We start from the raw sequence: 57085 nt of genomic DNA, 5'->3' as shown, positions 1-57085 counted from the left end.
GGTCGAACATCATTCGCGAGGGTGATGTCCGGCCGCCTTCCGCGTTGCTACCGTGGAATCCCTTATAGCCGCTCGTCACTCCGACTGCGGTGGATTCCGGAGGTCGGCGTGGGCATTGTCCGCACCTGGGTGTTCCCCATTCTGAAACTGCTCGTCTTCGCCGCGATCGCGGTGGCGCTCGTCAAGGTCGCGTTCTTCCCGGACGCGCCGCAGGAGGAGGGGCCGACGCAGCCGACCGGGAGCCTCGTGGAGCCGCAGGTCCAGGCGGCGCTCGGCACCGTGGTCAACACCGTCTCGGTGGAGGGCCAGGTCGTGGCCGACCCGGCCAGCACGGCGAAGTCGACCGTCGCCGGCACCGTCGACGAGGTGTTCGCCGCCAAGGGGGCCGTCCTCGCGGAGGGCGATCCGATCCTCGACGTCAAGACGATCGACGAGGAGGGCAAGGAGCGGTACGTGCAGGTGACCGCACCGGTCGCGGGCACCCTCGGCAACGTCAAGCTCATCCACGGACAGTCCGTCCAGATCGGCGACGCGGTGGCGCAGGTGTCGCCGGCCACGTTTTCCATCACCGGGGCGTTGAGCGCCGACAAGCAGTACCGTCTGCTCACCATCCCCGGCGAGGCGACGGTCACCATCAACGGCGGCCCGGCCCCGTTCGTCTGTCCGGCGGTCCGCGTCACGACGCCGTCGAGCGGTGGCGACGAGGAGGAGCCGACGACGGGCGGTGGATCCGGGCAGACACCCGGTGCCGGCGGAACCTCCGTCACCTGCGCGGTGCCCGGCGACGTCCGGGTCTTCGCCGGACTCGCCGCGACGATCGAACTCGCGGGAGGCGTCGCCGAGAACGTCCTCGTGCTCCCGACGACCGCGGTCAAGGGCTCGGCCGGAACCGGGACCGTCTGGGTGGTGGGGGCCGACGGTGCGCAGGAGGAACGGCCGGTCACGCTCGGACTGAACGACGGACAGCAGGTGCAGATCGTCGACGGTGTCGCCGAGGGCGACTCGGTGCTCCAGTTCGTCCCTGGCGCCGTCGCACCGGCGCCCGAGGGGTGCACCACGCTCCCGGACGGCAGCATGGCTTGCGACGGGTCGGTCGGGTGACGCTCCTCGAACTCCGCGGGGTCACCAGGGTCGTCCAGATCCCCGATGCGCCGCCGCTGACGATCCTCGACGGTGTCGACCTGGAGGTGCACGAGGGCGATCGCGTCTCCATCGTCGGCCGATCGGGTTCGGGCAAGTCGACGCTCCTGAACCTCCTCGGCCTGCTCGACAAGCCGACCTCCGGGTCGCTCGTCTTCGACGGACGACCGGCGGAACGCCTCGGCTCCGGTGCGCGCGACCGACTGCGCGGCGCCCAGATCGGCTTCGTCTTCCAACAGTTCAACCTCCTGCCGGGACGGACCGCGCTCGAGAACGTCACGACGCCGCTCCTGTACGCCAGCGGACGCTCGTTCTGGCGCCGCCGGGAGATCGCCGCCGCGATGCTCGAACGTGTCGGACTCGGCGACCGCCTCGACGCGATGCCCGCGAAACTGTCCGGCGGTGAGCAGCAGCGCGTCGCCATCGCCCGGTCGCTCGTCCGCGGGCCACGGCTCATCCTCGCGGACGAGCCGACCGGCGCTCTCGACGTCGAGACCGGCACCTCCGTCATGTCCCTGCTCGACGAGGTGGCGACCTCCACGGGTGCCGCCCTCGTGACGATCACCCACGACCGGGCGATCGCCCGACTCGCGACGACCCACCACCGTCTCGACCACGGCGTACTCACCCCCGATCACGAGCTGGAGGCCGCGGATGTCTAGGATCCTGACCTCGATCGTCGGAGCGGTCGTCGAGGCCGCCCAGGAGCTGCGGATCCATCGTGGCCGGGTCATCCTGTCGCTCATCGGCGTCGGCGTCGCGGTGTGCGCCCTCACGAGCATGGTCGGCATGTCGTCGCTCGCGGCGCAGGCCCAGACCGAGTCGCAGGAACGCTATGGCGGCCGACCCGCCACGCTCATGGCGTCGGCCTACGGCACCGGAACGGAGCAACCCGACCCGGAGACCTACATCACGGCGGTGCACGACCTCGCCGAGCGGTACGGCATCGGGTACGTCTCGCAATCCGGCAGCACCCAGTTGAACGTGCAGTTCGCCGACGGGACGGTGCCGGTGCAGTCCACCGTCGTCGACGTCCCGTACGGCGAGATGCACCGCATCAGACTCGACGAGGGTGCCTGGTTCCAGGACGACGACGGCGACCGCCTCGCACCCGCGATCGTCGTGAACCCGGTGTTCTGGCAGCGCCTGGGGTCACCACCCATCGACACGCACCCCACGGTCACGGTCCACGGTGAGCACCCGGTCACGGCCGTGATCGTCGGGGTGTACGCGAGCAACGAGTGGGACACCGAACCGCAGCTGTCGATCCTGCCCGCGGGGACGGCGCTCATCGGTCCGGTGTCCGGCGCCGAGGAGGGCATGGGGCAACCCGGTCAGCTGCCGCAGTTCGAGTTCTGGGTCCCGAACGTGGACGCCGAGGCATTCACCCAGCGGATCCAGTCCGACCTGCGTGCCGAACTCGGTGACGCGTACAGCGTCGACGTCTTCCGTAACGACTTCGGCCAGACGGGGGAGGACCCGCTCCTGTCCTTGAAGCTCGTGGTCGGCGCGGTCGCGGGGCTCATCCTCCTGCTCGGAGCCCTTGGGCTGATCAACCTCTCGCTCGTCACCGTCCGCCAGCGGATCCGCGAGATCGGGATCCGACGCAGTTTCGGGGCGACCGCGCCGCGGGTGTTCTTCGCCGTGATGATGGAGAGTGTCGTCGCCACGTTCGTCGCCGGGGTCATCGGCGTCATGCTCGCCGTGGCCGTCGTGAAGAGTCCGATCGTCGAGCAGTTCATCGGTCAAGGGCTCGTGACGGACTTCCCGCCGTTCCCCATCGAGGCGGCGGTCCTCGGGCTGGTCAGCGCCACGGCCGTCGGGGCGATCGCCGGGCTCCTCCCAGCCCTCGTCGCCGTCCGCGTGAAGGTGATCGACGCCATCCGGTACTGAGCGCCGGTGTCCCCCCACGCGTCATCTGCTCGAAACACCGGTGGCGTACCATCCGTCCATGGCGGTCTACTCGATCCGCGAAGCCGCGGTGGCTGATGTGCGCGTCCTCACCGACATGATGGTCGAGGCGGCGAACTGGAACGCCGTCGCGCCCCGTCCCAGGTCCGCCGTCCTCGCCGATGCGCAGCACACCCGCTATGTGCACGGCTGGCGTCGACCCGGCGACGCCGGGGTCGTCGCCGTCGGGCAGGACGGTGCCCCCGTCGGCGCGTGCTGGTATCGACTCTTCCCGTCCGATGCACCCGGGTTCGGGTATGTGGCGGGCGGGGTCCCCGAACTCATCCTCGGGGTCAGTCCGATCCACCGCGCCCAGGGCGTCGGACGGCAGTTGCTCCGTGCGACCGTGCAGCTCGCCAGAGCAGCCGGGTACCAGCGCATCAGCCTGAGCGTGGAGCGGGCGAACCACGCCGTCTCGCTGTACCGCACGGAGGGGTTCGCGACCGTCGACCGGCGGGGGACCCGCGACACGATGGTCCTGAATCTGCGCTGACCGCCCGGCGGATCGCGGATCGTGGACACCCCGCCAGCTTGCCGGGCTGCGTCGGTGGCGACGAGTACCGTGAACGCATGGCCGCACGTTCCAACTCGACCAGCCGTTCGCGCAGCGCTTCCTCGCCGAGTGGCGCTTCGTCGCGCACCACGAGCACCAAGACGAACACCAAGCCCGGCCCCAAGGCGGGTGCGTCGACGACGAAGCAGCAGAAGACCGTCGCCTATCCGGCCGCCGAGGAGCAGCGCAGTGTGCTGACCTCGATGTGGCTCGGTCTCGCGCACGGCGTCGGTGGAGCGGTCCGCGCCCTCGGTCCCGAGCGCATCGCCAAAGAGGACCGTCGCGACGGCTTCCCCTTCCTGCTCTTCCTGCTGGCCGTCGTCGGCGCCGTCGTCGAGTGGTTCGGCGCGGCGGACCCGGTCGCCCAGACCTTCGACGCCTGGTCGTTCGGCGGCCTCTTCGGCCGACTCGCCTTCGTACTCCCGGTCATCATGATCGTGTTCGCGGTCTGGCTGTTCCGGCACCCGGCCTCGGTCGACGACAACGGCCGCATCAGCATCGGCCTCGGTCTGCTCCTGATCAGCATCTCGGCGCTCTGCCACATCCACGGCGGTCAGCCGAACCCGAGTCAGGGCCTGCCCGCGTTGGCTCAGGCCGGTGGTCTCCTCGGGTGGATCCTCGGCGCTCCGCTCGCCGCGATCATCACCCCGATCGGCGCGACCGTCCTCATCTCGCTCCTGATCCTCCTCAGCCTCTTCATCGTGACCAAGACGCCGCCGAACCGCGTCGGTGCCCGCGTGCGGCAGTTCTCCACCTGGATGTTCGGCGAGCAGCCGGAGGCACCAGAAGGAGAGCCCGCAGAGCCGAAGAGCGCGCGGACGAAGCGACTCGACGACCTCGACGAGGAACCCGACGAGCCGGCGGCCCTGCCGTGGTGGCGTCGCAACACGAGCCGTCGCGAGGACGACCCGACGTTCGAGGACCCGCTCATGGGCGACAACATGACCGAGCTCCTCGGCCTCGAGAAGCCGTCCGGCGGGTTCGACTCGCCGCTCGAACCGGTGGCCGTGCCTGCCGTGTCGCCGAAAGCCGCGCCGGTGCACGACGCCTTCGGCTCCGAGCTCCTCGGCGACCTCGAAGCGGCGGAGAGCGCCGTCAAGCGATTCAACACGGGCGAGATCAAGCCGCAGACGGGTCTGCACGACGACAGCATCCCCGGCGCGACCGAGGTCATCGAAGACCTCGACCCGGCGCTCCTCGGCGCACCCGACCAGATCGACTTCTCGGCGCGCCCCATGGCACAGCAGGGACAGGACGACACACCGTACCGTCTCCCGTCCGCAGGGACCCTGGCGGCGGGGGAGCCCGCGAAGACGCACAGCGCGGCCAACGACGAAGCGGTCGCCGCGATCACGAGCGTCCTCGACCAGTTCGGCGTCGACGCGAAGGTCACGGGCTTCTCCCGCGGGCCGACCGTGACGCAGTACGAGATCGAGCTCGGCCCGGGCGTCAAGGTCGAGCGGGTGACGGCGCTCAGCAAGAACCTCTCCTACGCTGTGGCGTCCAACGAGGTCCGCATCCTCTCGCCCATCCCGGGGAAGAGCGCCATCGGTATCGAGATCCCGAACACCGACCGCGAGATCGTCACCCTCGGCGACATCCTGCGCTCGACGGCGGCCACGAACAGCAACCACCCGATGACGATCGGCGTCGGCAAGGACGTCGGCGGCGGCTACGTGGTCGCGAACCTCGCGAAGATGCCGCACCTCCTGGTCGCCGGGTCGACCGGCTCCGGTAAGTCGGTCTTCGTGAACTCCATGATCACCTCGCTGCTCATGCGTGCCAAGCCGAGCGAGGTGCGCATGGTCCTCATCGACCCCAAGCGTGTCGAGCTCGCGCCGTATGCGGGCGTCCCGCACCTCATCACGCCCATCATCACGAACCCGAAGAAGGCGGCGGAAGCGCTGCAGTGGGTCGTGAAGGAGATGGACATGCGCTACGACGACCTCGCGAGCTTCGGCTACCGACACATCGACGACTTCAACAAGGCCGTCGTGGCAGGCGAGATCGTCCTCCCCGCGGGCAGCGAGCGCGTCCTGAAGCCCTACCCGTACCTGTTGGTCGTCGTCGACGAGCTCGCCGACCTGATGATGGTCGCCCCCCGCGACGTCGAGGACTCCATCGTCCGCATCACGCAGCTGGCCCGTGCGTCCGGTATCCACCTCGTCCTCGCGACGCAGCGTCCGTCGGTCGATGTCGTCACCGGCCTCATCAAGGCGAACGTGCCGTCCCGCCTCGCCTTCGCCGTCACGAGCGTCACCGACTCGCGGGTCATCCTCGACCAGCCGGGTGCCGACAAGCTCATCGGTCAGGGCGACGCACTGTTCCTGCCGATGGGTGCGAACAAGTCCATCCGCGTGCAGGGTGCGTGGGTCGGCGAGAACGAGATCCAGCGGGTCGTCGAACACGTCACGAACCAGGCGCGGCCGGAGTACCGGAAGGACGTCCAGGCCGTCGCGGAGCGCAAGGAGATCGACGCGGACATCGGCGACGATCTCGAACTCCTGCTCGCCGCAGCGGAGCTCGTGGTGTCGACGCAGTTCGGATCGACCTCGATGCTGCAGCGGAAGCTCCGGGTCGGTTTCGCGAAGGCCGGCCGGCTCATGGACCTCATGGAGTCGCGTGAGATCGTCGGCCCGTCCGAGGGCTCGAAGGCCCGCGACGTCCTCGTCACCGCGGAGCAGCTGCCGGGTGTCCTGGCCCGTCTGCGCGGCGAAGACGACGGTCCGGCCGCTCCGGCCCCCGCAGCGGCGCCCTCGACAGCCGCCGCGGCAGCCCCGGTCGTCGGCGCTGCCGGCGGCGTCGAGCCCGACCGCTACGGTGCGGACCCGGTCGAGGCCCAGTTCCAGGACTATCCTGAGGTCGAGGGCGGTTCTGACGAAGACGCCTGGAGTCTCACCGGTCGGGAGTAGACATGACGGCATCGAACGCGTCGGCTGCTGAGCCGCGCATCTCGAACTGGAACCTCCCGAACGCGATCACCGTCGCGAGGATCGTGCTCGCGCCGGTGTTCATGTGGATGCTGCTGGCGGACGACGGTTCCGACGGTGCACTGCGGTGGTGGGCTGCCCTGCTCTTCGTCGTCGCGATCGCGAGCGACGGCATCGACGGACACATCGCCCGCAGTCGCAACCTCGTGACGGACCTCGGCAAGATCCTCGACCCGATCGCCGACAAGGTGCTGACGGGCGGAGCGCTCGTCGCGTTGTCGATCCTCGGCGAACTGCCGTGGTGGGTCACGATCGTCGTGCTCGTGCGCGAGATCGGCATCACCGTCCACCGCTTCATCGTGATCTCCGACCATGTCGTCGCCGCCGCGTGGATGGGGAAGCTCAAGACCCTCGCACAGGCCGTCGCGATCTCACTCGCCCTCGCGCCGTTCTGGGTGCTCCTCGGTGACTGGGTGCTCTGGGTGAATGGGGTCTTCATGACCATCGCCGTGCTCCTGACCATCGCGAGCGGCATCGACTACGTCGTCACCGCCGTCCGAGGGTCGCGCGCCGACCGGCAGGTCAAGCGATGACGTCCGATGCCGTCGAGTCGGCCGACGCCGGTGCCGCCTCGGCGGTCCATGCCCTCATCGACGCCCGGTTGACGATCGGTGTCGCGGAGTCCCTGACCGGCGGGCTGCTGGCCGCGGCGCTCATCAGCGTCCCCGGCGCGTCCGCCACGGTCCGAGGCGGTGTGGTCGCGTACGACACCCGTCTGAAGCACTCGTTGCTCGGAGTCGACGCCGGCCTCCTCGCGCTCCATGGCGCCGTGCACCCGGAGGTGGCCCTCCAGATGGCCGACGGCGTGCGCCGTGCCCTGGCGATCGATGGGCTTCCTGCCGACGTCGGCATCGCCACGACCGGCGTCGCAGGACCGGACCCGCAGGACGGCCAGGCCGTCGGGACGGTCTTCGTCGGCATCGTGACGCGAGCGGGTGGACGGGTGGTGCCGCTCACCCTGGACGGCGGCCGTCAGGAGATCCGACACCGGACCGTGGAGCTGGCGTTGGAAGCCCTCGTGCGCGAACTCGGCGCACTCGAGTGAACGCCGACTCCGATCGGCGGAATACCGTCCGTTTCCATCGCGTTACAGATGACGTATTCACAAGAAAAGCCCAGTGATCCTGGTTACTGTTCGGCATACGGTGGTTGTAATGTTGGCCATCCACGAACGAGACGGCGATCAGCTGGGACGACGTGAATCCGCGTTGCAGAAGCAGAGCGCTGTACGACACGAGGTCGTAGAGCACAGAGGGAGGGTCACGTGGTTTTAGTCCGTCAAGAGATCGGCGACGTGCTGAGGGACTTCCGGTTGCAGAAGGGTCGCACGCTGCGCCAGGTGGCGAGCAAGGCGAGCGTCGCACTCGGATACCTGAGCGAGGTCGAACGAGGCCAGAAGGAGGCGTCGAGCGAGATCCTCGCCTCGGTGGCCGACGCCCTCGACACCCCCATCTCCGTCATCATGCGAGAGGTCGGAGACCGCCTCGCGGTCATCGAGGGTCTCTCCCCGAACATCCCGGACACCGTTCCGGACGAACTGGTCAACGAGCTGGACGAACTCGTCTCCCGCTGATCGAGCGAGCACGGTAGCAGAACGCCCCGGGATCCCTCTCCCGGGGCGTTTCCGCGTCCGGACGGGCGACGGAGGAAGGGACAGGAGCAGGAATGAAGCTGAGTGAGTTCAGGACGGCCGTCGCCGACGAGTTCGGCGCGGCGTACGGAGCGGTGCTCACCGGTGACCTCGGACTCACCGAGTTCGGCTCGAAGACCGCCGAGGAGGCGTTGCGCGCCGGTGTCCCGCCCCGCGACGTCTGGATGGCGCTCTGTACCGCGACCGACGTGCCGGATGAGCGACGCCACGGCGTCGGACGGTTGCAGCCGGGCGCGTAGCGCGTCCCACGCCACGGGCGAAGCGGTCTTCGACACGCCGCCCGATCGGTATCGAACATCCGTTCTAGTGGTGCTAGTGTCCTCCACAGGATCATTCGTGAGTGCGTTCTGCACGGATCGAGCCGTCCACCGGTGCATGTCGGTGGTGGCGCGTACCGTCGGAGACATCAGGAACGACCGACGCCTTGTCGCCCTCGGGCCCCGACCTTCAGCAGAAGCGGGTCCCGGAACACGCGGCGACAGCCTATAGGCACCCGACACCGAGCAGAGAGAAGCACACCATGCCAAGCCCAGCTGAACGCGAGAAGTCCCTCGAAACCGCACTCGCCCAGATCGACCGTCAGTTCGGCAAGGGCTCGGTGATGCGCCTCGGCAGCGACGAGCGCGCACCGGTCGAGGTCGTCTCCACCGGCTCGATCGCCCTCGACGTCGCGCTCGGCATCGGAGGGCTCCCGCGAGGCCGCATCGTCGAGATCTACGGGCCTGAGTCCTCGGGTAAGACGACGCTCACGCTGCACGCCATCGCGAACGCCCAGCGTGCCGGCGGCATCGCCGCCTTCATCGACGCGGAGCACGCACTCGACCCCGAGTACGCCAAGAAGCTCGGCGTCGACATCGACTCGCTGCTCGTCTCCCAGCCCGACACGGGTGAGCAGGCGCTCGAGATCGCCGACATGCTCGTGCGCTCGGGTTCCATCGACCTCATCGTGATCGACTCCGTCGCCGCGCTCGTGCCCCGCGCCGAGATCGAGGGCGACATGGGCGACTCGCACGTCGGTCTGCAGGCCCGGCTCATGTCGCAGGCCCTGCGCAAGCTGACCGGTGGCCTGAACCAGACGAACACGACGATGATCTTCATCAACCAGCTCCGCGAGAAGATCGGCGTGATGTTCGGCAGCCCCGAGACGACCGCCGGTGGTAAGGCCCTGAAGTTCTACGCCTCGGTCCGCCTCGACATCCGTCGCATCGAGACGCTGAAGGACGGCACGGAGGCCGTGGGTAACCGTACGCGCGTGAAGGTCGTCAAGAACAAGATGGCTCCGCCCTTCCGGCAGGCCGAGTTCGACATCCTGTACGGCGTGGGCATCTCGCGCGAGGGGTCGTTGATCGACTTCGGTGTCGAGCACGCCATCGTCAAGAAGGCCGGCGCTTGGTACACCTACGAGGGCGATCAGCTCGGTCAGGGCAAGGAGAACGCCCGGAACTTCCTGCTGAAGAACCCGGACATCGCTGCTGAGATCGAGCGCCGGATCCTCGGCAAGCTCGGTGTCGGTGCCGAGGGTGCCGCCACCAAGAAGGCCGCGGATGCCGCCGCAGCCGAGGTCGCTGCTGCCGAGGCCGCCGCGCTCGAGGCGGCGACCGGTGGAGCCCCGCAGCTCGCAGCCGCCGGCGCACCGAAGTCCGCCGCGAAGCGCAGCGCGTAACGCGCGCCCCGAACAGCGAGGTCACCATGGTCGTCTCCTTCCCTTCCGCCGGTCCGGCCGACGAGTCGTCGGAGCACGTGGCCCCCGTGACCTCGCTGTTCGGGCGCCGTCCGGCGCCCGATGCAGCTGCCGAGCCCGACGGCTGGTTCGTCGGGCAGACCGAGGACGCACCGGTCGTGGCCGCGCCCGTCGTGCGTCCCGTCGCTCCGTTGCGGCGGATGTCCACCGGGCGCGCCGACACGGAGACCACCCCGCCGGGCGATGCATCGAGCGATGCCCCCGCGGCGACGAGCCCGACGACACCACCCGCGCCCGCCCCGCGGACGCTCGCCTGGACCTCGGTCGTCGAGGCGCCGGAAGACGACGACGCAGACGACCGCGCCGAAGCCGACGAGGTCGAGGCTCCGGTCGATCCGGAGGTCCGGCTGGCCGAACTCGACCTGCTTGCGGTGCGACGGCTCGCCCGCCGCGGCTGTTCCGAGTGGGAGATCGCGGAACTCCTCCGCGGCCACGACGCAGCACCCGACGAAGTCGAGCACGTCCTCGCCGAACTCCGCCGACGCGGCTACCTCGACGACGCCGAGCTCGCGTGTCAGCTCGTCGAGAGCCTGCACACCCGCAAAGGGCAGTCCCGTGCGGTGATCGGTCGCGAGCTCTCCTCGCGACGCATCGACGCCTCGATCGTCTCCGAGGCCCTCGAGGCCATCGACGACGACGATGAGCTCCGACGAGCGCTGGTCGTCGCCGAAAAACGTGCCGGTCAACTGCGCTCCCTCGATCAGGCGACGGCCGAGCGACGTCTGTCGGCCTATCTCGCGAGACGCGGATACGGCTCGGCGATCATCCGTGAGGCGTGCTCGCGCGCCCTGTCGGGGTCGAAGCGTTCCGGCGTGAGTTTCCGCTGACCGGAGGCATCTCGGGCCGCGCGTAGACTGCCGGTATGAGCAGCATCGTCGAGACGCCCACGGTCATCAGCGCCTCACCTGCCGCGATCGACGAGTCAGGTCGACAGCGGAGTTATGAGGTCCGCACCTACGGGTGCCAGATGAACGTGCACGATTCCGAGCGGCTCAGCGGGTCACTCGAGGCCGCCGGTTACGTCAAGGCGGAAGGCGAGCAGGCGGACATCGTGGTCATCAACACCTGCGCGGTCCGAGAGAACGCCGACAACAAGCTGTACGGCAACCTCGGCCACCTGGCATCGATCAAGAAGCAGCGCAGCGGCATGCAGATCGCCGTCGGCGGTTGTCTGGCGCAGAAGGACAAAGAGGTCATCCTCCGGAAGGCCCCGTGGGTGGACGTCGTCTTCGGAACGCACAACATGGGCTCACTGCCGTCGCTGCTGGAGCGGGCCCGACACAACGACGAGGCCCAGCTGGAGATCCTGGAGTCGCTCGACACTTTCCCCTCCACCCTCCCGACCAAACGCGATTCCAGCTACAGCGGTTGGGTCTCGATCTCCGTCGGGTGCAACAACACGTGCACCTTCTGCATCGTGCCGTCGCTCCGTGGCAAGGAGAAGGACCGTCGCCCGGGCGAGATCCTCGGTGAGCTGCGCGCGCTCGTCGAGGACGGCGCCATCGAGGTGACGCTGCTCGGGCAGAACGTGAACTCCTACGGTGTCGAGTTCGGGGATCGTCAGGCGTTCGGCAAGCTCCTGCGGGCGGCCGGGACGATCGAGGGCTTGGAGCGCGTCCGGTTCACGAGCCCGCACCCGGCCGCCTTCACCGACGACGTGATCGACGCGATGGCCGAGACGCCGAACGTGATGCCGCAACTCCACATGCCGCTGCAATCGGGGTCCGACCGCATCCTCAAGGCGATGCGTCGCTCCTACCGGTCCGAGCGCTTCCTCGGGATCCTCGAGCGGGTCCGTGCCAGGATCCCGCATGCGGCCATCTCCACCGACATCATCGTGGGGTTCCCCGGCGAGACGGAGGAGGACTTCCAGGAGACCCTCCGCGTGGTCGAGGCCGCACGGTTCGCCAGCGCTTTCACCTTCCAGTACTCGATCCGTGCCGGTACACCGGCGGCCACCATGGCCGATCAGGTCCCGAAGGCCGTCGTGCAGGAGCGGTACGAGCGCCTCATCGCATTGCAGGACCGCATCAGTCTCGAGGAGAACCAGCGCCAGGTGGGCCGGCAGGTCGAGTTGCTCGTCGCGGTTGGCGAGGGTCGCAAGAACGACGCCACGCATCGACTGAGCGGGCGGGCCGAGGACTCCCGGCTCGTCCACTTCGAGGTGCCGGCGGGCTCCGAGGTGCCGCGACCGGGCGACGTCGTGACCGTGACCATCACCGAGGCAGCGTCGTTCCACCTCATCGCCGACGCACGCGGCGGAGAACCCCTGCGGGTCCGTCGGACGCGTGCCGGAGACGCCTGGGATCGAGCTCAGGCCGACTCCTGCGGCGTGCCGACGCCGGCCGGTGCGGCCGAGCCCGGCCGGATCTCGCTCGGCCTGCCGGGCCTGCGCATCGGGGCGCCGACCGTCGGCGTGACCACGTCTCCCATCTACGACCCGAGCGACGGCGAACGTCGGTGACCGGCTTCCTCGCGGTCGTCGGAGCGACCGGGACGGGGAAGTCCGCACTGTCGCTCGAGCTGGCGACCGCTCTCCGCGAGGCGGGGCGTCCAGCCGAGATCGTCAACGCCGATGCCATGCAGTTCTATCGCGGCATGGACATCGGGACCGCGAAGCTGCCCATGGAGGAGCGGCGCGGGATCCCGCACCACCTCTTCGACGTCCTGGACGTCACGGAGGAGGCGTCCGTCGCCTGGTACCAGCCGACGGCTCGTGCGGTGATCGACGAGCTCACCGCGCGTGGGGTGACACCGATCCTCGTCGGCGGTTCCGGGCTCTATGTCTCGAGCGTCATCCACGACTTCCGATTCCCTCCGAGAGACCGCGCCCTGCGCGAGCGCCTGGAACGGGAACTCGAGGAGGAGGGGCTCCCGGCGCTCATCGAGCGGCTCCGCCTGGCCGACCCGGCGACCGCCGACCGCATCGATGCGGCGAACGCCCGCCGGGTGGTGCGCGCACTCGAAGTCCACGAGTTGGCCGAGCGCGGCCACGGTGCAGCGCTTCCGGAACGCCCCGTCCCCTGGCGGCCGGTCGAGGTCATCGGGGTCTCGACGCCGCGAGAGGTCCTCGTCGAGCGCCTCGACCGGCGCGTCGAGATGATGTGGGACGCAGGACTCGTCGCGGAGACGGCCGAGCTGCTCGAGCACGGCCTCGAGCAGGGTGTGACCGCCGCCCGTGCGATCGGGTACGCGCAAGCGGTGGCGCAATTGCGGTCGGAGCTGACCGAAGCGGAGGCGATCGCCGAGACCCAGCGTCTGACGAGGCGGTACGCGCGCCGTCAGGTCAGCTGGTTCAAGCGCTATCCGGCGATCACCTGGGTGGAGGGCGGCAGCACCGAGGCCAGTGAGCTGGCCCGCCGGGTGCGCCCGTAGACTGGTCTGATGGCGTCGACACTCTCCTTCACGAAGGGCCACGGCACGGGCAACGACTTCGTGCTCTTCTCCGACCCCGACGGCCAGGAGGCCCTCGATCCTGGCCAGATCGCGGCGCTCTGCGACCGGCACTTCGGGATCGGGGCCGACGGCGTCATCCGCGCCGTCCGGTCCGCGCACCTCGATGCCGGGGCGGCCGTGCTCGCTGAAGACCCTGCCGCGGAGTGGTTCATGGACTACCACAACGCCGACGGTTCGGTCGCGGAGATGTGCGGCAACGGCATCCGGGTGTTCCTCCACTACCTGCTCGAGAGCGGGCTCGTGGAGCTGGCCCCCGGCGAACAGCTCGCCATCGGAACCCGCGCCGGCGTCCGGATGGTCGGCTACGACCCGCTCGGCTACGTCGTCGACCTCGGCCGCTGGAGCCTCGTCGAGCGGGAGACGCTCGTCCGGGTGAAGGGGCTGCCCGTGGCCCGCCCGGGGATCGGGATCGACGTCGGCAACCCGCATATCGTCGTCGCGGTCGCCGACGCCGCCGAACTCGACGGAGCGGAACTGGAGTACGTCCCACAGCTCGACCCCGTACCGCCGCACGGCGCCAACGTCGAGCTGGTCGTCCCGGGTGAGCCGCTGATCGCCGACGGCGTGGCACGGATCCGCATGCGCGTCCACGAGCGCGGGAGCGGCGAGACCCTGAGCTGTGGCACCGGGACGGCTGCCGCGGCGCTCGCGTTCCGCCACTGGGCGGGCGCGGCGGCTCCGAACGACTGGCGCGTCGAGGTGCCGGGCGGAGTGCTCGGGGTGCGCATGGTTCCCGGCGCAGACGGCGAGCATGTGGTGCTGGCCGGCCCGGCGACCCTCGTCTACTCCGGGACGATCACCCTGGCCTGAGCCGGTCAGGCCGAACGGAGCTCCCGGCGCCGGGCGTGCAGGACGCGGAATCCCTTGGCCATGGCCGCACGTCCGACGTGGAACGACGTCGGCAGCTGCTCCTGCAACCACTTCTGCAGTGAGTCCGAGCCGAGGTTCTTCTGCACGACGAGCCAGGCGTCACCCTCGTCCTCGAGCCGCGGCAACCAGTGCATCAGCATGCGGTGCAGCTCGTCCTTGCCGACGCGGATCGGCGGGTTCGACCAGATGGTCGCGAAGCGGACCGTGTCGGGGACGTCGTCGGGGAGGACGGCACGGATGTTGGCGAGCCCGAGGCGTTCCGCGTTGATCCGCGTCAGGTCGAGCGCCCGTTCGTTGACGTCGACCGCCCAGACGGTCGCGTCCGGCGACGCGAGCCCGAGCGACAGGGCGATCGGGCCCCAGCCGCAGCCGATGTCGAGGAGGTCGCCGGTCGGCGGGGGAGGAGGGGTGTTCGCGAGCAGCACCTGGGTGCCCTGGTCGAGGTGGCCCGGACTGAACACGCCACCCGCCGAGACGAGCGAACGGTCGACGCCGCCGAGGCGTGCGGTGATGGGTTTGAGCTGCAACTCGCTCGCGGGTTCGGCGGTGAAGTAGTGCTCGTTCGACATACAGGAACGGTACCGGACCAGGAGGAAGTAGGGTTAACGCGATGCCTAGACCACCGATGGACGCACCCCAGGACAACGCAGACGACACCGATGTCGATGTCGAGGCGGTGGTGGACGACGCCTCGGTCACCGATCCCGACGACGTCGTCGCACGCGTGCTCACGAGCGCCGCGTCCCGATCGAGCGGGTACACCCTGTTCGGCAGCGGTGCCGCGGCGTTGCAGACCGGCGATACCTCGGGCGGCAGTTCCGACGATGGCGAACAGTACGACCGCGAGGACCGACAAGCCCTCCGTCGCGTCGCCGGGCTCTCGACCGAGCTCGAGGACGTCACCGAGGTCGAGTACCGGCAGCTCCGGTTGGAGAACGTCGTCATCATCGGCGTCTACCCGCAGGGTGCGCTCCACGACGCGGAGAACTCCCTGCGCGAACTCGCAGCGCTCGCGGAGACCGCCGGCGCCGTCGTCCTCGACGGGCTCCTGCAGCGCAAACCGCACCCCGACCCGAGCACCTATCTCGGTCGCGGCAAGGCCCAGGAACTGAAGTCCATCGTCCAGGCGCTCGGCGCCGACACGGTCATCGCCGACACGGAACTCGCACCCAGCCAGCGTCGCGCCCTCGAGGACGCGGTCGGCGTGAAGGTGATCGACCGCACGGCGGTCATCCTCGACATCTTCAGCCAGCACGCGAAGAGTCGAGAGGGCAAGGCACAGGTCGAGCTCGCCCAACTCGAGTACCTCCTGCCCCGCCTCCGCGGCTGGGGTGAGTCCATGAGCCGTCAGGCCGGTGGTCAGGTCGGTGGTGCCGGTGCCGGCATGGGGTCGAGGGGACCCGGTGAGACGAAGATCGAACTCGACCGACGCCGCATCCACACCCGGATGGCGAAACTGCGCAAGTCGATCACGGCGATGAAGCCGGCGCGCGAGGCCAAGCGGGCGAACCGTCGCCGCAACACGGTGCCGTCGGTCGCGATCGCGGGGTACACGAACGCCGGCAAGTCCAGCCTGCTGAACCGCATCACGAAGGCCGGCGTCCTGGTCGAGAACTCGCTCTTCGCGACGCTCGACGCGACGGTCCGCCGCAACGTGACCTCCGACGGACGCGAATACACGCTGGCCGACACGGTCGGGTTCGTGCGCAACCTGCCGCACCAGCTGGTCGAGGCCTTCCGCTCGACGCTCGAGGAGGTCGCCGACAGCGACGTCATCGTGCACGTCGTCGACGCCGCGCACCCCGACCCTGCCGGCCAGATCGCCACCGTGCGCGATGTGATCGGCGAGGTCGGAGCTCGGCACATCCCCGAGCTGGTCGTGTTCAACAAGGCCGACCTCGTAGACGACGGCCAGCTGCTCGTGCTCCGCGGTCTCGTCCCGGACGCCGTCTTCGTGTCGGCCCGGACCGGTCTCGGGATCGACGAGCTCATGGAGCGCATCGAGACGCTGATCCCGTCGCCGAGCAACGAGGTCCACGTCATCGTGCCCTTCGACCGCGGAGACCTGGTCACGCTGCTGCACGAACGCGGCAAGGTGCTGTCGACGGACTACGACGAGCGTGGCACGATCGTGCACGCCCTGGTCGGTGCGGAGCTCGCCGCCGCCCTCGCGCCGTTCGCGGAGGTCGTCCCGGCACCCGCCGTGGCCGGCTGACCCGACCCCTCACGCGCACCGCGCGCGGACGGCATCCTTGAGCGCCTCCGCCGTGTCGGCGTCGAGCGGCAGGGTCATGACGGCCTCCGGGCCGTCGTCGATCCGTACGACGAGTGGGAAGAGGGTCCCCACCTTGTCCTCCGCCAGAGCGTGCGGGTCGCACCGCGTCGGCATGATCCGCAGTTCGATGGACTGCGGGCCGTCGGCGGCGTCGACGGTCAGGCTGAGCGGCCAGTCCTGGGGCGGGCCACCGCCGCCGTCCGTCGGCGCCGGTCGCAGCAGGACCGTCGACCGCAGCGCGACGAGCTCCAGCCGGCCCGGAGCGCCGGTCGGTACGGCCGTGATCGTCAGGACGGCGACCGTCGTGGACCCGGCTCCCTCGAGGCGGATCCCGGGTGCGGCCGCCACCTTGGCGATGCGCTGCACCGCCGCCACCGTGCACGTTGCGGAGCGGATCCGCTGCAGCGCGTCCGTCGGATCGGGGAGGTCGGCGGCGGACAGGACCGAGTCGTCGTCGAGTCGGAGCAGGAGATCGACCTGCGACTCCCCGTCGCGTGCGTCGCAGTCGATCGGGGGCAGCTCGACGGCGAGGTCCGTGGTCTGTCCGGCGCGGATCGTCGAGGATCGGTCCCGGACGGTCGGCGCGCTGAACGCCGACCCCGACAGCTCGAGTCCGACGATCGTGATGTCGTGGTCGCCGCCGTTGCCGACCCGGACGATCGCGGCGTCGCTCGCGTACTGGTCCCGGTTCTGACGGAACTCGATCACGAGGCCCTCCGCTGAGGCTGTGCGTGTCGCCGTCGGTACGGGCGATCCGGCCGTCGTGCACCCGGACAGGGCGATCATCACCGCCACGCAGGACGCGATGACGCGCGAGCCGAGTACTCGGCGCTCGGCGCTCCGGTGCCTGGTACCCACGGTCATGGCATCAGCGTAGGACCGGAGCGCCGCCGGGGGAATGTGTCGCAGGATGACGCTGTCGGACAGATGTCCGTCGCGCCGATCGTCGGGCGTTGCTATCGTCGTGCGCATCGTACCCGCCCTCACCGGCGGAATCGGAGCGACAGCCGAGCCCGGCACCCGCCCACGACACACCAGCGGATCCGCTGCGTGCTGCGTGGTCGCCGGCTCTCGATCCGCTGCCACCGAGACGAGACCTCATGACCACGACGGAGCCGGCCTGTCCCAGGCGTACCCCCTTCTCGTTCGAGCTGTACCCGCCCAAGACGCTCGACGGCGGCCTCGCGCTCGCACGGACGGTCGAGCACCTGGCCGCCGCCGGCCCGGAGTTCATCTCGGTCACCTTCGGCGCCGGTGGTTCCTCGCGAACGGCGAGCCTGGACGTGCTGCGGAGCATCCGGACGTCGACCTCGGTGGATCCGATGGCCCATCTCACCTGCGTCGGTTCGACGCACGCGCAGGCCAGCCGACTCATCAAGGACTTCCTCGATGCCGGGGTGCACAGTTTCCTCGCGCTCCGCGGCGACCCGCCCGCCGGAGCCGTCGAGGGGGACGCCTTCCTCGGTGATCTGGGGAGTGCTGCGGAACTCGTGCAGCTCATCGGCCGGGTCAGTGCCGAGCACGAGCCGTACGCCGAGGGGTCGCTGGTCGGCCTCCCGGGCGCGGTGCAGCTCGGGCGACGCCATCGGCCGCGGATCGCCGTCGCCGCCTTCCCCAACGGACACCCCCGCTCACGGTCGACGACGCAGGACCTCGACACCCTGTTGGCGAAGCAGGCGGCGGGGGCGACGCTCGCCATCACCCAGCTCTTCTTCCATGCCGACGACTACCTCGCCTTCGCGGAACGTGCGAGACGTCACGGCGTCACCATGCCCATCCTGCCGGGCGTGATGCCCATCACGAGTCCGGCACGGCTGCGTCGGGTGCTCGAGCTCAGCGGCGAGGCGCTCCCGAGTGACCTGGCCATCGCGCTCGAGGTCGAGCCGGACGAAGCGGGACGGATCGACATCGGCACCGACTACTCCGCTCGACTCATCCGCGACGTCGTCGCGGGCGGCGCGCCCGGCGTCCACCTCTACGCCTTCAACCAGCATCGGACGGTGCTCGACGTGTTGCACCGTGCCGGCATCCCCGTGCAAGGCGACCGAACGGTCCGTCATCCCATCCCCGATCCACTCACCAGCAAGGACGCACGATGAACCCCACCTCCGCATTCCCCGTCGGCACCATCCTCGGCTACCCGCGCATCGGGCCGAACCGGGAGTTGAAGCGCGCCGTCGAGTCCTTCTGGGCCGGCCGCATCGACGCCGAGGCGCTCGAGCGGACGGCCTCCGAGCTGCGCGCCGCCGCGCGTGCCCGCCTCGCGGAGCTCGGCCTCGACCCGACGAACGCCGCGATCCCCGAGAGCTTCTCGTTCTACGACCAGGTCCTGGACGCCGCGCTCACCGTCGGCGCCGTCCCGGAGCGCTTCTCGTCGCTCGTCGGGGCCGACGGTCGGGTCGATCTCTCCGGGGCGTTCACGATCGCTCGTGGCGCCGGCGACCTCGCCCCGCTCGAGATGACGAAGTGGTTCGACTCGAATTACCACTACCTCGTCCCGGAGATCGGCGAGTCGACGCCGTTCGCGCTCTCCGACGACCGAGTGGTCGAGCAGTTCCGCGAGGGCCTCGCCGAGGGGTACGTGACGCGGCCGGTCATCGTGGGCCCCGTGACGTTCCTGCTGCTGTCGAAGGCGGCCGACGGGGCCTCCGAGGGATTCGCCCCGATCGACCGACTGGAGGCGGTGCTGCCCGTCTACGCGGAACTCCTCCAGCGTTTGGCCGCTGCCGGCGCGCCCTGGGTGCAGCTCGACGAACCCGCACTCGTGTCGGAGACGTTCGACGTGCCGAGGGCGACGGTCCTCGCGGCGATCGAGCGATCGACGGCGGTCCTGTCCGCTTTGTCCGACCGCCCGGCGATCTTCGTCGCGGCTCCCTACGGCGCCTTGGGTGACGCCGTCCCGGTGCTCGCCGCCTCGGGCGTCGAGGCTGTCGGTGTCGACCTCGTCCGAGGCGGCCTGCCGGAGTCGTCGGCCGGGCTCGCGTCGAAGACCGTCGTCGCGGGGGTGATCGACGGCCACAACGTGTGGCGTGGCGACCTGGCGGCCGCGGCCGATCTCCTGGCGCGCGCGGCGGAGCGCTTCCCGCAGCTCGCGGTGTCCACCTCGACCTCCCTCCTCCACGTCCCGCACGACGTGTCGGTGGAGACGAAGCTCGACCCGCGTCTGCGGAGCTGGCTCGCCTTCGCCGACCAGAAGGTGGATCAGATCGCGGTCCTCGCACGTGGTCTCACCCGGGGACCTGCGTCCATCGCGGCCGAGCTCACCGCAGCGTCGGCGGCGCTCGACGATCGGCTCGCCGCGCCCGGGGTCGTCGATGCCGCCATCCGTGCACGGACGGCAGCGCTCGTCCCAGCGGACTTCACCCGAGACGACTACCAGGAGCGCGCCACGGCGCAGAAGCAGGCGCTCGGCCTGCCGTTCCTCCCGACGACGACGATCGGCTCCTTCCCGCAGACCGGCGACATCCGTCGTGCCCGCGCGCAGCGGGTCGCCAGGACGCTCGACGAGCAGGCCTACGTCGCGACGATGCGCGCGGAGATCGGGCGCGTCGTGGCGCTGCAGGAGGATCTCGGGATCGACGTCGTCGTCCACGGTGAGCCTGAGCGCAACGACATGGTCCAGTACTTCGCCGAGCACCTGGACGGGTTCGCCGTGACGGAGCACGGGTGGGTGCAGTCCTACGGTTCGCGATGCACCCGTCCGTCGATCCTGTGGGGTGACGTCTCGCGGGCGGCGCCGATCACGGTCGAATGGTCGGCCTACACGCAGTCGTTGACCACCAAGCCGGTGAAGGGCATGCTCACGGGTCCGGTGACGATCCTCGCCTGGTCGTTCGTGCGCGACGACCAACCGCTCGCCGAGACGGCGAACCAGGTCGCCCTCGCCCTGCGTGACGAGATCGCCGACCTGGAGCGGGCCGGCATCCGCATCATCCAGGTCGACGAACCCGCACTCCGCGAACTGCTCCCGCTCCGGCGGGCCGACCAGGGGCGGTACCTCGACTGGTCGGTGGGCTCCTTCCGGCTGGCGACCGCGGGCGTGCGCGCCGAGACGCAGATCCACACCCACCTCTGCTACTCCGAGTTCGGTGTGGTGATCGACGCGATCCGACGGCTGGACGCCGACGTGACGAGCATCGAGGCGGCACGGTCTCGGATGGAGGTCGTGTCCGACATCCGAGCGAGTGGTTTCGACCACGGCATCGGCCCGGGCGTCTACGACATCCACTCGCCTCGGGTGCCGAGCGTCGCGGAGGTGGCCGCGTTGCTCGAGATCGCGCTGGAGGGGATCCCGCTGCGACAGGTCTGGGTGAACCCGGACTGCGGACTCAAGACGCGAGGGTACGAGGAGACGGTCGCCTCCCTCGCCAACATCGTCGAGGCCACGCGTGCGGTTCGCGCACGGGTCGGTGCGACCGGCTGACGTCGTCGGTCCGGCACGGACGAGGGCCGGGACGATCCGTGGATCGTCCCGGCCCTCGTCGCTGTCGCGGAGTGGTCCGGGCGGTCAGACCGTTCGGAGCACGGCGACGACCTTGCCGAGGACCTCGGCGTGGTCGCCGAGGATCGGTTCGAAGGCCGAGTTCCGGGGGAGCAGCCAGGTGTGGCCGTCGCGCTGGCGGAACACCTTCACGGTCGCCTCCTCGTCGAGCATCGCCGCGACGATCTCGCCGTTCTCGGCGGTCTTCTGCTCGCGGATGACGACCCAGTCGCCGTCGCAGATCGCGGCGTCGACCATCGAGTCGCCGACGACCTTCAGCATGAACAGACTGCCCTTGCCGACCAGCTGGCGGGGCAGTGGGAAGATCTCCTCGACCTGCTGCTCGGCCGTGATCGGGATGCCGGCGGCGATGCGGCCGACGAGCGGGACCATGGCGGCGTCGCCGACCGGGGGAGCGGAGTCGGGATCGCTGCCCTCGACGGCGCTCGGCAGGTCGATGAGCACCTCGATGGCGCGGGGACGGTTGGGATCGCGTCGGAGGTATCCGCTGAGTTCGAGCTGTCCGAGTTGGTGCGTGACACTCGACAGGGAGGCGAGCCCGACGGCGTCGCCGATCTCTCGCATACTCGGCGGATACCCGCGCTGCGAGACCGAGCGCTGGATGACGTCGAGGATCGCCAGCTGCTTGTCGCTCAGGCTCTTCCGTCGCCGGGTGCCGCCGATCTGGCGCTCCCGGGCTCCGTCGCCCGCCGTGTTCGCTGCCATCTTCGCTCCTGCCCTGATCGGCTGTCGGTGACCGATGTCGGTGGGTGGTGGTGTACTGCTTCCAACACTCGAAACTGTATCCGCACGAGCTCGTCCAGACAAACATCTGTTCGAGCGTGTCGCCGATCCCGCGCGTCTCAGGTACGAAGACAGGGTTGAGTATTCGAACAATCGAAGATATATTCGGAACACAGGTTCGTATCCGGCACTCCTGGTCGAGTGTCGGGTACGAGTCCTCATCACACGATGAGCACACTCTTGGAGGGTTGACATGAGCGCAGCACTGATCGGGTCCCACCGGGCGCTTCCCGCACGGACGGCGCAGGCACCGACGTCGGACGCACCGTCCAAACGCCGGCTCCGCCTGACGAAGCGCGGTCGCGTCGTCTTCACCACGCTCGCCGCCATCCCGCTGGTCATCGGCGTCGCGGTCGTCGGACTCTCGGCAGGCGGGGCCGCGGCCAACACGGCGGCGGCTGGAGCCACGTTCACGTACATCACGGTCGACCCGGGCGAGTCGCTCTGGCAGCTGGCCGAGTCCATCGCACCCGACGCCGACCCGCGCGACGTCATCGCCGAGATCATGAACCTCAATCAGCTCAGTACCGCCGGTGTCGAGCCCGGGCAGCGCCTGGCGATCCCGCAGCGGTACGCGGCCGAGTAGGCCGACAATCGGCGGGTCACTTCGCGCTGGTTCTCAGCTATCGTCGATGGCGCGGTGCAACGACGCCCGCAGCATCGTCGGAGGCACGCATGAGTACAGACGATCGGAGCCGCTCGCTGCTCCGGAAGAAGCCGATCGCGGAGATCGAGGATGAGACCTCCGGTTCGAAGCTGTTCAAGAGCCTCGGGCTCTGGCAACTCACGGCCATCGGGGTCGGTGGCATCATCGGGGTGGGGATCTTCTCACTCGCCGGACTCGTCGCTCATGGGAGCCAGACCTCGCCCGCTGTCGGGCCGGCCGTCCTCTTCTCCTTCCTGATCGCGGGTCTCGCCTCCGCGGCCGCAGCCTTGTCGTACGCGGAGTTCGCCGGCATGATCCCGAGAGCCGGGTCCGCGTACACCTACGGGTATGTGGCGCTCGGCGAGATCATCGGCTGGTTCATCGGTTGGGACCTGTTGCTCGAGTACATCGCGATCGTCGCGGTGGTCGCGATCGGGATCTCCGGCTACTTCGACGCCTTCCTGTCGGGCATCGGGATCCACATGCCGGCCTGGATGACCTCGACCGCCGACGAGGGGAAGGGCGGCCTCGTCAATCTCCCCGCCATCTTCGTCTGTCTCCTCGTGACCTTCATCCTGAGCCGCGGGACGAAGGCCTTCGGTCGATTCGAGCTCGTCGCGGTCGGGATCAAGGTCCTGCTCATCCTGTTCATCATCGGCCTCGGGGTCTTCTACATCGACGGGGAGAACTACGATCCGTTCCTCCCCAGCGGTTTCGGGCCGGTGTTCGCCGGTGCCGCGACGGTCTTCTTCGCGGTCTTCGGATACGACGCGATGAGTACGGCGGCCGAGGAGGCGAAGGACGGCAAGAAGCACATGCCGAAGGCGATCATCCTCTCCCTCATCGTCGCCATGCTCCTGTACGTCGCGGCCACCCTCGTGCTGACCGGCATGCAGAACTACACCGACATCGACCCCACGGCCGGGTTCGCATCGGCGTTCCAGAGCGTCGGCCTGCCCGTGGTCGCGACGATCATCTCCGTCTTCGCCGTCCTGTCGATCCTCACCGTGATGCTGACGTTCCTGTTGGGCGTCACCCGCGTCTGGTTCTCGATGAGTCGCGACGGTCTTCTTCCGCGGTGGTTCTCGCGCACGGATCGGCGAGGCGTGCCGCAGCGGGTGACCTGGATCGCCGGCGGAGCGGCAGCCGTCTTCGCCGGTGTGTTCCCGATCAAGCAGGTCGCCGACCTCACGAACATCGGCATCCTGGCCGCCTTCATCGTGGTCTGCGTGTCGGTGATCGTGTTCCGGTACACGAAGCCGGACGAGCCCCGCTCCTTCCGGTTGCCGTTGATGCCGTTCGTCCCGGCGTTCGGCGTCCTGGCGTCCGGCTTCCTGATCCTGCAGTTGCACTGGGAGACCTGGCTGCGCTTCGGGGTCTGGCTCGTGATCGGTCTCATCGTGTACTTCGCCTACGGGCGACGCCACTCGCTGTTGAACCCGGCGAGCCCCCGGCACGAGGTCCTTCGTCGGGAGCGTCAGGCGGAGTGAGCGCGCCGGTCGGAGTGGCTAGCATTGTGGAGTGACCGCTCTCGACGACCTGCCCATCCGCGACGACCTCCGAGGACAGCGCCCGTACGGCGCTCCCCAGGCCCTGGTGCCGGTGGCGCTCAACGTCAACGAGAACACGCACCCGATCCCTGAGGTGGTCGCGCACGACATCGTCGCATCGCTCGCCTCGGCGGTCCTCACCGTGAACCGGTACCCCGACCGCGAGTTCACGGAACTCCGGGAGGCACTGGCGGTTTACCTGGGTCACGGGGTGACCCCGGAGCAGATGTGGGCGGGGAACGGGTCGAACGAAGTGCTGCAGCACATCCTGCAGGCCTTCGGCGGTCCCGGGCGCTCGCTCCTCGGGTTCACGCCGACGTACTCGATGTATCCGCTCCTGGCCGCCGGCGTCGGCACCAGGTGGATCCCTGCGACGCGTGACGCCGAGTTCGAGCTCTCGCCCGAGACCGCCGCGCGTCAGGTGGCCGAGGCGGATCCCGACCTCGTGTTCCTCTGCTCGCCCAACAACCCCACCGGAACACCGTTGTCGCTCGAGACCATCACCGCGGTGTACGAGGCGTCGAGGGGCATGGTGATCGTCGACGAAGCGTATGCGGAGTTCGCTCCGGACGACGAGGCGAGCGCGCTCACGCTGTTGGAGGGGCGTCCGCGCCTGATCGTCTCCAGGACGATGAGCAAGGCCTTCGCCTTCGCCGGGGTCCGTCTCGGGTACCTCGCCGCCGACCCCGCGGTCGTCGACGCACTGAGACTCGTCCGGCTCCCATACCACCTGAGCGCCCTGACGCAGGCGGCCGCGACCGCCGCACTCCGGCACGCCGACGAGATGCTGGCGATGGTCGATGACATCCGGACCCAGCGCGATCGCCTCGTCGTCGAGCTCGGGCGTCTCGGCTACGACCCGAAGCGGAGCGGATCCAACTTCGTGCTGTTCGGCGGCGTCGCCGATCCGCACGCGGCGTTCGAGGCGCTCTTCGCGCGGGGGATCCTCATCCGTGACGTGGGCATCCCGAACCACCTGCGGGTGACCGCGGGCACCGAAGCGGAGACGACCTCGTTCCTCGAGGCCCTGGCGGCGATCAGCCCCGCCTGATCAGCCCTCGGCCGGGCGGCGGTGGTGCGCCTGCTCACGGCAGGCGGGAGATGGCCTCCTCGGCGGCGACCCAGGGGAGCATGGCGCACTTCACGCGCGCGATGTAGCGCGAGACGCCACTGAACGCCGCGGCGTCTCCGAACCGTTCCTCGTCGAACTCGAGCGTGCCCCGCGAGCGGATGACCGTCCGGAACTCGTCGACCAGGGCCTGGAGCTCGGACGGTGTGAGGCCTGCCGCGAGGTCGCTCAGGCAGGAGCTCGACGCCTGCGAGATCGAGCAGCCGTGTCCCTCCCAGGCGATCGGTGCGAGCCGACCGTCGGGCCCGGGATGGAGCTGCAGGGTGACCTCGTCGCCGCAGGTGGGGTTGAGCTGGTGCGACTCGGCGGCGGGCGCGTCCCGCAACCCGAAGCCGTGGCGCTGGCGGGCGTGGTCGAGGATGAGCTCCTGGTAGAGGCTCTCCAGGCCGCTCATCGGGACACCCCGAAGAACGGACCGACGAGGGTGGTCGCCTCGAGGAAGGCGTCGATCTCGGCCTCCGTCGTGTAGAGGTAGCTGCTGGCGCGGGTGGACGCGGTGAGGCCCAACCGGCGGTGGAGCGGTTGCGCGCAGTGGTGACCGACGCGGACCGCGATGCCCCGGTCGTCGAAGAACTGACCCACGTCGTGGGCGTGCACACCGGCGAGGTCGAAGCTCGCCAGCCCGGCGCGAGGCGTCCCGGGCGGCGGGCCGATGAGCGTGACGCCGGGGATGACGGCGAGTCCGGCCGCGAGTCGCTGTCCGTAGGCCGCCTCGGTGGCATGGACACGGTCCATGCCGACCGCTTGCAGGAACCGGACGGCGCTCGCGAGGGCGATCGCCTGCGACACCGGCTGGGTCCCGGCCTCGAACCGTTGCGGGGCGGGCAGGAACTCCGCGCCGTCGATCGTGACGGTCGTGATCATCGACCCGCCGGTGAGGAAGGGGGGAAGGGCGTCGAGCAGCCGGCGGCGACCCCACAGGGCCCCGATGCCGTTCGGACCGAGCATCTTGTGACCGGAGAACACGAGGAAGTCGACGCCGAGGGACGCGACGTCGACGGGCAGGTGCGGCACGGACTGGCAGGCGTCGAGCACGGTCAGCGCGCCGACGCGTTCGGCGAGGGCGACGAGTTCGGAGACCGGCGCGATCGCCCCGGTGACGTTGGACACGTGTGCGAAGGCGATGATGCGCGTGCGTTCGCCGATGATGTCGTCCACGGCGTCCAAGCGCAGCACGCCGTGGTCGTCGACCGGCAGGTGACGGAGGGTCGCACCGGTGCGTGCGGCAAGTTGCTGCCAGGGGATGAGGTTCGCGTGGTGTTCGAGTTCCGTGACGACGATCTCGTCGCCCGGACCGAGGCGGAACCGCTCGGCGGCAGCACCACCGAGGCCGGCGCTCGCATTCCCGATGGCCCCGGCGATGAGGTTGAGGGCCGCGGTCGCGCCGGAGGTCCAGACGAGTTCCCGCTCGTCGGCACCGATGAACGCGGCGACGGTCGCGCGCGTGTCCTCGAAGAGCTCCGTCGCCTCGGCGGCCAGGAGATGGGCGCCACGGTGGACGGCGGCGTTCTGGTGCGTCGCGTAGTCATGCTCCGCGTCGATGACCTCGATCGGGCGTTGCGAAGTGGCTCCGGAGTCCAGATAGACGAGCGGGTGTCCGTTCATCTCCCGGGCGAGGATCGGGAACCGTTCACGGAGAGCGGCGATCTCCGCCTGGTCGAGTGGGACGGCCGGGGCGATGCTGGGTGTGGAAGTCATGACCTCTCAACGATAGGCGTCGGCACGGCCTGGTGCAGCCGCATGACGCGACGATGCCCACCCGTCGACACGCGGCGTGCAGCGTCGGTGCGCTCGATACACTGGATCCCATGACCACCCAGCAGCGCACGGCCCGGATCCAGCGCGCGACGAGCGAGTCCAGCATCGAGCTGGAGTTGAACCTCGACGGCACCGGCACGAGCAGCATCGAGACCTCCGTCCCGTTCTACAACCACCTGCTCACGGCCTTCGCGAAGCACTCGCTGACCGACCTGACCGTCCGTGCGACGGGCGATGTCGACATCGACGTCCACCACACGGTCGAGGACGTCGGGATCGTCCTGGGCCAGGCGATCCGTCAGGCGCTCGGCGACAAGGCCGGCATCTCGCGGTACGGCGACGCACTGGTCCCGCTCGACGAGGCGCTCGTGCAGGCCGTGGTCGACATCTCCGGTCGTCCGTACCTCGTGCACGGCGGGGAACCGGCCGGATTCGAGTTCCACCTCATCGGCGGGCACTTCACGGGTTCGATGGTGCGTCACGTCTTCGAGGCGATCACCTTCAACGCGGGCCTCACCGTGCACGTGAACGTCCTCGGCGGTCGCGATCCGCACCACATCGCCGAAGCGGAGTTCAAGGCGTTCGCGCGGGCCTTCCGGCAGGCGAAGGCGTTCGACCCCCTGGTCCAGGGCATCCCGTCGACGAAGGGCGCGCTGTGAGCGCACGCCCGTCGGTGGTCGTACTCGACTACGGCTCCGGCAACGTGCACTCCGCAGTCAAGGCCCTCGAGCTCGCCGGCGCCGACGTCGTACTGACGGGTGACCGCAAGGCCGCCCAGGCCGCCGACGGTCTCGTGGTGCCGGGGGTCGGTGCCTTCGACGCGGTGATCGGCGCCCTCCGTTCCTCGCACGGCGACGAGGTCATCGACCGCCGTCTCGCGGGAGGCCGTCCGGTCCTCGGCATCTGCGTGGGGATGCAGGTCATGTTCGAGCGCGGCTTGGAGCGCGGGTCCGAGGCCGACGGCCTGGGGGAGTGGCCAGGAGCGGTGACGGAACTCGACGCGCCCGTCCTGCCGCACATGGGCTGGAACACGGTGTCGCCGGACGCAGGGTCCGTGCTCTTCGACGGCCTCGCCGACGAGCGCTTCTACTTCGTCCACTCCTATGCCGCACAGCAGTGGACCCTCGAGGTCATGCCTCCGTTCCCCGAGCCGCGCCTCACCTGGGCGACCCACGGCGTGCCGTTCCTCGCGGCCGTCGAGAACGGTCCGTTGTCGGCGACGCAGTTCCACCCGGAGAAGTCGGGCGACGCCGGTATCCGCCTGCTGTCCAACTGGCTCGGCACCCTGTAGCCGACTAGGATCAGGTGCTTGTGCCACGAGGCATGCTGTGCGCCGGGAACCGAGGGGCTCGCAGCTCCCGAAGAAACGGTGGATCATGAACGAGTTCAACACGACGGCCGGACTGACGCTGCTCCCCGCGATCGACATCGTGGACGGCAAGGCCGTCCGGTTGACGCGCGGCGAGGCCGGTTCGGAGACGAACTACGGTGAGCCCGTCGACGCAGCCCTGGACTGGGCTCGTCAGGGGGCGGAGTGGATCCACCTCGTCGACCTCGACGCCGCGTTCGGCCGTGGCGACAACCGGTCGATCATCCGCAAGGTCATCTCGAAGGCGCGCGGCGTCAACATCGAGCTGTCGGGCGGCATCCGCGACGACGCCTCCCTCGAGCAGGCGCTCGAGACGGGTGTCGCACGCGTCAACCTCGGGACCGCGGCGCTCGAGAACCCCGAGTGGGCCGCGAGCGTCATCGCCCAGTACGGCGAGGCGATCGCGGTCGGCCTCGACGTCCGTGGCACGACGCTCGCCGCTCGCGGGTGGACGCAGGACGCCGGCGACCTGTGGACGGTCCTCGACCGCCTCGAGGAGGCGGGCTGCGCACGCTACGTCGTGACGGACGTCACGAAGGACGGCACGATGCAGGGGCCGAACATCGAGCTGCTCCGACAGGTGCTCGGGCGCACGGAGCGGCCGGTGGTGGCCTCCGGCGGCATCTCGAGCCTCGACGACCTGGTCGCGCTACGCGAGCTGGTCCCCCTGGGGCTCGAAGGTGCCATCATCGGGAAGGCGCTCTACAACGGCGCGTTCACCCTGGCCGAGGCGCTGGATGTCTCGGGCCGCTGACGAATCCTCCGAGCCCGACCGGCACGGTCCGTCGGGCGGGCATGACCACCATGCGGCGGGTGGCGCCGACTCGGCCGGCCAGCCCTGGGCTGGTCGGAGCTTCCAGCCGAACGCGAGTTCCGGTGACGACGGCAGTGCGCCCGAGCGGCTGATCGAATCCCTCCGACGTTTCCGGACCGGCGAGGTCGGGGAGGCTGAGGTCGTCGATGCGTTCCGGGACTCCCGCCTGCTCATCCCGCTCGTGGCCCACCTCGGTGAGGCCGGCGAGAACGAGCACGGCCAGCTCGTCGACAAGTCGCAGGAGCTGTCCATCGTGACCGTGACGGGTCCGGACGGCCGCACCGTGCTCCCGGTGTTCAGCTCGGTGCAGGCGATGTCCGCGTGGAACCGGACGGCGAGGCCGATCCCGGCCGACGGCGTCCGGGTCGCTCTGGCGGCCGCGAGCGAGCAGACGGACGTCGTGGTCCTCGATCCGACGTCGAGTACCGAGTTCGCCGTACGCCGCCCAGCGCTGTGGGCGATCGCGCAGTCGCAGCCGTGGACGCCCAGCTTCGCGGACCCGCTGGTGGGCGACGCGTTCGAGCGGTCGATCGAGCAGGAGCTCGCGGTCGTGAGTGTGCGTCTGCGAGCCGGAGATCCGGAGGCGAAGCTCGCCGGATCCGAGCTCGTGGTCGAGCTCGGCCTGCTGCAGGGACTGACCCAGCAGGAGCTCGACGCGGTGCTCGCGCGGCTCGCTCAGCGCTGGGCCGCGGACGAGGTCATCGCGACGCGCGTCGACTCGCTCGCGGTGTCGCTCCGCCCCGCCGACTGATCGGCGAAGCGGAGCGCCGCGTTGCGATCAGGTGACCGGGCCGGTCCACTTCTCGCCGGGACCCTTGCCGATGGGATCCTGGATGGTGGACGCCTCCCGGAAGGCGAGCTGCAGGGATCGCAGGCCGTCGCGCAGCGACCGGGCGTGCATGTCGCTGATCTCCGGGGCGCCCGCGGTGATGAGCCCGGCGAGGGCGTTGATGAGCTTGCGGGCTTCGTCGAGGTCCGTCTGGGCGTCGGGGGCGTCCGCGAGGCCGCACTTGACCGCTGCTGCGCTCATGAGGTGCACGGCGGCTGTGGTGATGACCTCGACGGCGGGGACGTCGGCGATGTCCCGGGTGGCCTGATCTGCCCCTCCCGACTCGTCGTCGTGGTCGTACGGGCTGGTGGTGTTGTTCACGTGGATCCTCTGTTAGACTCGTGCGGTGCTCCGAGACATGTCTCGGTACGAAAGAGGAGATTCTCCCACCCGCGCTTGACCGCTTCATAAGGTTACCGGGTTGTCACGCTCCGCCTGTCGCTTCACCGCTTCGGGTAGCAGGGTGTGGTGCCTTCCGACAGGTGTTCTGAACACCGGCGGATGGTACGGGTGTGTGGTGAACCGATTTCGTCGCGGCGCAGGTATCGGACCTGGTCGCGTGGCATCCCACCCAGTCAGAGGAGCTCCGCATCAGCGATCCCCGTACCAATGACCGTATCCGCGTCCCGGAGGTCCGACTCGTCGGTCCCGGCGGAGAACAGGTCGGCGTCGTCAAAATCGAGGTCGCCCTTCGCCTCGCGCAGGAAGCGGATCTCGACCTCGTCGAGGTCGCACCCAACTCCAAGCCGCCCGTCGCGAAGATCATGGACTACGGCAAGTTCAAGTACGAGGCTGCGCAGAAGGCCAAAGAGGCCCGGCGCAACCAGGCGAACACGATCCTCAAAGAGGTCCGGTTCCGCCTCAAGATCGATCAGCACGACTACGAGACCAAGCGCAAGCGCGCCGAGGGCTTCCTCAAGGCCGGTGACAAGGTGAAAGCCATGATCCAGTTCCGCGGCCGCGAGCAGTCCCGCCCAGAGCAGGGCGTCCGCCTGCTCCAGAAGTTCGCCGAGGACGTGTCCGAGTGGGGCACCGTCGAGTCCACCCCCATGGTCGACGGTCGCAACATGGTGATGGTCGTCGGGCCGCTCAAGAACAAGTCCGAGGCGAAAGCCGAAGCCAACGCACAACGTGCGGCATCCAAGGCACGTCCGGCTGAAGCCGACGAAGCCGACGAGGCTGCTCCGGTGGAGTCATCCACCGACGAGAACCGATAAGAAACGAGGAATCCCATGCCGAAGCAGAAGACCCACTCCGGGGCCAAGAAGCGATTCAAGGTCACCGGCAGCGGCAAGCTGATGAAGCAGCAGGCCGGTATGCGACACAACCTGGAGAGCAAGTCCAGCCGTCGCACCCGTCGCCTGAACCAGGACCAGGTGCTGGCGCCCGCCGACGCCAAGGTCATGAAGAAGCTGCTCGGTCGCTAGACCGTTTACCCGTAAGGAACTAGGAACATGGCAAGAGTCAAAAGGGCGGTCAACGCTCACAAGAAGCGTCGCGTCATCCTCGAGCGCGCCGCCGGTTACCGCGGTCAGCGTTCGCGTCTGTACCGCAAGGCCAAGGAGCAGGTCACTCACTCCCTCGTCTACTCGTACCGCGACCGTCGTGCGCGCAAGGGTGACTTCCGTCGCCTCTGGATCCAGCGCATCAACGCGGCTTCGCGTGCCAACGGCATGACGTACAACCGCTTCATCCAGGGTCTCGGCCTCGCCGGGATCGAGGTCGACCGCCGTATCCTCGCGGACCTCGCGGTGCACGAGCCCGCCACCTTCGCGGCCCTCGTCGCGTCGGCCAAGGCTGCGCTGCCCGCCGACACCTCGGCGCCCAAGGTCTCCGCGTAGTCGGAAGCCCTGCGTCCGAACGGACGACGTGTTCGAACGGCCCGATCCCACCAGGGATCGGGCCGTTTCGTCTGTCCGGAGCGCGACCCATAGGATGGGTGCGTGCTTGACAATCCGCGGTCACCGCGCGTCCGTTCCGTCGCCAAACTCGCCAAGCGTCCGGCGAGACAGGAGACCGGCCTGTTCCTCCTCGAAGGACCACAGGCGGTCTCGGAGGCCCTGCAGTTCCGGCCCGACCTGATCCTCGAGCTGTACGCGACGCCGACGGCCCTCGAGCGCTACACCGACATCGGGGCCGCGGCCACCGATGCGGGACTCGAGATCGAGTTCGTCACCGAGCAGGTCCTCGAATCGATGGCCGACACCGTCACGCCGCAGGGGTTCATCGCGGTCGCGCAGCAGTTCCCGACCTCGATCAAGGACATCTTCGCCGGAGAGCCGCAGCTCGTCGTCATCCTGGAGGAGGTCCGCGATCCGGGCAACCTCGGGACGATCATCCGAGCCGCCGACGCCGCCGGCGCGGACGCCGTCGTCCTGAGCGGACGGACCGTCGACCTCTACAACCCGAAGGTCGTGCGCTCCACGACCGGCTCGCTCTTCCACCTGCCCGTCGCGGTCGGTGTCGAGCTGCCCGCCGTGCTGGAACGAGCCCGTGCAGCGGGATTGCAGACGCTCGCGGCCGACATCAAGGGCGAGGACCTCCTCGTGGCCCGGTCGGAAGGCGTGCTCGCGCGGCCGACGGCATGGGTGTTCGGCAACGAGGCCAGGGGGCTCACCGACGAGCACCTCGAGCTCGTCGACCGTGCGGTTACGGTACCGATCTACGGCCGTGCCGAGAGCATGAACCTGGCCACGGCGGCATCGGTGTGCGTCTTCGAGAGCGCGTTCGCGCAGCACGCTTGAGCGCCTGAAGCGTCGACCGTCGAGGTTACGAAACGGTAACCGTAGCGCTTCCGTCATGCGCACGAAACACACGGTCACCTAGTTTGGGTTACATGGAGCCAACAGTGTCCCCGAACTCCGGCCCGACGGAACCCGATGCAGCAGCCTCGCATGGTGCCGCCGGCGCATACGAGACCACGAGCAACCCGATCCAGGCAGGGCGCGGCGAGCCCCTCGTCGTCATGGAGAACGTCGAGAAGCACTACGGCGAGTTCCACGCCCTGAAGGACATCAACCTCACCGTCAACAAGGGTGAGGTCGTCGTCGTGATCGGACCGTCCGGGTCCGGCAAGTCGACCCTCTGCCGGACGATCAACCGGCTCGAGACGATCAGCTCGGGCGAGATCCGGATCGACGGCAAGAAACTGCCGGAGGAGGGCAAGCAGCTCGCCGAGCTGCGCGCCGACGTCGGCATGGTGTTCCAGTCGTTCAACCTGTTCGCGCACAAGACGATCCGCGAGAACGTCACCCTCGGCCCGATCAAGGTGCGCAAGCAGAAGAAGCGCGACGCCGACGATGCGGCGAAGGTGCTGCTCGAGCGCGTCGGCATCGGCGTGCAGGCCGACAAGCTGCCGGCACAGTTGTCCGGCGGGCAGCAGCAGCGCGTCGCGATCGCCCGCGCCCTCGCGATGAAGCCGAAGGTCATGCTGTTCGACGAGCCGACCTCGGCACTCGACCCCGAGATGATCAACGAGGTCCTCGACGTCATGGTGCAGCTCGCCAGCGAGGGCATGACGATGATCGTCGTGACCCACGAGATGGGCTTCGCCAGGAAGGCCGCCGACCGCGTCGTCTTCATGGCCGACGGCGAGATCCTCGAGGACACCGACCCCGAGTCGTTCTTCACGAACCCGCAGTCCGAGCGGGCGAAGGACTTCCTGTCGAAGCTCCTCACCCACTGACCCATCCGACTCCGGATCGCGCGACCCGCGCGGCGACCCGGAACTGACCAACCGATCGGCCCGTCCCGGGCACCAAGGAAGGAAGGAAAACATGCGCAAGAGGCTCATGTTCATCACCGCGGGAGTCGCTGCAGCAGCGCTCGCGCTCAGCGGGTGCAGCGGCGGCGACGCCGGCACCGGATCGACCGACGGCGCGTCCGACGGCGGCGCACTCTTCGAGGTCGCCACCGACGTCCAGCTCGAGGGCAGCCCCACGTACGACGCGATGGTGAAGGCCGACAAGGTCCGCATCGGCGTCAAGGAGGACCAGCCCGGTCTCGGTTACCTCGACGCCGCCACCGGCGAGCGTTCCGGCTTCGACGTCGAGATGGCCACCTGGATCGCCGCGTCGCTCGGCTTCGACGCCGACAAGATCGAGTTCAAGGCGATCCCGAGCGCCAACCGCGAGTCGGCCATCGTGAACGGTGACATCGACTACTACGTCGGCACCTACTCGATCACCGACAAGCGCAAGGAGCAGATCGACTTCGCCGGACCGTACTTCGAGACCGGCCAGGGTCTGCTCGTCGCCGCGGACAACGACGACATCAAGGGCGAGGACGACCTCGCCGGCAAGACCGTGTGTTCGGCGACGGGCTCCACGCCCATCCAGAACATCAAGGACAACTTCCCCGACACCAAGACGGAGGAGTTCGACACCTACTCGCAGTGTGTCGAGGCCCTGAACGACGGCAAGGTCGACGCGGTCACGACCGACCAAGCGATCCTGATCGGGTACGCGGCGCAGTTCCCCGACGACCTCAAGGTCGTGGGCGAGCCGTTCAGCACCGAGCTGTACGGCATCGGTCTGCCGAAGGGTGACGACGCCCTCCGCCACTTCATCAACACGATGTTCACCAATGGCGGCGACACCTGGACCAAGATCTACGACGCCACCCTCGGCGCCTCCGGCACCAAGGTGACCCAGCCGGCGGTCGACGACTACTAAGCAGCGCCCCGGGCGGCCGCCGACCAGCGGCCGTCCGGGGGAGCTGTCCCGTCGACTCCGCCCAGGCGCCCGCCACGGGCGTCCCCCTCCCGAAAGGCGTGCGCGACATGAACGTCCTGCTCGACAACCTCGACCTCTTCGTCACGGGCTTCCGCAACACCCTGCTGCTCTTCGTGGTGTCGGGGTTCTTCGCGCTCATCCTCGGCACCATCGTCGGTGCCATGCGGGTCTCGCCGGTCCCGGCGATGCGCCTCTTCGGCACCGTGTACGTCAACACGGTGCGCAACACCCCGCTGACCCTCATCCTCTTCTTCTTCGCCTTCGGCTACCCGAAGCTCGGGCTCCCCGAAGTGAGTTACACGACGCTCGCGATCATCGGGCTGAGCCTCTACACCGCGACCTACGTCGCAGAGGTCCTGCGGTCCGGCGTCAACACGGTGCCGATCGGTCAGGCCGAGGCCGCACGCGCGATCGGGCTGCCGTTCGGACAGACCATGACGCTCGTCATCCTGCCGCAGGCGTTCCGTGCCGTGCTCCCTCCGCTCTTCAGCGTGCTCATCGCCCTGCTCAAGAACACGACGGTCGCAGCCGGCTTCTCCGTCGCCGAAGCGGGCGCGATCCGCGCGAACCTGTCCGAGCGCGGCGAGCCGCTCCTCATCGGACTGCTGTGGGTGGCCCTCATCTTCGTGGCCCTCGTGTCGCTCCTGTCCCTCGCCCAACGGGCCTTCGAGAAGAAGTGGAGGATCGCGCGATGAGCTCCGTCCTGTTCGACACCCCCGGCCCGAAGGCCATCGTCCGCTATCGCTGGATCGGTGCGGCGACGGTGCTCGTCGTTGCCGGCATCCTCGCCTTCGTCGTCTTCCGCTTCATCGAGACCGGACAGTTCACCGCCTCGAAGTGGAAGCTCTTCACCTTCCCGCGCGTCTGGGAGCAGATCCTCCAGGCGACGGGCGCGACCCTGTCCGCGTTCGCCGTGGCTGCGGTCTGCAGCGTCGTCCTCGGGTTGATCCTGGCCATCGGCAGACTGTCCGACCACAAGATCATCAGCGTCCCGTTCACGATCTTCATCGAGTTCTTCCGGGCGGTCCCGGTGCTCATCCTGATGATGCTCATGTACTACGGGTTGCCGCCCCTCGGCTTCACCTTCGTGACGCCGTTCGTCGCCGTCGCCATCGCGCTGACGCTGTACAACGGCGCGGTGTTCTCCGAGATCTTCCGAGCGGGCATCGAGTCGCTGCCGAAGGGACAGGGCGAGGCGGCGTACGCGATCGGCCTGCGGAAGTCCGCCGTCCTGCGCCTCATCCTGTTCCCGCAGGCGATCCGCGCGATGCTGCCGGTCATCATCGCCCAGCTCGTCGTCGCCCTCAAGGACACGGCACTCGGCTTCCTGATCACCTATCAGGAGCTCCTCTACCTCGCGAAGCAGTTCGGGTCGCAGGCGCTCTACGGTAGCCCGATCATCCCCTCGATCATCGTGATGGGCTCGATCTACATCGTGCTCTGCCTGATCCTCTCGGGCGTCGCGAAGATCGTCGAGGTGCGTACCCGACGATCGCCACGGACGCCGAAGGAGCAGGCCGTGACCGAGGACACGACGACCAAGATCCTCGGCATCCAGGCGGGGAACCAGTCGTCCGGCGCGAGCATCTGAGGTCGTCCCGGCGGAGCCCGGGCGACCGGGTCCCCGTCGGGGCGAGGACGGTCGCCCATGCGGGCCGACCGCCTGGGTAGACTTGGCTCTCGTGTCCGACGCATCCCCAATCTCCGAACCAGCGGTGAACGCCGCGGTCGACGCCGCTCTCGAAGCGATCGCCGCAGCCACCGACTCGGCCGCCCTGAAAGCGGTCCGATCAGCCCACGCCGGCGAAGCGTCACCGCTCGCCGCCCTCAACGGATCGCTCCGCAGCGTGCCGAACGACCAGAAGGCCGCGCTCGGCAAGCTGGTCGGTCAGGCTCGCGGGCGCGTCGCGAAGGCGTTGAGCGAGCGCGAGGGCGAGATCGTCGCCGCCGAGACGGAGGCACGCCTCGCCGCCGAGGCGATCGACGTCACCGCCGTGCCGCTGCGACGTGTGCCCGGTGCCCGGCACCCCCTCACCCTGCTCCAGGACCGGGTGTCCGACATCTTCGTCGGCATGGGGTGGGAGATCGCCGAGGGGCCAGAGGTCGAGAGCGAGTGGTTCAACTTCGACGCCCTGAACTTCGACGCCGACCACCCGGCCCGCGCGATGCAGGACACCTTCTTCGTGGAGCCGCTGGAGTCGCACCTCGTCCTGCGGACGCACACCTCGCCGGTCCAGGTGCGCTCGCTGCTCGAGCGCGAGCTCCCCGTGTACGTGCTCGCCCCCGGGCGCGTGTACCGCACCGACGAGCTCGACGCGACGCACACGCCCGTCTTCATGCAGTTCGAGGGTCTCGCCGTCGACAAGGGCCTGACGATGGCGCACCTGCGCGGAACGCTCGACCACTTCGTGAAGAGCGTCTTCGGCGACGACGCGAAGGTCCGCCTGCGTCCCAGCTACTTCCCCTTCACCGAGCCGAGCGCCGAGCTCGACTTCTGGCACCCGACCTTCAAGGACGGACCGCGCTGGATCGAGTGGGGCGGGTGCGGCATGATCAACCCGAACGTGCTCCGGTCCGCCGGTATCGATCCCGAGGTCTACTCGGGCTTCGCCTTCGGGATGGGCGTCGAGCGCGGCCTGATGCTGCGCGACGGCGTGCAGGACATGCGAGAGATGGTGGAGGGCGACGTCCGCTTCTCCCAGCAGTTCGGGATGGTGGTGTAGTCGTGCGTGTTCCATTGAGCTGGCTCGGGGAGTTCGTCGAACTCGCCCCGGGGACCACCCCTGAAGACGTCCACGCCGCGCTCGTGCGCGTCGGGCTCGAGGAGGAGGACGTCCACCGCTTCGAGCTGACCGGTCCCATCGTCGTCGGCGAGGTCCTCGAGTTCGTCGAGGAGCCGCAGTCCAACGGCAAGACCATCCGCTGGTGCCAGGTCCGCGTCGCCGAGGGTGACGCCGACGGGGCCGTACGGGGCATCGTCTGCGGTGCCGGCAACTTCTTCGTCGGCGACCAGGTGGTCGTCACCCTGCCCGGCGCCGTCCTGCCCGGTCCGTTCCCGATCGCCGCTCGCAAGACCTACGGCCACGTGTCGGACGGCATGATCGCCTCGGCTCGCGAGCTCGGTCTCGGTGAGGACCACGACGGGATCCTGCGCCTCTCGACGATCGGGGTCGAGGCACCCGTCGGCACCGACGCGATCAGCCTGCTCGGTCTCGACGACGCTGCGGTCGAGCTCAACGTGACGCCCGATCGCGGCTACGCGTTCTCGATCCGAGGGGTCGCACGCGAGTACTCGCACGCGACCGGGGCGGCCTTCCGCGACCCGGCGGCGAGCGTTCCCGACGCCTTCACCGGACCACTCGACGGCTTCCCCGTCACGATCGAGGATGCTGCGCCGATCCGCGGTCGCGTCGGGTCGAGCGTCTTCGTCACGCGCGTCGTGCGCGACGTCGACCCGACGAAGCCGACCCCGCCGTGGATGGTGGCCCGGTTGAAGCTCGCCGGCATCCGCTCGCTGTCGCTCGTCGTCGACATCACGAACTACGTCATGCTCGAGCTCGGGCAGCCGATCCACGGGTACGACCTCGACAAGCTCACGGGCGGCATCGTCGTCCGGCGCGCGCGGACCGGCGAGACCTTCGTCACGCTCGACGGCCAGGAGCGGAAGCTCCACGACGAGGACCTGCTGATCACCGACGACTCGGGCCCGATCGGGCTCGCGGGCGTGATGGGTGGCCTCGACACCGAGATCACCGATGCCACGCGCAACGTCCTCATCGAGGCCGCGAACTTCGACCAGGTGTCCATCGCGCGGAGCGCGCGTCGCCACAAGCTGCCGAGCGAGGCGTCCAAGCGGTTCGAGCGCGGTGTCGATCCGCAGATCGCCGTCGCGGCCGCCGGTCGCGTCGCGCAGTTGCTCGTCGACCTGGCCGGTGGCCGGACGGACGACCTCGGCTCCACCGTCACCACGGCGCCGGATCGCGAGCCGATCCTGCTCCCCGACGACTACATCAACGGCCTCATCGGCGTCACGTTCGGAGCGGACGAGACACGATCCGCGCTCGCCGAGATCGGCGCGGCCGTCGAGGCGACCGATGGCGGCCTGCTCGTGACGCCGCCGAGCTGGCGCCACGACATCACCGGCAAGGAGGACCTCGCCGAGGAGGTGGCGCGGATCCTCGGATACGACCGCATCCCGTCGGTGCTCCCCGTCGCGCCTCCAGGACGCGGGCTCTCGCGTTCGCAGCGGCTGCGACGTGGGGTCTCCGATGCGCTCGCCTACGGCGGCGCGACCGAGGTGTTGGCCTACCCGTTCGTCTCCGCCGAGGAGAACGCGCGGTTCGGTGCTCCGCAGCCAGGTGAGTTCCCGGCCGTGAAGCTCGCGAACCCGCTCGACGCGAAGGCGCCATTCCTCCGCGCGTCGATCCTGCCCGGTCTCCTCGCGGTTGCCCACCGGAACGTCTCGCGTGGTCTGACCGACCTCTCGATCTTCGAGGTCGGCGCGGTGTTCCGTCCGTCGCGTCACGGCGCCTTCGGCCAGGCCGAACTCCCGCAGGCGGCGGTCCGTCCGAGCGAGGCCCAGCTCGAGGAACTCGAGGCGGGCGTCCCGGCTCAACCGCGTCATCTCGGCTTCCTCGCGGTCGGCAACGCCGTCCCGAAGCAGCCGGGCCAGCCCGCGGTCGCGGCCGGTATCGCCGACGCGCTCGAGGCTGTCCAGGCCGTCGCGGTGGCGACCGGCGTCGACATCACCGTCTCGCAGGGCAGCCACCAGGCACTGCACCCCGGACGGACTGCGGCGCTGCATGTCGGCGACGTCCTGGTGGGGTACGCGGGGGAGGTGCACCCGGCCGTCGCCGAGGAGGCGAACCTGCCGCGCGTCGTCGCGGTCGCGGAACTCGACCTGGATCGCATCATCGCGCTCGGCGACGCACTGCCCGAGGCCGTCGGCATCGGAACCCTTCCCGCTGCGACGCAGGACCTCTCGCTGCTCGTCCCGGTGACGGTCTCAGCCGGTGAGGTCCTCGACGCCGTCCGGATCGGAGCCGGTCCGCTACTCGAGCACATCCGCCTCGTCGACGACTACCGCGGTTCGGGCGTGCCCGAGGGTGGCAAGAGCCTGACCTTCGCCCTGCGGTTCCGCGCGCCGGACCGCACGCTCACCGCGGCGGAGGCGAGCGACGCGAAGCTGGCCGGCGCGGCAGTCGCGGCCGAGCGCTTCGGCGCGAGCATCCGGGACTGAGCCGGTCGTACCGGACGACAGCGGCCCCGCGGATCGATGATCTGCGGGGCCGCGTCCGTCGGACGGGACGGACTCAGTCGCGGAAGGTCTCGATCGACGCACCCAGGGTGATGAGCCGCTCCTGCAGCTGCTCGTACCCCCGAGCGATGATGTCGACGTTCCGGAGCACGCTCGTGCCCTTCGCGGCGAGCATGGCGAGCAGGATGACGACGGCCGGTCGCAGCGCGGGAGGGCAGCTCACCTCGGCGCCGGACCAGTGCGTCGGCCCGGAGACGTCGATGCGGTGCGGGTCGCGCAGGCGGACGTTCGCACCGAGTCGCGTCAGGTCGGTGAGGTGGATCGCCCTGCCCTCGTACACCCAGTCGTGGATGAGCGTGTCGCCGTCGGCGCAGGCCGCGATGACCGCGAAGAACGGGAGGTTGTCGATGTTGAGCCCCGGGAACGGCATGGGGTGGATCTTGTCGATCGGGGCGTGCAGCTTCGAGGGGTGCACGGTGACGTCGACGAGGCGGGTTCGACCGTTCGCCGCCGCGTACTCGGGGGAGCGGGTGTAGCGCAGTCCCATCTCGCCGAGCGTCGCGAGCTCGATCTCCATGAACTCGATCGGCACCCGGGTGACGGTGATCTCCGAGTCGGTGACGATCCCGGCGGTGAGCAGACTCATCGCCTCCACCGGGTCCTCACTCGGCCAGTAGTCCACGTCCTCGTTGATGACGCTGCGGCCGGTGATCCGGAGCGTCGTGCTCCCGATGCCCTCGATGGTGATGCCGAGGAGCTCCAGGTAGAAGCAGAGGTCCTGCACCATGTAGTTCGGGCTGGCGTTGCGGATGGTCGTCACACCGTCGCGTACCGCGGCGGCCATGACGGCGTTCTCGGTCACGGTGTCGCCCCGCTCGGTGAGCACGACGGTCAGCTCCTCGGGCACGTCGGGGGCGACGGTGGCCTGGTACCAGCCGGCGGTCGCCTCGATGGACAGGCCGAACGGCCGGAGCGCGATGAGGTGCGGTTCGACGGTGCGGGTCCCGAGGTCGCAACCACCGGCGTAGGGGAGGGCGAAGGTGTCGTAGCGGCCGAGCAGCGGACCGAGGAACATGAGCACACTGCGGGTCCGGCGACCGGCGTCCTCGTCGATGCTCTCGAGTGAGAGGTCGTCCGGGACGTGGATCTCGACGTCCTGGCCGTCCGGCGACCAGACCACGGAGACGCCCAGGCTGCGCAGGACGTCGATGATGCGGTCGACCTCGACGATCCGGGCGATACCGTGCAGCGTGGTGCGGCCGCGGTTCATGAGCGCGGCGCACAGGAGCGCGACCGAGGCGTTCTTGCTCGAACGCACCGCGATGGTCCCGTGCAACTGTCGGCCGCCCTGCACGCGGAGGTGCGAGTTCTTCTTCTGTTCGCCGAAACTGACGATCTCACTCTCGAGCGCGGTGCTGATCCGGCTCAGGAGGTCGATGCTGATGTTCTGACTGCCCTGCTCGATCCGGTTGATCGCGCTCTGGCTCGTGCCGACGCGTTCCGCCAGCTGGGCCTGGGTGAGTTTGCGTCCCTGACGGGCGCCGCGGATGAGTGCTCCGACCTGCCGAAGCGGTGCCGCGGGGTCCGTTCGTTCAAACGTTGCCGTGTCTTCCATGTCGTCACTCTATCTCAGATATGAGATAGAGCGCCGTTAGGGACGCCCCTGAGATGTCGGAATGGAATCCGAAACCCGCTCCGTGGTGTCAGAAGCGGGCGCGGCGCTCCGGAAGAGGACGGCGTACACCGGGCCTGCGGCGAACCAGATGCCGGTGATCGCGACGAGCTTGATGATCATGCCCCAGATGACGTCCTCGTTCGCGAGGGCGAAGGACGCGGGGACGGTCCAGCCGACCATGGCCTGCATCGCAAGGAGCCCGGCGACCGCGATCGCGACGGCGAGGACCACCCGACGCCACTCCGACCAGGCGGCCCGGACGTACGCTGGCCCGGACTTCGGCTTCGGCCGCGGTGCTGGACCGCCCGCGAACCGGTGTGCGAACCAGACGTCCGCCTTCGTGATGAGCGCGTGGCCGAACGCCACCGTGAAGCCCAGGTAGATGGTCGCGAGGAGGTGCGTGACGTTGGGCTCCTCGCCGGACGCGAGGTCGGTCGCGGTCAGGACCAGGAGGACGAGGTCCACGACCGGTACACCGATCAACATGATCGCGCTGAGCCGGCGCCGCCGGAGGAGGTAGCGGACCGCGAGCCCGCCGAAGAGGAGGATCCAGAACGCGGCCTCCGCGCCGAGGATGGCCCAGATGAGTGGGCTCGTGCCGAAGAGTTCAGTGAAGCTGTCCATGTTCCGATGGTGTCGCGGGGTGATGCCGTGCCACATCGACCGTGCTGCTGATCCTCCGGCGACGGGGTCAGCGGAACTGCGTACGCGGGCTCGTCCCTCCGACGCTCGCGCCGCACGGCGCGAGCTGGTGTGATGGAGGTATGGCTGCTCTCGAAGGACCGCGCGCATGGGTGGATCGACACCGCGAGCCGGTCATCACCACGGTGTGCGCGGCCATGGGACTCCTGTTCGCCCTCCTCGGGATCCATGTCCCCTGGGGGACGACCGTGTCGGAACCGCCGCTCCTCATCACGCTCGCGTTCCTCACGGCCATCCTGGCGGTGCACCTGCTCCGCCGCCGACGCCCGTTGACCACGCTGGGCGTCGGCGTCCTGATCGCCCTCGCCGAGGCGCTCACCACCGGAGGCAGCGGCCTCGGGATGCTCATCGTCGTGTCCGACCTCGCCTATGCGGCGGCACTCTACTCGCGGTCCCGGGTCATGGACGTCGCCGCGTTCGCCTGCACCGCGCTCGCCGTCGTGTCGGTCGGTGTCTTCGCGGTGATCTGGTTCACCGACGACGTCGAGGCCGTCACCCGGCTCGGTCGCGGAGTGGTCCTCGGCTCGCTCATCATCGTCCCGGTCATCCTGGCGAGTTCGATCTGGTACGGCAGGATGGTCCGGTACCCCCGTCTCGAGGCCGAACGCCAGCGCGAGCGCGCGGACACGATCGCCCAGGCGGCGGCTGCGCTCCGGCAGGACGCCGTGACCCGTGAACGGCTCGAGCTCAGCCGGGAGCTGCACGACGTCATCGCCGGTCACCTCTCGGCGATCGCGATGCAGTCGGCGGCGGCCCTGGAACGACGCGACGGCACCGACCCGGTGGCGCTGCGGCGTAGCCTCGCACTCGTCCGGACCAGCAGTCTCGACGCGCTCGCCGACATGCGCACGATGATCGACGTGCTCCGCGGTGACCAGTCGGCCGACGACCTGGCCCAGGCACCAGATCGACTCACGGCCGAGTCGGTCCGCCGCGCGGTCGAGGTCGCCCGTGCCAATGGGCTGGAGGTGAAGGTACGGGCACCGGACGACGCGGCGCTCGCCGAGGTGCCCGCGCAGACCTCGATCGTCGGGCTCCGCACGCTCGTCGAAGGCCTGACGAACACCGCGAAGCACGCACCGGGAGCCTCCGTGCGGGTCGAGGTCTCGCTCCCGCCCGGTGCCCTGTCCGTCACGCTCAGCAACCCGCTGCCGACGGCGACCGCGTCTTCGGCGCTCGCCGGGTCCGGCGGGGTCGGCCTCGTCGGCCTGGCCGAGCGGGCACGTCTGGTCGGAGGCGACCTCGTCGCGGGGCCGGACGGTCCCGACTGGCGGACGGCGCTCACCGTGCCGACCCCGGTGTCGCCGGCCACCCCCGCGGTCGTCACCGCAGGAGGGGCGTCATGACCATCACGGTCCTCATCGCGGACGACCATGCGGCCGTCAGAGCGGGTCTCGGAGCGCTGCTCGAGGAGCCGGACGACATCCTGGTCATCGCCGAGGCGGCGGACGGGGAGGCCGTCGTCGCTCAAGCCGTGCGACACCGACCGGACGTCGTGTTGCTCGACGTCCAGATGCCGCGTGCCTCAGGGATCGACGCGATCCCGGCCATCCTCGCCGCGGCCACCCCACCGCCGAGCATCATCATGCTCACCACCTTCGCACTCGATCGGTACGTCGACGAGGCGCTGGCGGCCGGGGCGAACGCCTTCCTGGTGAAGACGGTCTCCGCTGCCGGCCTCGTCGATGCGATCCGACGGGTGCACGCGGGCGAGGCGGTGCTCGCCCCGGAGGTGACCCGCCGAGTCCTCGAACGTCTCGCCGCGGCCAGACCTCCGGTCGCGCCGGCGCCGGCTCCGGCGCACCCCGGTCTGGCCACGCTGACGCCGCGGGAGCGTGAGGTCCTCGAGCAGCTGCGCGAGGGGCTGAGCAACGCGGGGATCGCGACCGCGCTCGGGCTGTCCGAGGCGACGGCCCGCACGCACGTGTCCCGGATCCTCGTGAAGCTCGACGCACGGTCGCGGGTGCAGGCCGCGCTCATCGCGGAGCGGGCTGCTCCGGGCGCGGATTCGTCGGCATCCTCGTCGTCGTAGTACGCTCTCGACATGGCACGTTTCCAGGCACAGGGTTCTTCGCGGGCGATCACGCTCCGCGCCCTCCGCCGTCCCGTGTCCGCACGCGCTACCGCAGAGCGACGATAGGCGACCCCGGTGCTCGCACGGTCCAGGTGACCGTGCAGTCGTCCAGGAGTCGCCGCCTCCGCCCCTCGAGCGTCCACTCAATAAGGTAGAGCCATGTCCTTCTCTGTAGCGGTGGCCGGAGCATCCGGCTACGCAGGAGGCGAGCTGCTTCGGCTGCTCGCCGACCACCCCGACTTCGACGTCCGGACGGTGACCGCGCACGCGAACGCCGGTCAACCGCTCGTCGACCACCAGCCACACCTCCGATCGCTCCGGCATCTCGTCCTCGAAGCAACGACGCCGGAGGTGCTCGCGGGACACGACGTCGTCTTCCTCGCCCTGCCGCACGGCAAGTCGGGTGAGGTCACGGCCTCGCTTCCACCGGAGACCCTCGTCGTCGACTGCGGAGCCGACCACCGGCTCGTCGACGAAGCCGACTGGGACGCCTTCTACGGCGGCGACTACTTCGGCGCCTGGGCCTACGGCGTGCCGGAGCTCCAGACGTCCACCGGTCGGGGGCGCGACGCTCTCGTGGGCGCCAAGCGGATCGCCGCTCCCGGATGCAACGCGAGCACCGTCGCCCTGTCCCTCGCGCCCGGCATCGCCGCGGGGGTGATCGAGCCGCTCGACCTCGTCTCCGTGCTCGCCGTCGGGCCGTCCGGTGCGGGGAAGAGCCTGAAGGTCAACCTGCTCGCGAGCGAGGTGCTCGGCACGGCCAACCCGTACGCCGTCGGCGGTACCCACCGGCACATCCCCGAGATCACGCAGAGCCTCCGGGCGGCCGGTACCGATCGCGCGTCCATCTCGTTCACCCCGGTCATCGTCCCGATGTCGCGCGGCATCCTGGCCACCTCGACGGCACGCATCGTCCAGGGCGCCACGGCGGCAGCGGTCCGCGAGGCCTGGGAGACGGCCTACGCCGACGAACCGTTCGTCCAGGTGCTGCCTGAGGGGTCGTTCCCACGGACGGCCGACGTCCTCGGCGCCAACACCGCGCTGATCGGACTCGCCGTCGACGAGACGGTGGGACGGGTCGTCGTCGTGACCGCCGTCGACAACCTCGTGAAGGGGACCGCCGGCGCGGCGATCCAATCGGCGAACATCGCGCTCGGGCTCCCCGAGACGACCGGCTTGAGTGTGAATGGAGTGGCACCGTGAGTGTGACAGCAGCAGTAGGGTTCCTCGCGGCGGGCGTGGCCTGCGGCCTCAAGACCTCCGGGGGCCTCGACCTCGCGGTGGTCCACAACGTCGGTCCGCTGCAGCACGCGGCGACGGTGTTCACGAGCAACCGGTGCAAGGCCAACCCGATCCTCTGGAGCGAGCAGGTCATGCAGGACGGCATCGTCTCGGCGATCGTCCTGAACTCCGGCGGCGCGAACTGCTACACGGGGACGCGCGGTTTCCAGACGACGCACGCGACCGCGGAGGCCGTCGCCGAGCGGCTCGCGATCTCGGCCGGCGACGTCCTCGTCTGCTCCACGGGGCTCATCGGCGAACAGCTCGACCTCGACAAGCTGACCGCGGGCGTCTGGGACGCCACCCGCGCGGTCGCCGACGAGGACGGTGCGAGCGAAGCGGCTGGGCTCGCTGCGGCGACCGCGATCATGACGACCGACACGAAGCCGAAACAGGCCGTGCGGAGCGCGGACGGATGGACCGTCGGCGGCATGGCGAAGGGCGCGGGCATGCTCGCCCCCGGGCTCGCGACGATGCTCGTCGTCATCACGACCGACGCCGTGCTCGAGCCGGCACAGCTCGACCAGGCGCTCCGCAGCGCGACCCGTGTCACCTTCGACCGCCTCGACTCCGACGGCTGCATGTCCACCAACGACACGGTGTCGCTCCTCGCGTCCGGGTCGAGCGGCGTCACCCCGGAGCTGTCCGCCTTCACCGAGGCGCTGACAGAGGTCTGTCGCGACCTCACCCTGCAGCTGCAGGCCGATGCCGAGGGCGCGGCCCACGACGTCGCGATCGAGGTCGTCGGCGCGGTGTCCGAGGACGACGCGGTCGAGGTCGCCCGCGCGGTCTCCCGCAGCAACCTCTTCAAGGCGGCCATCTTCGGCAACGACCCGAACTGGGGCCGGGTGCTCGCGGCCGTCGGCACCACGGGCGCCGAGTTCGACCCGTACGGGATCGACGTGGCCATGAACGGCGTCCAGGTGTGCACCGCCGGCGAGCCGGATCAGTCGCGCGACCTCGTCGACCTCTCACCGCGCGCCGTGCACGTGCTCATCGACCTCCACGCCGGTGACACGGGCGCCACCATCTGGACGAACGACCTCACGCACGACTACGTGCACGAGAACAGCGCGTACGCGAGCTGATGATGACCCAGTATCGAGACAACTCTCCCGAGGAGGCGGCGATCAAGGCCGCCACCCTCATCGAGTCGCTTCCCTGGCTGAAGACCTTCCGCGACCAGACGATCGTCGTCAAGTTCGGCGGCAACGCGATGGTGAGCGACGAACTCGCGCAGGCGTTCGCGGAGGACATGGTCTACCTGCGCTACGCGGGGCTGAAGCCCGTCGTCGTGCACGGTGGTGGCCCGCAGATCTCCGCGATGCTCGAGCGGCTCGACATCCACAGCGAGTTCCGCGGCGGGTATCGGGTCACGACGCCCGAGGCCATGGAGGTCGTCCGCATGGTCCTCACCGGTCAGGTCAACCCCGAGCTCGTTGGGCGGATCAACGAACACGGCCCGCTCGCCGCAGGACTGTCCGGCGAGGACGCGGGCCTGTTCGGCGGGCGTCGTCGCTCGATCGTCGTCGACGGCGAGACCGTGGACATCGGGCTCGTCGGCGACGTCGTCAGCGTCGACCCGACCTCGGTGCAGGCCTACCTCGACGCCGGTAACATCCCGGTGGTCTCCTCGATCGCCCCCGACCTCGACCAGCCCGGCCAGACGCTCAACGTGAACGCCGATGCGGCCGCCGCGGCGCTCGCCGTCGCACTCGGTGCCGCCAAGCTCGTCATCCTGACCGATGTCGCCGGGCTGTACAGCGACTGGCCCAACCGCGACTCGCTCGTCTCGCAGATCACGACGAGTGAGCTCCGAGCCATGCTGCCCACGCTCGAATCGGGCATGATCCCGAAGATGACCGCCTGCCTCGACGCCGTCGACGGCGGGGTCGCCAAGGCTGCCATCATCGACGGCCGCGTACCCCACTCCATCCTGCTCGAGGTGTTCACCCAGAACGGCTCCGGCACCGAGGTCGTCCCGGAGGACTCATGAGCGACTGGAAGAGCCGCGTCGACCGCGACATGATGCGCACGTTCAACATGCCGATCGCCATGCTGACGCGCGGTGAGGGATGCCATGTCTGGGACGCCGAGGGCAACCGCTACCTCGACTTCCTCGCGGGCATCGCGGTGAACGCACTGGGACATGCGCATCCGGCGTTCGTCGGTGCGATCACGCGACAGGCGAGCACGCTGGCGCACGTCTCCAACTACTTCTCGAGTCCGCCGCAGCTCGAGCTCGCGGCCCGACTGAAGCGTCTCGCCGGAGCAGACGAGGGCGGTCGGGTGTACTTCGCGAACTCCGGTGCCGAGGCGAACGAGGCGGCGTTCAAGCTCGCCCGACTCAACCACGGCGACGGATCGCGGACCCGGGTCCTCACCCTGGAGAACTCCTTCCACGGGCGGACCTTCGGGGCGCTCGCCCTGACCGGCAAGCCCGCCCTGCAGGAGGGGTTCCACCCGCTCCCGGGTGGCGTCGAGCACATCCCGACCACGATCGAGGCACTCGAGGCGGCGATCGACGACCGGGTCGCCGCGCTGATCCTCGAACCGATCAAGGGCGAAGCCGGCGTCATCGACCTGCCGGAGGGCTACCTCGCCCGTGCCAGGGCACTCACCGAGGCGCACGGCGTGCTGCTCATCATCGACGAGATCCAGACCGGGGCCGGTCGGACGGGGGAGTGGTTCGCGTTCCAGCGGGACGGCATCGTCCCGGACGCGATCACCGTCGCCAAGGGGATCGGCGGTGGCATGCCGATCGGCGCCCTCGTCACCTTCGGCGCCGCCTCCGAGCTGTTCGGACCCGGCCAGCACGGCAGCACCTTCGGCGGCAACCCGCTCGCGACCGCGACGGCGAACGCGGTGCTCGAGGAGATCGAGCGCGCCGGTCTCGTGCAGAACGCCGCTGCGCGCGGTGAGCAGTTGCGGGCCGTCATCACCGCCATCGGTTCCCCGATCGTCGAGGAGGTCCGCGGACACGGGCTGCTCATCGGTATCGGTTTGAGTGCCCCGGTGGCCGCCGAGCTGTCGGCCGCGGCGTTCGACCGAGGGCTCATCATCAACGCCCCGAACGCGACGAGCATCCGGATCGCGCCGCCGCTCATCATCGGCGACGCCGAGATCGACGAGTTCACCTCCCTCTTCCGCGCGGCGCTCGACGCCGTCCAGGCCTGACCGGCCATCGACCCACACGAACAGGACCACCAGCCATGACCCGTCACTTCCTCCGCGACGACGACCTCAGCCCGGCCGAGCAGGCCGAGATCCTCGACCTCGCCACCGAGCTGAAGCGCGACCGCTGGTCGCGCAAGCCGCTCGAAGGCCCGCAGACCGTCGCGGTCATCTTCGACAAGTCCTCGACGCGGACACGCGTCTCCTTCGCCGTGGGGATCGCCGACCTCGGCGGATCACCGCTCATCATCTCGACGGCCAACAGCCAGCTCGGCGGCAAGGAGACGGCCGCCGACACCGCTCGCGTCCTCGAACGCCAGGTCGCGGCGATCGTCTGGCGGACCTACGCCCAGTCCGGTCTCGAGGAGATCTCGGCCGGGACGACGGTGCCCGTCGTCAACGCGCTGTCCGACGACTTCCACCCGTGCCAGCTGCTCGCCGACCTCCTCACGATCCGCGAGCACAAGGGCGAACTCGCCGGTCTGACGATGTCGTTCTTCGGCGACGGTGCGAGCAACATGGCCCACTCCTACCTGTTGGCCGGCGCGACGGCGGGGATGCACGTCCGCATCGCCGCCCCGGCAGAGTTCGCCCCGGCTGCGGACGTCGTCGCCGACGCGGAGCGCATCGCCCGGACGACGGGCGGCTCCGTGCTCGTGACCACCGACCCCGACACTGCGGCGGCGGATGCCGACGTGATGATCACCGACACCTGGGTGTCGATGGGCAAGGAGGACGAGAAGGCGCAACGCGTCGCCATCTTCGGCGGCTACCGCGTCGACCGCAGGCTCATGGGGCTCGCAGCGTCCGACGCCGTCTTCATGCACTGCCTGCCCGCCGATCGCGGCTTCGAGGTCGAGGCCGAGGTCATCGACGGGGCGCAGAGCATCATCTGGGACGAGGCGGAGAACCGCCTCCACGCACAGAAGGCCCTGCTCGTGTGGCTGCTCGAGCAGCAGCACGCCGGCTCCGCGGCCTGACCTTTCCCCGGCTGCGGCCGACCGACCAGTCCGGAGCACTCCGGACGCCAGCAGTACAGGAGGCCCATCGTGGCAGATCAGCAGAACCGAGCAGGCGAATCCGGGGCCCTCTGGGGTGGACGCTTCGCGAGCGGACCGTCGCCGGAACTCGCCCGTCTGAGCAAGTCCACACAGTTCGACTGGGTCCTCGCCGCATATGACATCGCGGGCTCCCGTGCCCATGCCAAGGCGCTCGCGTCGGCGGGGTACCTCGACGAGGACGAGCTCGGTGGGATGCTCGCCGCCCTCGACGTCCTGGACGCCGACGTGGCCGACGGGACGTTCGTCGCGGCGGAGAGCGATGAGGACGTCCACTCGGCGCTGGAACGCGGGCTCGTCGAACGGGCCGGCAAGGAACTCGGTGGGAAGCTACGCGCCGGACGAAGCCGGAACGACCAGATCGCGACGCTCGTGCGCCTCTACCTCATCGATCACGGACGGGTGATCGCCCGCGACGTCATCCACCTGATCGACGCGATCGTCTCCCAGGCCGAAGCACACCCGGACGCGGTGATGCCCGGCCGTACGCACCTGCAGCACGCCCAGCCGGTGCTGCTCGCCCACCAGCTGCTCGCGCACGCCTGGCCGCTCACCCGCGACCTGGAACGGCTCCGCGACTGGCTCGCCCGGGCGAGCGCCTCGCCGTACGGTTCCGGAGCGCTCGCCGGCAGCTCTCTCGGCCTCGACCCGGTGCTCGTCGCGCACGAGCTGGGGCTCGACCGGCCGACCGAGAACTCGATCGACGCGACCGCCAGCCGCGACGTCGTCGCCGAGTTCGCGTTCATCACCTCGCTCATCGGGATCAACCTGTCCCGGTTCGCCGAGGAGATCATCGTCTGGAACACCCGCGAGTTCGGGTTCGTGACCCTCGACGACGCCTACTCGACCGGCTCGAGCATCATGCCGCAGAAGAAGAACCCCGACATCGCCGAACTCGCCCGCGGGAAGTCCGGGCGACTCATCGGGAACCTGACCGGGTTGCTGGCGACGCTGAAGGCGCTGCCGCTCGCGTACAACCGCGACCTGCAGGAGGACAAGGAGCCGGTGTTCGACTCCGTGAACCAGCTCGAGGTGTTGCTGCCGGCGTTCACCGGGATGGTGGCGACGCTCCGCTTCGACACGGCGCGGCTGCGCGAGCTGGCACCGGAGGGCTTCTCCCTCGCGACGGACGTCGCCGAGTGGCTCGTCAAGCAGGGTGTCGCCTTCCGCGACGCTCATGAGATCAGCGGCGAGCTCGTGCGGTACTGCGAGGAGCGCGGGCTGGCACTCGACGAACCGGACGACGCCGCACTGGCGGGTGTCTCGGAACATCTCACGCCGGCCGTGCGGAGCGTCCTGACCGTCGACGGCTCGATCGGTAGCCGACTCGGCGCCGGTGGGACTGCGCCGGAGCGGGTCCAGGACCAGCTCGTGACGCTCGTCGGGCGGGTGGGCGCGCTGTCGCAGGCCCTCTCGCTCTAGACGGGGCGGGGTCCGATGACGACGGCAGGTCCGCTGCGGGCGCTGACCTCGGGATCGGCTCTCGAGGTCGCGCCCGCGCTGCTCGGAGCGGTGCTGTCCCACACGACGCCCGAGGGCACCGTGTCGGTCCGCCTCACGGAGGTCGAGGCCTATCTCGGGGTCGGCGAGGATCCCGGATCCCACGCGCACCGCGGTCCGACGCCGCGCACGAGTCCGATGTTCGGCCCGCCCGGACATCTGTACGCGTACTTCAGCTACGGTATGCACGTCTGCATCAACGTCGTGTGCTCACCGGTCGGCACGGCGTCGGCCGTGCTCCTGCGTGCCGGCGAGGTCGTCGCGGGGCTGGAGCTCGCGCGGCTGCGACGCGGTGACCGGGTGCCGGATCGCGACCTGGCCAGAGGACCGGCGCGGCTCACCGTGTCGCTCGGGATCGCGCTCGACCAGTCGGGTGACGACCTCGCCGAGCCGCCCTTCGACCTGCTCCTCCCCGAGCGCCCGCTCGCCTCGGCGGCCGGTCCGCGGACGGGCGTCAGCGGGGTCGGTGGGGGAGCCGCCTACCCGTGGCGGTTCGTGCTCCCGGGGGAGAGGACCGTCTCGCCCTACCGCCGCTCGCCCAGGGCCGTGGACTGACCCGCCGACTCAGCCTCGCTCGAGCAGCAGGATCGACGTCACCCCGGCAGCCCAGAGGAGGCTGGCGAGCGAGCCGATGATGAACCGCTCGCGAGCCTCGGCCGAGTCGAGTTCGGTGAAGCGTCCGACACCCTTGACCGCGACGATGACCGCGATCGCCTCCGGATAGCCGGAGAACAGCGCGGCGACGAGGGCGAGCCGTTCGAGGATCCCGATGGCGGTCCCGCCGCGCAGCACCTCGATGGGACGTCCGACGACCTGCGAGGCGTTCGGGTTCCGGTGCTCCACGAGGATGCCGCCGTGGATCCCGGGGGCGACGCTGCCCTTCGTCGCGAGGGCGAGGGCGAAGGAGGCGACCGGACCACCGCCGGCGACCGCGACGGCGAGGACGAAGGCGCCGAGGAGCACGAGTGCCGGACCGGTCGGCGGAACCGAGGGGACGAGTGCGACCAGGAGGGCCCCGATCACCATGAGGGCCGCCGCCACGACCATGAGACGATCCGCGAGACGCGCGCTCAGCACCCGGGCCAGCAGGAGGAAGACGAGCGCGCTTCCGAGGAGGCCGATGACGGTCGGCCAGGTGATGGGCGTGAGCGTGACGAGGTTCATCGCTCGTCCTTTCGGTCGTCGGGGTGGTGCACGGAGGCGTCCTGGTCGAGCTTCGCCAGCAGGCGGATGAGCGCGGTGGTCGCCGCGGCTTCGGCTCGGACGCCGGCGGCCGCGACCCGGCGACTGACCGAACTCTCGGTGATGCCGAGTCGTGCCGCGGCCTCGGACTGGGTCACGCCGGCCGCGAGCAGGTCGGCGACCTCCCATCCGCCGGCGGTCCTTCGATCGCGGAGGTGGAGGAGGAGCACGATGAGCGCTTCGACATCGGCGCCGCCCTGTTGGTCGGCCGCCTCGAGAGCGAACCGGAAGTGCGCCCGCTTGGCCCGCGTGACGGCCTCCCTCGCGGCGTAGAAGGCCTGACCGGTCGCGGCTCGGGTCGAATTGGGGAGCGGACGCCGGACGTCGCCTTGTCCGATGCCCACGCTCCAGCCGCGATCCCGGAGGAGGTCGAGGGCGATGGTGAGTGCGACCTCGGTGTCCTCGGTGGCGAGCTGGAACTCGTCGCCCGCCGTGCGTTCGGCCTGGAGCAGCAGGCTCTCCGGGAACCGGTCGTTGATCGACTCGATGACACCGGCGGCGCGATCAGGGCCGGTCCGGCTCGCGATCTGATCGACGGTCAGCACGTACACGGCTCTCCTCTCGGCGGTGGCTCGGCTCGATCACCCTACTCGTAACATGCAGGTATTTCCACAACTCTGACGAATGAGAGGAATTCCTGCATGTCACGATCGCCGCGATCGCGCCGAGGCCGATGCGCCCGATCCAGCAGCCGATGCCGCGCTGATAGCCTTGCAAGCGTGTCGAACCTCGCTCTTCCTGACCAGCGCAACGATCCGACCTTCGAGGACGTCTGGGACGAACTCGTCTGGCGCGGGCTCGTCCACGTGTCGACGGATCAGCAGGAGCTGAAGCGTCTGCTCGGTGGAACGCCGATCACCTACTACTGCGGGTTCGACCCGACGGCTGCGAGCCTCCACCTGGGCAACCTGGTCCAGCTGCTCGTAATGCGTCGGCTGCAGCTGGCCGGACATCGCCCGCTCGGGCTCGTCGGCGGTTCGACCGGCCTCATCGGCGACCCACGACCGACCGCCGAGCGCACGCTGAACACGCCGGACACCGTCGCCGAGTGGGTGCAGTCGCTCCGCGCGCAGATCGAACGCTTCCTCAGCTTCGAGGGCGACAACGCCGCGCGCATGGTCAACAACCTCGATTGGACCGCACCGCTCTCCGCGATCGACTTCCTGCGGGAGATCGGCAAGCACTACCGCGTCGGCACGATGCTGAAGAAGGACGCGGTCAGTGCCCGCCTCAACTCGGAAGCGGGGATCAGCTACACCGAGTTCAGTTACCAGATCCTCCAGGGGATGGACTACCTCGAGCTGTACCGCGAACACGGCTGCGTCCTGCAGACCGGCGGGAGCGACCAGTGGGGCAACCTCACGAGCGGCACCGACCTCATCCACCGGGTCGAGCGGGCCACCGTCCACGCGATCGGAACCCCGCTGATCACGAACTCGGACGGCACGAAGTTCGGGAAGAGCGAAGGCAACGCGGTCTGGCTCGACCCGAGCATGACGAGCCCGTACGCGTTCTACCAGTTCTGGGTCAACACCGACGATGCGGACGTCATCGCCCGGCTGAAGGTGTTCACGTTCCTCGATCGGGTGGAGATCGAGCGACTGGCGGCCGCGACCGAGTCGGAACCGTTCAAGCGGGAGGCGCAGAAGACCCTCGCCTACGCCGTCACCGCGCTCGTCCACGGGGTCGCCGCGACCGATGCGGCCATCGCCGCGTCGGCCGCGCTCTTCGGTCAGGGCGATCTGGACGCACTCGACGCGGACACGCTGCGGTCGGCCGTCACGGAGTTGCCGAACGCGCGGGTTGCGGCGGAGACCCTCGTCATCCAGGCGCTCGTCGACACGGAGCTGTGCTCGAGCCTCGGTGAGGCTCGACGCGCGGTCGCCCAGGGAGGCGTCTCGGTGAACAACCGCAAGATCGACGACGCCGACGCGACCCTGGACGACCGGTTCCTCACGGGCGGGGTGGCCGTGCTGCGCCGCGGCAAGCGCACCCTCGCCGGGCTGTTCCTCGACGGAGCGCCCGCCTGAACCGCCGACGACGGCATCGTCGTCGTCATCGAACCTGAAGGGGATGCTCCGAGTGCAGCTCTGCGAGGCGTGCGGGACCGAGATCGTCGACCGTCGCGACGGTGTGTGCCCGAGTTGTGGGGCCATGCTGCCGCTGCGCACGGGCGAGCTGTCGACGGTGGAGACGCCGGCCGAGGCCGCGGTGGCGGACGAGCCGGAGCCGGCGGACGAGTTCGAGTCGGAGTCGACGGACGACCGGCCCACGCCGGCCGACGACGGCGACCTCGTCGAGACCGATGCACCCCACGTCGAGACCGGTGCCCCAGCAGCGGAAGCCGCTCGACTGCCGTCGCCGGACGTCGGCACGACTGAGCCCACGCCACCCGGTACCGCGACGTCGATCCCGGCGAGCGCGGTGACGACACCGGTTCCAGATCCCGAGTCCACCAACCCGGCCCCGGCCCCTGCTTCGACTCCGCTCGCGGCAACCGCCGCTGCGGCCGAACCTGCCTCGGCAACCGCCGCGGGGGAGGCACCTGGGGACCCGACCGCGACCGCGCCCCGCGCCCTCTGGCACCCTGATTCGTTGCCCACCACGCTCAAGCGGACCCCCTCGCGCCGACGATGGTTCCTCCTCGGCGGACTCGCTCTGGCCGTGGTCGCTGCGATCGTCGCGGTCGTGCTCATCGTGGTCGCGGCCGTTCCCCACCGCGTCGAGGGGCTCGCGCTCCTCCGCGACCTCCCGACGAAGCCGACCGTCGGAACGTGGGAACTCGCACATCCGCTGGACGACGAGGTGCCCGCGGGCGACGAGCTCTACCTGAACGGGTACACCGCGAGCCCCAACACCGCGCTGCTCGTGTGGTCGACCGACCGGCCACTGGATCAGACGACCGTCGACGACGCTCCGGGCGAGACGGTGGTCTCCCTGGTCAACACGGCGAACGGCCACACCCTCTGGGACCGTCGCGTCACCGAGCTCTCTCCGGAGTTCGACCGCTTCGACGCACCGGTGGTCGTCTCCCCACCGGATGCGGCCGCGATCGTGCTGAGTCAGGGTGACCTCATGGTCGCCGTGAGCCGTCGCGACGGGCACGTGGTGTCCACCTCGCAAGAGCACTCGAGTGTGGAGGGGATCGGCTTCGCCGACTTCGCTGCACCGGCGGCGTTCGTCCCGGGTCTCGAGGGTGACCTGCTCATCTCGTCGACCACGGCCGACGGCACCGGGACGGTCGGCCGCTATCGGTCGACGGACCTGACCGACCCGGTCTGGGAGGTCAGCGGTGACGCCGGCGAGCGGGCGACCACCGCGGGCGACAAGCTCTTCTACGACGGTGCGGTGTACTCGCTCGACGACGGATCGACCATCGACTGGCAGGGCGACCTCTCCTGGTACTACCAGCAGGTGGGCGGTGATCTCGTCGCGATCGACTACTCCGGCAACGACACCACGATCCGCGGGGTGGACGACCGCACCGGCGCCGAGCGCTGGAAGGCGACCGGGGCGCTGCCGGTGGTGCTCGACGCGAGTGGGCTGTTGGTCGTCGCCGACCAGTCGGGGGAGCGGGTCCGCCGACTCGACCCGCGATCCGGCGAGGTCGAGTGGCGCAGCGGACTGACGAGCACGTGGGACGGCGCCTACACCGTGGGCGACACGATCATGCTCGGTGACGGCGAAGGCGGATACACCGGGGTCGGCGCTCGAGACGGCGAGATCCGATACGAGGAGCAGGACGCCGAGGGCAGCCTCGTCGGATACAGCGACCGGACCCTCCTGCTCACGCTCGACGAAACGCTCGTCGGGATCGACGCGACCACGGGCGAGCGCAGCTGGTCGGTCGACTCCGCCGGAGACGAGTACTCGTTCACCGCATGGGGCGGAAGCCCACTCGCCGTCGCGACGGTCGTCGCGGCCGGTTCCGGCTCAGCGGCCGTCCTCGGCATCGGTGACGCTGATCAGGACTGAAGCGCGTGGATCCGGGCGACACGCCCGGGATGCAGCGAGGATTTGCCAGCCCCTGGCGGTCTGCGTAGAGTAATCACTCGTCACCCCAAAGGTGCGGGAAGCGGAAGAGCTTCCCGGCCTCAAGTGGGACTGATACCCAGCCAAAAGCCGAGCATCTCCACGTGAGTCAAACTCACACTTGAGATCGTCTCACTTCAAGACTAGGTTGGAACTTCCCAGCTCTCGGGTCATCGAAGCGGTGAGGATCAGACGGACTCCGGTCCACTCAGATCGGCTCCTGGTTCGACTTGACAAGAGCCGAAGAAGTGGTAAGTTAGAGAAGTTGCCCTGCAGGGCGGTCGTGATGGCCAAAGGCAGGAGCATCCGATCCTTGAGAACTCAACAGCGTGCACAATGTCAAATGCCAAAA

55 protein-coding genes are annotated in these 57085 nt (G+C 69.4%); 45 read left to right on the top strand and 10 right to left on the bottom strand.

Annotated elements, in window-relative coordinates; translation table 11 throughout:
- The first annotated feature begins 108 nt into the window (after positions 1-108).
- The 14 genes from B9Y95_RS15080 (at position 109) to dapF (ending at position 14291) form a co-directional block, all read left to right on the top strand.
- Positions 109-1101, top strand: coding sequence for an efflux RND transporter periplasmic adaptor subunit (locus tag B9Y95_RS15080; protein ID WP_085513032.1), 993 nt, complete (start codon positions 109-111; stop codon positions 1099-1101).
- Positions 1098-1802 carry an ABC transporter ATP-binding protein gene (locus tag B9Y95_RS15075; RefSeq protein ID WP_085513030.1) on the top strand — a complete coding sequence of 235 codons (705 nt, stop codon included), beginning with the start codon at positions 1098-1100 and terminating at the stop codon, positions 1800-1802. Before B9Y95_RS15080 ends, B9Y95_RS15075 begins: the two co-directional genes overlap by 4 nt.
- Positions 1795-3033, top strand: a complete 1239-nt coding sequence (locus B9Y95_RS15070) for an ABC transporter permease (protein ID WP_123539726.1) — start codon at positions 1795-1797, stop codon at positions 3031-3033. The genes B9Y95_RS15075 and B9Y95_RS15070 overlap by 8 nt, the downstream gene beginning before the upstream one ends.
- Positions 3034-3091: 58 nt before the next feature.
- The gene (locus B9Y95_RS15065; protein ID WP_085513026.1) at positions 3092-3583 is read left to right on the top strand and encodes a GNAT family N-acetyltransferase; all 492 of its coding nucleotides are present in this window, start codon (positions 3092-3094) and stop codon (positions 3581-3583) included.
- Positions 3584-3660: 77 nt separating this feature from the next.
- Complete coding sequence (locus tag B9Y95_RS15060; protein ID WP_085513023.1) at positions 3661-6555, top strand: FtsK/SpoIIIE family DNA translocase; 2895 nt, start codon at positions 3661-3663, stop codon at positions 6553-6555.
- A 2-nt stretch (positions 6556-6557) separates the two neighbouring features.
- Positions 6558-7166 (top strand): CDP-diacylglycerol--glycerol-3-phosphate 3-phosphatidyltransferase, encoded by a 609-nt coding sequence (pgsA, locus tag B9Y95_RS15055; protein WP_079707088.1) that lies wholly within the window; start codon positions 6558-6560, stop codon positions 7164-7166.
- Positions 7163-7678, top strand: coding sequence for a CinA family protein (locus B9Y95_RS15050; protein WP_085513021.1), 516 nt, complete (start codon positions 7163-7165; stop codon positions 7676-7678). The genes pgsA and B9Y95_RS15050 overlap by 4 nt, the downstream gene beginning before the upstream one ends.
- 219 nt (positions 7679-7897) lie before the next feature.
- Entirely contained in the window at positions 7898-8206 is a 309-nt protein-coding gene (locus B9Y95_RS15045) for a helix-turn-helix domain-containing protein (protein ID WP_056012120.1), read from the top strand.
- Positions 8207-8298: 92 nt separating this feature from the next.
- Positions 8299-8523: a DUF3046 domain-containing protein gene (locus B9Y95_RS15040; protein WP_085513019.1), complete on the top strand. Its 225-nt coding sequence runs from the start codon at positions 8299-8301 to the stop codon at positions 8521-8523.
- 281 nt (positions 8524-8804) lie between these two features.
- Complete coding sequence (gene recA, locus B9Y95_RS15035) at positions 8805-9947, top strand: recombinase RecA (RefSeq protein WP_079707085.1); 1143 nt, start codon at positions 8805-8807, stop codon at positions 9945-9947.
- A gap of 26 nt (positions 9948-9973) precedes the next feature.
- Complete coding sequence (locus B9Y95_RS15030) at positions 9974-10852, top strand: regulatory protein RecX (protein ID WP_085513017.1); 879 nt, start codon at positions 9974-9976, stop codon at positions 10850-10852.
- Positions 10853-10887: 35 nt separating this feature from the next.
- Entirely contained in the window at positions 10888-12489 is a 1602-nt protein-coding gene (gene miaB / locus B9Y95_RS15025) for a tRNA (N6-isopentenyl adenosine(37)-C2)-methylthiotransferase MiaB (RefSeq protein WP_085513015.1), read from the top strand.
- Entirely contained in the window at positions 12486-13400 is a 915-nt protein-coding gene (gene miaA / locus B9Y95_RS15020) for a tRNA (adenosine(37)-N6)-dimethylallyltransferase MiaA (RefSeq protein WP_085513012.1), read from the top strand. The genes miaB and miaA overlap by 4 nt, the downstream gene beginning before the upstream one ends.
- A gap of 9 nt (positions 13401-13409) precedes the next feature.
- Positions 13410-14291 carry a diaminopimelate epimerase gene (gene dapF / locus B9Y95_RS15015; protein ID WP_085513010.1) on the top strand — a complete coding sequence of 294 codons (882 nt, stop codon included), beginning with the start codon at positions 13410-13412 and terminating at the stop codon, positions 14289-14291.
- 5 nt (positions 14292-14296) lie between these two features.
- Here the strand turns inward: dapF and B9Y95_RS15010 are convergent, their stop codons facing one another.
- On the bottom strand, positions 14297-14920 hold the full coding sequence (locus tag B9Y95_RS15010) for a class I SAM-dependent methyltransferase (protein WP_085513008.1): 624 nt from the start codon (positions 14918-14920) through the stop codon (positions 14297-14299).
- A gap of 41 nt (positions 14921-14961) precedes the next feature.
- On the opposite strand from B9Y95_RS15010, the gene hflX reads away from it, so the two are divergent.
- Positions 14962-16566: a GTPase HflX gene (hflX, locus tag B9Y95_RS15005; RefSeq protein ID WP_234994129.1), complete on the top strand. Its 1605-nt coding sequence runs from the start codon at positions 14962-14964 to the stop codon at positions 16564-16566.
- Positions 16567-16575: 9 nt separating this feature from the next.
- Here the strand turns inward: hflX and B9Y95_RS15000 are convergent, their stop codons facing one another.
- Positions 16576-17490 (bottom strand): hypothetical protein, encoded by a 915-nt coding sequence (locus B9Y95_RS15000; protein WP_085513003.1) that lies wholly within the window; start codon positions 17488-17490, stop codon positions 16576-16578.
- Positions 17491-17726: 236 nt separating this feature from the next.
- On the opposite strand from B9Y95_RS15000, the gene B9Y95_RS14995 reads away from it, so the two are divergent.
- A complete protein-coding gene (locus B9Y95_RS14995; RefSeq protein ID WP_085513000.1) occupies positions 17727-18725 on the top strand; it encodes a methylenetetrahydrofolate reductase in 999 nt (332 codons plus the stop codon).
- Positions 18722-21049 carry a 5-methyltetrahydropteroyltriglutamate--homocysteine S-methyltransferase gene (gene metE / locus B9Y95_RS14990; RefSeq protein WP_085512997.1) on the top strand — a complete coding sequence of 776 codons (2328 nt, stop codon included), beginning with the start codon at positions 18722-18724 and terminating at the stop codon, positions 21047-21049. The genes B9Y95_RS14995 and metE overlap by 4 nt, the downstream gene beginning before the upstream one ends.
- An 84-nt stretch (positions 21050-21133) precedes the next feature.
- Here metE and lexA read toward each other — a convergent pair whose 3' ends face one another.
- Positions 21134-21832, bottom strand: coding sequence for a transcriptional repressor LexA (lexA, locus tag B9Y95_RS14985; RefSeq protein ID WP_071262299.1), 699 nt, complete (start codon positions 21830-21832; stop codon positions 21134-21136).
- A 271-nt stretch (positions 21833-22103) separates the two neighbouring features.
- Between lexA and B9Y95_RS14980 the strand changes: the two genes are divergently transcribed.
- From B9Y95_RS14980 to B9Y95_RS14970, 3 genes are all read left to right on the top strand, one after another.
- Positions 22104-22496 carry a LysM peptidoglycan-binding domain-containing protein gene (locus B9Y95_RS14980; protein ID WP_085512995.1) on the top strand — a complete coding sequence of 131 codons (393 nt, stop codon included), beginning with the start codon at positions 22104-22106 and terminating at the stop codon, positions 22494-22496.
- A gap of 89 nt (positions 22497-22585) precedes the next feature.
- Positions 22586-24046 carry an amino acid permease gene (locus B9Y95_RS14975; RefSeq protein ID WP_085512993.1) on the top strand — a complete coding sequence of 487 codons (1461 nt, stop codon included), beginning with the start codon at positions 22586-22588 and terminating at the stop codon, positions 24044-24046.
- 31 nt (positions 24047-24077) lie between these two features.
- Positions 24078-25157, top strand: coding sequence for a histidinol-phosphate transaminase (locus B9Y95_RS14970; protein ID WP_085512990.1), 1080 nt, complete (start codon positions 24078-24080; stop codon positions 25155-25157).
- Positions 25158-25191: 34 nt separating this feature from the next.
- Here B9Y95_RS14970 and sufU read toward each other — a convergent pair whose 3' ends face one another.
- Positions 25192-25629, bottom strand: a complete 438-nt coding sequence (sufU, locus tag B9Y95_RS14965) for a Fe-S cluster assembly sulfur transfer protein SufU (RefSeq protein WP_079707072.1) — start codon at positions 25627-25629, stop codon at positions 25192-25194.
- On the bottom strand, positions 25626-26933 hold the full coding sequence (locus tag B9Y95_RS14960; protein WP_085512988.1) for a SufS family cysteine desulfurase: 1308 nt from the start codon (positions 26931-26933) through the stop codon (positions 25626-25628). Before B9Y95_RS14960 ends, sufU begins: the two co-directional genes overlap by 4 nt.
- A 110-nt stretch (positions 26934-27043) precedes the next feature.
- On the opposite strand from B9Y95_RS14960, the gene hisB reads away from it, so the two are divergent.
- The 4 genes from hisB (at position 27044) to B9Y95_RS14940 (ending at position 29927) form a co-directional block, all read left to right on the top strand.
- On the top strand, positions 27044-27652 hold the full coding sequence (gene hisB / locus B9Y95_RS14955; RefSeq protein ID WP_079707070.1) for an imidazoleglycerol-phosphate dehydratase HisB: 609 nt from the start codon (positions 27044-27046) through the stop codon (positions 27650-27652).
- A complete protein-coding gene (hisH, locus tag B9Y95_RS14950) occupies positions 27649-28284 on the top strand; it encodes an imidazole glycerol phosphate synthase subunit HisH (protein ID WP_085512986.1) in 636 nt (211 codons plus the stop codon). Before hisB ends, hisH begins: the two co-directional genes overlap by 4 nt.
- 85 nt (positions 28285-28369) lie before the next feature.
- Positions 28370-29116, top strand: coding sequence for a bifunctional 1-(5-phosphoribosyl)-5-((5-phosphoribosylamino)methylideneamino)imidazole-4-carboxamide isomerase/phosphoribosylanthranilate isomerase PriA (gene priA, locus B9Y95_RS14945; RefSeq protein ID WP_085513483.1), 747 nt, complete (start codon positions 28370-28372; stop codon positions 29114-29116).
- Positions 29100-29927 (top strand): SseB family protein, encoded by an 828-nt coding sequence (locus B9Y95_RS14940; protein ID WP_085512983.1) that lies wholly within the window; start codon positions 29100-29102, stop codon positions 29925-29927. The genes priA and B9Y95_RS14940 overlap by 17 nt, the downstream gene beginning before the upstream one ends.
- A 27-nt stretch (positions 29928-29954) precedes the next feature.
- On the opposite strand, the gene B9Y95_RS14935 is transcribed toward B9Y95_RS14940, so the two are convergent.
- Positions 29955-30326, bottom strand: coding sequence for a DUF1844 domain-containing protein (locus tag B9Y95_RS14935; RefSeq protein ID WP_056012072.1), 372 nt, complete (start codon positions 30324-30326; stop codon positions 29955-29957).
- Between the two features lie 230 nt (positions 30327-30556).
- Here B9Y95_RS14935 and infC point away from each other — a divergent pair, with 230 nt between their 5' ends.
- The 10 genes from infC to pheT all read left to right on the top strand — a co-directional run bounded on the left by infC (position 30557) and on the right by pheT (position 39977).
- Positions 30557-31222 (top strand): translation initiation factor IF-3, encoded by a 666-nt coding sequence (infC, locus tag B9Y95_RS14930; protein ID WP_194719021.1) that lies wholly within the window; start codon positions 30557-30559, stop codon positions 31220-31222.
- Positions 31223-31237: 15 nt separating this feature from the next.
- Positions 31238-31432 (top strand): 50S ribosomal protein L35, encoded by a 195-nt coding sequence (rpmI, locus tag B9Y95_RS14925; protein WP_056012069.1) that lies wholly within the window; start codon positions 31238-31240, stop codon positions 31430-31432.
- A 27-nt stretch (positions 31433-31459) separates the two neighbouring features.
- Positions 31460-31846, top strand: a complete 387-nt coding sequence (gene rplT, locus B9Y95_RS14920; RefSeq protein ID WP_064294422.1) for a 50S ribosomal protein L20 — start codon at positions 31460-31462, stop codon at positions 31844-31846.
- Positions 31847-31948: 102 nt separating this feature from the next.
- Complete coding sequence (locus B9Y95_RS14915) at positions 31949-32749, top strand: TrmH family RNA methyltransferase (RefSeq protein WP_085512981.1); 801 nt, start codon at positions 31949-31951, stop codon at positions 32747-32749.
- A gap of 221 nt (positions 32750-32970) precedes the next feature.
- Positions 32971-33690 carry an amino acid ABC transporter ATP-binding protein gene (locus tag B9Y95_RS14910; protein WP_079707380.1) on the top strand — a complete coding sequence of 240 codons (720 nt, stop codon included), beginning with the start codon at positions 32971-32973 and terminating at the stop codon, positions 33688-33690.
- Positions 33691-33781: 91 nt separating this feature from the next.
- On the top strand, positions 33782-34678 hold the full coding sequence (locus B9Y95_RS14905) for a glutamate ABC transporter substrate-binding protein (RefSeq protein ID WP_085512980.1): 897 nt from the start codon (positions 33782-33784) through the stop codon (positions 34676-34678).
- Between the two features lie 107 nt (positions 34679-34785).
- Positions 34786-35433, top strand: a complete 648-nt coding sequence (locus tag B9Y95_RS14900) for an amino acid ABC transporter permease (protein WP_079707378.1) — start codon at positions 34786-34788, stop codon at positions 35431-35433.
- Entirely contained in the window at positions 35430-36329 is a 900-nt protein-coding gene (locus tag B9Y95_RS14895; protein WP_085512979.1) for an amino acid ABC transporter permease, read from the top strand. Before B9Y95_RS14900 ends, B9Y95_RS14895 begins: the two co-directional genes overlap by 4 nt.
- A gap of 91 nt (positions 36330-36420) precedes the next feature.
- Complete coding sequence (pheS, locus tag B9Y95_RS14890) at positions 36421-37461, top strand: phenylalanine--tRNA ligase subunit alpha (protein WP_085513481.1); 1041 nt, start codon at positions 36421-36423, stop codon at positions 37459-37461.
- A 2-nt stretch (positions 37462-37463) separates the two neighbouring features.
- Positions 37464-39977, top strand: coding sequence for a phenylalanine--tRNA ligase subunit beta (gene pheT / locus B9Y95_RS14885; protein ID WP_085512978.1), 2514 nt, complete (start codon positions 37464-37466; stop codon positions 39975-39977).
- A gap of 73 nt (positions 39978-40050) precedes the next feature.
- On the opposite strand, the gene B9Y95_RS14880 is transcribed toward pheT, so the two are convergent.
- Entirely contained in the window at positions 40051-41610 is a 1560-nt protein-coding gene (locus B9Y95_RS14880; RefSeq protein WP_085512977.1) for a helix-turn-helix domain-containing protein, read from the bottom strand.
- 36 nt (positions 41611-41646) lie between these two features.
- Positions 41647-42294 carry a hypothetical protein gene (locus B9Y95_RS14875; RefSeq protein ID WP_143736505.1) on the bottom strand — a complete coding sequence of 216 codons (648 nt, stop codon included), beginning with the start codon at positions 42292-42294 and terminating at the stop codon, positions 41647-41649.
- Positions 42295-42434: 140 nt separating this feature from the next.
- Between B9Y95_RS14875 and B9Y95_RS14870 the strand changes: the two genes are divergently transcribed.
- The 9 genes from B9Y95_RS14870 (at position 42435) to B9Y95_RS14830 (ending at position 52014) form a co-directional block, all read left to right on the top strand.
- Complete coding sequence (locus B9Y95_RS14870) at positions 42435-43718, top strand: sensor histidine kinase (protein ID WP_085512975.1); 1284 nt, start codon at positions 42435-42437, stop codon at positions 43716-43718.
- Positions 43715-44404, top strand: coding sequence for a response regulator (locus tag B9Y95_RS14865; RefSeq protein ID WP_085512974.1), 690 nt, complete (start codon positions 43715-43717; stop codon positions 44402-44404). The genes B9Y95_RS14870 and B9Y95_RS14865 overlap by 4 nt, the downstream gene beginning before the upstream one ends.
- Positions 44405-44605: 201 nt before the next feature.
- On the top strand, positions 44606-45649 hold the full coding sequence (gene argC / locus B9Y95_RS14860) for an N-acetyl-gamma-glutamyl-phosphate reductase (protein ID WP_085512973.1): 1044 nt from the start codon (positions 44606-44608) through the stop codon (positions 45647-45649).
- Entirely contained in the window at positions 45646-46815 is a 1170-nt protein-coding gene (gene argJ, locus B9Y95_RS14855) for a bifunctional glutamate N-acetyltransferase/amino-acid acetyltransferase ArgJ (protein ID WP_085512972.1), read from the top strand. The genes argC and argJ overlap by 4 nt, the downstream gene beginning before the upstream one ends.
- A 2-nt stretch (positions 46816-46817) precedes the next feature.
- Entirely contained in the window at positions 46818-47723 is a 906-nt protein-coding gene (gene argB / locus B9Y95_RS14850; RefSeq protein WP_079707058.1) for an acetylglutamate kinase, read from the top strand.
- Positions 47720-48904: an acetylornithine transaminase gene (locus B9Y95_RS14845; protein ID WP_085512971.1), complete on the top strand. Its 1185-nt coding sequence runs from the start codon at positions 47720-47722 to the stop codon at positions 48902-48904. The genes argB and B9Y95_RS14845 overlap by 4 nt, the downstream gene beginning before the upstream one ends.
- A 35-nt stretch (positions 48905-48939) precedes the next feature.
- A complete protein-coding gene (gene argF, locus B9Y95_RS14840) occupies positions 48940-49881 on the top strand; it encodes an ornithine carbamoyltransferase (protein WP_085512970.1) in 942 nt (313 codons plus the stop codon).
- A 69-nt stretch (positions 49882-49950) separates the two neighbouring features.
- Positions 49951-51381 carry an argininosuccinate lyase gene (gene argH, locus B9Y95_RS14835; RefSeq protein WP_085512969.1) on the top strand — a complete coding sequence of 477 codons (1431 nt, stop codon included), beginning with the start codon at positions 49951-49953 and terminating at the stop codon, positions 51379-51381.
- Between the two features lie 15 nt (positions 51382-51396).
- Positions 51397-52014, top strand: coding sequence for a DNA-3-methyladenine glycosylase (locus B9Y95_RS14830; protein ID WP_085512968.1), 618 nt, complete (start codon positions 51397-51399; stop codon positions 52012-52014).
- Positions 52015-52023: 9 nt separating this feature from the next.
- Here B9Y95_RS14830 and B9Y95_RS14825 read toward each other — a convergent pair whose 3' ends face one another.
- Both B9Y95_RS14825 and B9Y95_RS14820 read right to left on the bottom strand, forming a co-directional pair.
- Positions 52024-52623: a hypothetical protein gene (locus tag B9Y95_RS14825; protein ID WP_085512967.1), complete on the bottom strand. Its 600-nt coding sequence runs from the start codon at positions 52621-52623 to the stop codon at positions 52024-52026.
- Entirely contained in the window at positions 52620-53252 is a 633-nt protein-coding gene (locus B9Y95_RS14820; RefSeq protein ID WP_085512965.1) for a hypothetical protein, read from the bottom strand. The genes B9Y95_RS14825 and B9Y95_RS14820 overlap by 4 nt, the downstream gene beginning before the upstream one ends.
- Positions 53253-53420: 168 nt before the next feature.
- Between B9Y95_RS14820 and tyrS the strand changes: the two genes are divergently transcribed.
- Together tyrS and B9Y95_RS14810 are read left to right on the top strand one after the other, a co-directional pair.
- Positions 53421-54731, top strand: coding sequence for a tyrosine--tRNA ligase (gene tyrS / locus B9Y95_RS14815; RefSeq protein ID WP_234994128.1), 1311 nt, complete (start codon positions 53421-53423; stop codon positions 54729-54731).
- Positions 54732-54774: 43 nt separating this feature from the next.
- Entirely contained in the window at positions 54775-56676 is a 1902-nt protein-coding gene (locus B9Y95_RS14810) for an outer membrane protein assembly factor BamB family protein (protein WP_085512961.1), read from the top strand.
- Positions 56677-57085: the final 409 nt, after the last annotated feature.

Source organism: Plantibacter flavus (assembly GCF_900177615.1).
GTDB classification, from domain to species: Bacteria; Actinomycetota; Actinomycetes; order Actinomycetales; family Microbacteriaceae; genus Plantibacter; species Plantibacter flavus.
The sequence above is the reverse complement of the archived record's forward strand: the minus strand, read 5'-3'. Positions and strand labels throughout refer to the sequence as shown.

Bases quoted from the DNA above. Each gene is read 5' to 3' on its own strand.
- B9Y95_RS15070 (WP_123539726.1), top strand. From the start codon at position 1,795: ATGTCTAGGATCCTGACCTCGATCGTCGGAGCGGTCGTCGAGGCCGCC.
- B9Y95_RS15065 (WP_085513026.1), top strand. From the start codon at position 3,092: ATGGCGGTCTACTCGATCCGCGAAGCCGCGGTGGCTGATGTGCGCGTC.
- B9Y95_RS15060 (WP_085513023.1), top strand. From the start codon at position 3,661: ATGGCCGCACGTTCCAACTCGACCAGCCGTTCGCGCAGCGCTTCCTCG.
- pgsA (WP_079707088.1), top strand. From the start codon at position 6,558: ATGACGGCATCGAACGCGTCGGCTGCTGAGCCGCGCATCTCGAACTGG.
- B9Y95_RS15050 (WP_085513021.1), top strand. From the start codon at position 7,163: ATGACGTCCGATGCCGTCGAGTCGGCCGACGCCGGTGCCGCCTCGGCG.
- B9Y95_RS15040 (WP_085513019.1), top strand. From the start codon at position 8,299: ATGAAGCTGAGTGAGTTCAGGACGGCCGTCGCCGACGAGTTCGGCGCG.
- recA (WP_079707085.1), top strand. From the start codon at position 8,805: ATGCCAAGCCCAGCTGAACGCGAGAAGTCCCTCGAAACCGCACTCGCC.
- B9Y95_RS15030 (WP_085513017.1), top strand. From the start codon at position 9,974: ATGGTCGTCTCCTTCCCTTCCGCCGGTCCGGCCGACGAGTCGTCGGAG.
- miaB (WP_085513015.1), top strand. From the start codon at position 10,888: ATGAGCAGCATCGTCGAGACGCCCACGGTCATCAGCGCCTCACCTGCC.
- dapF (WP_085513010.1), top strand. From the start codon at position 13,410: ATGGCGTCGACACTCTCCTTCACGAAGGGCCACGGCACGGGCAACGAC.
- B9Y95_RS15010 (WP_085513008.1), bottom strand. From the start codon at position 14,920: ATGTCGAACGAGCACTACTTCACCGCCGAACCCGCGAGCGAGTTGCAG.
- hflX (WP_234994129.1), top strand. From the start codon at position 14,962: ATGCCTAGACCACCGATGGACGCACCCCAGGACAACGCAGACGACACC.
- B9Y95_RS15000 (WP_085513003.1), bottom strand. From the start codon at position 17,490: ATGACCGTGGGTACCAGGCACCGGAGCGCCGAGCGCCGAGTACTCGGC.
- B9Y95_RS14995 (WP_085513000.1), top strand. From the start codon at position 17,727: ATGACCACGACGGAGCCGGCCTGTCCCAGGCGTACCCCCTTCTCGTTC.
- metE (WP_085512997.1), top strand. From the start codon at position 18,722: ATGAACCCCACCTCCGCATTCCCCGTCGGCACCATCCTCGGCTACCCG.
- lexA (WP_071262299.1), bottom strand. From the start codon at position 21,832: ATGGCAGCGAACACGGCGGGCGACGGAGCCCGGGAGCGCCAGATCGGC.
- B9Y95_RS14980 (WP_085512995.1), top strand. From the start codon at position 22,104: ATGAGCGCAGCACTGATCGGGTCCCACCGGGCGCTTCCCGCACGGACG.
- B9Y95_RS14975 (WP_085512993.1), top strand. From the start codon at position 22,586: ATGAGTACAGACGATCGGAGCCGCTCGCTGCTCCGGAAGAAGCCGATC.
- sufU (WP_079707072.1), bottom strand. From the start codon at position 25,629: ATGAGCGGCCTGGAGAGCCTCTACCAGGAGCTCATCCTCGACCACGCC.
- B9Y95_RS14960 (WP_085512988.1), bottom strand. From the start codon at position 26,933: ATGACTTCCACACCCAGCATCGCCCCGGCCGTCCCACTCGACCAGGCG.
- hisB (WP_079707070.1), top strand. From the start codon at position 27,044: ATGACCACCCAGCAGCGCACGGCCCGGATCCAGCGCGCGACGAGCGAG.
- priA (WP_085513483.1), top strand. From the start codon at position 28,370: ATGAACGAGTTCAACACGACGGCCGGACTGACGCTGCTCCCCGCGATC.
- B9Y95_RS14940 (WP_085512983.1), top strand. From the start codon at position 29,100: ATGTCTCGGGCCGCTGACGAATCCTCCGAGCCCGACCGGCACGGTCCG.
- rpmI (WP_056012069.1), top strand. From the start codon at position 31,238: ATGCCGAAGCAGAAGACCCACTCCGGGGCCAAGAAGCGATTCAAGGTC.
- rplT (WP_064294422.1), top strand. From the start codon at position 31,460: ATGGCAAGAGTCAAAAGGGCGGTCAACGCTCACAAGAAGCGTCGCGTC.
- B9Y95_RS14910 (WP_079707380.1), top strand. From the start codon at position 32,971: ATGGAGAACGTCGAGAAGCACTACGGCGAGTTCCACGCCCTGAAGGAC.
- B9Y95_RS14905 (WP_085512980.1), top strand. From the start codon at position 33,782: ATGCGCAAGAGGCTCATGTTCATCACCGCGGGAGTCGCTGCAGCAGCG.
- B9Y95_RS14900 (WP_079707378.1), top strand. From the start codon at position 34,786: ATGAACGTCCTGCTCGACAACCTCGACCTCTTCGTCACGGGCTTCCGC.
- B9Y95_RS14895 (WP_085512979.1), top strand. From the start codon at position 35,430: ATGAGCTCCGTCCTGTTCGACACCCCCGGCCCGAAGGCCATCGTCCGC.
- B9Y95_RS14880 (WP_085512977.1), bottom strand. From the start codon at position 41,610: ATGGAAGACACGGCAACGTTTGAACGAACGGACCCCGCGGCACCGCTT.
- B9Y95_RS14875 (WP_143736505.1), bottom strand. From the start codon at position 42,294: ATGGACAGCTTCACTGAACTCTTCGGCACGAGCCCACTCATCTGGGCC.
- B9Y95_RS14870 (WP_085512975.1), top strand. From the start codon at position 42,435: ATGGCTGCTCTCGAAGGACCGCGCGCATGGGTGGATCGACACCGCGAG.
- B9Y95_RS14865 (WP_085512974.1), top strand. From the start codon at position 43,715: ATGACCATCACGGTCCTCATCGCGGACGACCATGCGGCCGTCAGAGCG.
- argC (WP_085512973.1), top strand. From the start codon at position 44,606: ATGTCCTTCTCTGTAGCGGTGGCCGGAGCATCCGGCTACGCAGGAGGC.
- argB (WP_079707058.1), top strand. From the start codon at position 46,818: ATGACCCAGTATCGAGACAACTCTCCCGAGGAGGCGGCGATCAAGGCC.
- B9Y95_RS14845 (WP_085512971.1), top strand. From the start codon at position 47,720: ATGAGCGACTGGAAGAGCCGCGTCGACCGCGACATGATGCGCACGTTC.
- argF (WP_085512970.1), top strand. From the start codon at position 48,940: ATGACCCGTCACTTCCTCCGCGACGACGACCTCAGCCCGGCCGAGCAG.
- B9Y95_RS14830 (WP_085512968.1), top strand. From the start codon at position 51,397: ATGACGACGGCAGGTCCGCTGCGGGCGCTGACCTCGGGATCGGCTCTC.
- B9Y95_RS14825 (WP_085512967.1), bottom strand. From the start codon at position 52,623: ATGAACCTCGTCACGCTCACGCCCATCACCTGGCCGACCGTCATCGGC.
- B9Y95_RS14810 (WP_085512961.1), top strand. From the start codon at position 54,775: ATGCTCCGAGTGCAGCTCTGCGAGGCGTGCGGGACCGAGATCGTCGAC.